Source organism: Microbacterium cucumeris (genome assembly GCF_058349845.2).
Window position 1 is genome coordinate 1 of sequence record NZ_JBYRIZ020000002.1, and the last position, 54,126, is coordinate 54,126.

Below are 54,126 nucleotides of genomic sequence, written 5' to 3' on the forward strand. Positions count from 1 at the left end.
ATGCCGTCGATGGTGCCGTATCCGGTGCCGGTGGTGAGGTCGTCGAGGTTGACGCGGACGATGACGGTGGCTCCGGCAAGGGCAGGGGCGTCATCGTCGCAACCGAGGGCGTGGGCACACAGGGAGGAGAGAGCGTCGGCCTGCAGCTGACGGATCGTCCGCCGATCGGCATCCGGCGCGTTCGGGTCGAGGGTCTTCGCGCGTGCGGCGAACACGGCCGTGACGTATCCCTCGAGCGCGGCTTTGATGGGTGCGCCGGATTCGATGTCGAAGTCGCCGTCCAGGCGCAGTCGTCCGTCCCGCTCGTAGAAGGTCAACGAGTTCTGCGCGCGGGCGGACTCCTCGCGCGGCGCGACACCGTCCGGATCCAGGAACGCCTCCGCCCGTGTGACGAGTCTGCGGACCTCGTCCAGCGACAGTCCTGGAGCCTTCTCCACCAGCAGAGCCTCGGCCTGCTGGACCCGGTCGCTGTCGATCTTCAGCCGGACCCGGTCGAGGAGGGCGATGATGAGCGCGGCCGCCGCGACGCTGACGGAGCCATCGGTGAGGGCGCGTTGCACAGCGGGGTACTTCGCCGGCAGGGGAGCACCGAGCAGGTCCGAACGCGGCGCTGTGGCCGCGCCGACCGCGACCAGCCGGGATGCGTCTCCCGCGCTGGCGCCGGTCACGGCGGCGACCAGACGCGCCGCGGTGCGGAACCCGTGCTGCTTCGCCAGGGACTCGGAGCCCAACTCGGCTCGAGATTCGTGCGCGATGCCGGCCGCGACCTCGGCCTGAAGTGCGGTCACCACGCGGTTGAGCGTGCCCAGCGTCTCGTTGGCGGCGATCAGAGCCGCCCGGTCGAGGCCCGCCGCGTCCTCAGCATCCGTCCACACCGCGTCGAGGCGGGAGACCGCCGCGTGCAGAGCTTCCAGATGCGTCGTCGTCATGCATCCAGACTACCGTCGGGGAGGCGAAAAGGGAAGAGATGTTCGAAAGAAATATTCGAATGTTCAGCGGTCGCGCAGGCGCTCCGTGAGGCTGAGGAGGGTTCGCAACTGCTCGTCGTCGAGGGCTGACATTCGTTCGGCGATCGAGCGGCCGTGCACCGTGGCGATGCGGCGGAAGGCGCGGGCTCCGGCATCCGTGGCGCGGATCAGTGCACCGCGCCCGTCCTCGGGGTCGGGCAGCTTCGTGACCAGTTCGCGCGCGACCATGCGATCGATGAGACGCGAGACGCTGGGCTGGCTGATGAGCAGGTTCTGGGTGATGTCCCGCAGTCGCGCCGTCATGTCCGGCGCTCGGGTGACGGTGAGCAGCACGTCGTACTCGCCCTGGGCGAGATCGGTCCCGTCGAAGTCCGCCGACATCGCGGTGAACAGCTCGTGCTGGGCGCGGAACAGGCTCTCCCAGGCGGCGATGGCGAGGTTCCGGTCGGTCACGATCTCAGCGTAGCGGGAACGGTGAAGGGCCGGTCGGAGAGGCTCCCGACCGGCCCTTGTCCCTTGCACCAAGAGTGTCCTGCAATCACATGCGGTGGATGCCACAGCAAACATTCACCGTGCGAACACTCTATAACGGCGTGGTAACGAATGCAACGGTTTGATCACGGAATTCCGTTCGCGAGTCGTCGAACGCGCGATACCGAGCGGCACCGGTGATGGGGATGACTGGCGTCTAAACCGATCATTGATTGCGGTTGCCCGGCAATCAGGCCGCTCCGCCGTTGGCGTAGAGCACCTGGCCGTTGACCCAGCGGCCGGGGCCGGCGAGGAATGCGGTGACCTCTGCGATGTCCTCGGGCGTGCCGAGCCGCTCCATCGGGTTCAGCGACGCGATGTGGTCGATGACCTGCTGGGGCTTGCCCTCGAAGAACAGTGGGGTGGCGGTCGGGCCGGGAGCGACCGCGTTGACGGTGATGTCGCGTCCGCGGAGCTCGCGGGCGAGGATCAGAGTGAGGGCCTCGACCGCACCCTTCGACGCTGCGTACGCGCCGTAGTTCGGCATCTGCAGGCGCGTGATGCTGGTCGAGTAGTTGATGATGGCGCCACCGGGGCGAACGTGGCGAGCCGCTAGCTGGTCGATGACGAAGGTGCCGCGGACGTTGACGCGCTGGATGCGGTCGAACGTGTCGAGGTCCATCTCGGCGATCGGTGCGAGAGGCATGATCCCGGCCGTGTTGACCACCACGTCGACGCCACCGAAGCGGGTCATGGCGGTCTCGAACAAGGCGGACATCGCGACCTCGTCGGCGACGTCTCCGCCGACGGCGATAGCCTCGCCGCCGACCTGGGTGATCGCGTTGACGGCCTCGTCCGCCTTGGCTGCGTTACCGCTGTAGTGAGCGACGACCGCGAGGTCATCGGCTGCCAGGCGTGTCGCGACGGCGCGACCGATGCCTCCGGAGGCTCCGGTAACGATCGCGACGCGCGGGGTGGCCTGAGTGGTGTCGGACATCGGGACTCCTCCAATATGTGGACTTTCTGTTCACATAACACTACCCGCATGTGGACGACTTGTCCATTATGATGAAGGAACGAACGTGAAGGGGCTGAGCCGCAGAGTGACGAGCGAACGAGACGAACCAGCGACTCGGACGAGACGCGGCCGGCGTCCCGCCGCTGAGGTGCGCGCTGAAGTGCTCGAGGCAACGTCGGAGCTGCTCGCCACCGAGGGGCTGGGAGCGGTGACCTTCGAACGGGTCGCTGCAAGATCTGGGGCGAGCAAGACCACGATCTACAAGTGGTGGCCGTCGCCCGGCGCTCTTGCTGCGGAGTCGTACTTCGCCCGGAGTGAACCGGAACTCGTCTTCCATGACACCGGTGACCTCCTGGTCGACATCCGTGCACAGCTGCGCTCCTTCGTACGACTCCTGATCGATCAAGGAGCAGGTCGGGTGATTGCCGAGCTCATCGGTGCAGCGCAAGGTGACCCGAATCTCTCCGCAGCGGTGTCCGAGCGGTACACGATGCCTCGCCGGCTGCTGGCGATCGATTACTTCGAACGCGCGCGCGAGCGAGGACAGCTCCGCGCCGACGTCGATGCGAACCTTCTTGTCGACCAGCTCTGGGGAGCTTGTTACAACAGACTTCTCGTGCCCGACGCACCTCTCACCGAGGCGTTCGCCGACGCTCTCGTCGCGAACGCGCTTATGGGGGCCGCCGCCACCGAGTACCGCTCCAACTGGGAAGAGCAGCCCCTCCGGGCAAGCTCCTAGCCGCGCGTTCAGCGGGACCTCGTCCCCGAGGCTCGCCCCCAGTCGTGTTCCGGAGACGATGGTTTCCGCGAGCTTTCTTGAGATGTCGCGTTCTGCCGTGACGGCAGGTGAGCATGCCCCCTGGTGACGGCCAGTGATTGTGCGAGCCTCACTGACGCCGCCGGAAACGATCGGTATCGGTATCGGCAGCGGTCGGTTCGACCCGTCTACTCCGACGGGCTCTTCATGTCGGCAACGTTCTGGGTTGACGACATTGGAATCTCGATTGCCGCTGTCGAAGGCAGCTGGATGGGCGCCGGGACAACCTGCCCCGCGGTCATGGTGTGGTTTCGGTCGTATTGGTCGCGAAGAGCGACAACGCCATGGTCGAGCAAGTCGCTTAGGCGCAATTCACTGGTCCGATGAGCATCGCAAGCCCATCGAGAGTGCATGCGAGTCCGAAGGACCAGGAACGCTCGTCGTCCCACGCCGCGCCCTGCGATTCACCCGCGGCGACACCGATGCGCACGGCTCGCGGATAGGCAGCTGGGTCGAGCGCTTGCTCAAGTATCGGCTGGTTCGCGGCCCACCACTCGGCATCATTGATTGCCGAGTCCGTCGTGGCGCGACGCGCGTCGTGCGCGGTGCGGCAGTGCGACTGGACGAAGCCCAGCAAGAAGGTCAGTGCCGCGTCGACCTCGAGATCCGCGAGGCCCGTGTTGTCGAAGGCCGCGAGTTCGTTCTCATACTTTGCCATGAGGCCCGGACCGAGTGGTGGTCGGCTGATCGCGGCGACCTCCGTCATCCACGGATGCTCTGAGAGCAGTGCCCGGTTCGTCTCGGCAATGGCGATGAGCCGTTCACGCCACGGTTCTCTGTCCCAGTCGTGACGCTTCATCCGCGCGTAGAGCGTGTCGACCATAAGGTCGAGCAGCTCGGGCTTGCCGGGTACGTAGGTGTATACCGACATTGTCGAGATGCCGACCTTCTCTGCCACGGCCCGCATAGTGAGCGCCGCCAGCCCGTCGCCGTCGGCGAGGGCGAGCGCGGCGTCGACGATCTGCGGAACGGTGACTGAGCGCACCGGGCCCTTGCGGCGAACAGTCGTGTCGGGCGTGTTCCACAGCAACGCGAGGGTGGCGCTGGGTTCCCCACCGCCGGTGCGGTCCGCAGTCATGAAGATCTCCTTGCGCTTGTTCTCAATCCACACTACCTTATACGAGGTACGTTGTACGACGTACAGCTATAGTTAGGATTTCGCACATGAACATCACCGGATCCGCGATCTCGCTCAACGTCTCCGACGTGACGGCATCGGCCGCCTGGGTGCAGACGCACCTGGGCTTCCGCATCGAGATGGAAGCCGACGGCTTCTGCTCCCTGTCCCACGCCGAGGTCGGCTTCAACTTGATCTACTTGCGCACCGGCTTGTCGACCTTCAAGCCGGAGACCATGGCTGGCCGCGCCGCAGGCCTGCTCGTCGTATTCACCGTCTCTGATATCGACGCGGACTATGCGCGCCTCCAGCAGCAGGGAGTGCAGATCGTGACGCCGATCGAGACCGAACCGTGGGGAGAGCGCTATTTCCAAATGGCCGACCCGAACGGAGTCATCTATCAGTTGGTGCAGTGGATGACACCAGTCGAGTAGTCGCACGCTTGACCATCGTGGGCGGCGGATCCAGCCCGCCGCCCACACGACACACGGGAAGGGCGTTCATGGCTCCCCTCGTAATACTCACGCTCGTGACCGCAGCCGTCTGGGCTGCACGCCTGCGCTCCTCTAGCCCGCTCTCGTGGCCGGGTGCTGCGCGTCTCGGGCTAGCGGCGATGTTCGCCTTCACCGGCGCCTCGCACTTCATCGGCATGCGAGCGGAAATGGTCTCGATGGTTCCACCTGGTCTGGCGCACCCCGAAGCGCTCGTCTCTCTGACCGGGATTCTCGAACTCGCCGGCGCCGCAGGGCTCCTGTGGAGACGCACGACCAGTGGCGCCGCAGTCGGGCTGGCCGTGCTTCTCTGTGCGATGTACCCCGCGAATCTGCACGCGGCGCTGTCCGGACTGACCGAAACGTGGAGCAGTCAGCTCATCCCGCGAACGATCATCCAATTGATCTTCCTCGCTGTCACTGCAGCGGTCGCTGTTGATCACCGCCCAGCGAGCTTGCGCGCTCGCGAATCCATACTTACCAAAACCGCAGCAGAGGAGAACTGATGCATCGCATCCCCGACCCTAACCAGAAGACCCCGTCGACGCGCGCCGACCTCACGAACGTCGTCTTCCTCAAAAACGAGATCACCACCTCGCTGATCGAGGTGGGCGACTACACCTACTACGACAATGATGGCGCTCGTGCCCCTTTCGAACAGGCGAACGTGAAGTACCTCTACGGCCCGCAACGACTGGTGATCGGCCGCTTCACCGCGATCGCACCCGGAGTCACTTTTCTGATGCCGGGAGGAAATCACCCGATGGTTGGACCCTCGACCTACCCGTTCACGATGTTCGGCGGCGAATGGATGGACAAGACCCTCGATGCCTTCGTCGCGATCGAACAGCTCGGCGATACCGTGGTCGGCAATGACGTGTGGATCGGGCGCGATGCAACCATTCTCCCCGGCGTCCGCATCGGCGATGGTGCGGTCATCGGCGCGGGCAGTGTCGTCACGAAACACGTCCGGCCGTACGAGATCGTCGTCGGGAACCCGGCGCGGCCCGTGCGTATGCGGTTCGACGAGAACGATGTGAGGCGTCTGCTCGACCTGCGCTGGTGGAACTGGCCGGTCGAGAAGATCACCACGCACGCCGCCGTCATTATGTCGGGCACGCCGCGTGAGTTGGAAGAGTTAACCTGACGGAGCTAGCTGTCGATCGCCCGCAGCCGCGTGGGACCATGCATTGACATGCGGCACCTCCGCGGCACCCGCCGAAAGCCCTTGACGGTTCGTGGTTGCGACGAACGTTTGCGGCAGGCGTTCCGAGCCGCGCTCAGCGATCCGCCGCAAACGATCGTTCTCGGCGGATGAACAGAGGACACCGGCAGGCGCGCGACACGCCGGTCGCGCGCCTGCCGAAACCCCTGCTGGAATCCAGGGCGCCGATACTGTCGGCCCGGCGTTTCAGGCAGTCGAGAGTGAGGCGCGATTACCGCCATGTTTGCGAGACAACCGTCAGCCTCGGCAACGCATGACGCCCCGGTCCTTGCAAGGGTGTTCTGTGCCACCAACCGAAACTCTCGTGAGATCGCAGGTCGATCTCTCGGAACACGTCGGGGTCTCGCCGGAAACGGCGGCTACAGGGCAGTCGCGCGACCGATACGCGAGCCGAAGATCCGTAGCATGACACTGTGGACCACAGCGACGTCGTGCGACTCTACGGACCGTGGCATTCACGCACGGTCCGCGATGTCGTTGAGCTCTTCGAGGGCTATACAGGTCCATGGTGGATTGCCGGCGGGTGGGCCATCGAGGCGTTCACGGGCGTCTCACGCTCGCACGGTGACATCGACCCGAGTGTCCCTCGCTCCGATGCGCACCTTTTGCGCGCGCATGTCCTCGGGCGCTTGGACGTATGGGCGGCGAACCGAGGCGACCTGCTTCCGCTCACAGATCCGGCCAGACCGGTTCCGGACACCTGCAGCAATCTGTGGCTCAGGGCCGACGGCGCCAGCCCCTGGGAGTACGACGTCATTCTGATGGACAGCACGCAGGAACGTTGGACGTATAAGAGAGACCCGAGGGTCACGCTCGCTTTCGACAAGATTCTCTGGACCAAGGAGGGCGTGAACTACCTGCGCCCAGAGATCCAGCTGCTCCACAAGGCCCCAGGACTTCGAGCGCAGGATCAGCTGGATTTCGATGCCGCTCGCTCGTCTTTGAGCGATGAAGCCTCGGCGTGGCTTCGAAGCGCACTGGAAACTGCTCACCCGCGTCACCCGTGGATCGAGCACCTCTGACGTGCATCCGCCCTCCCGCCGTCATCCGCGATGCTCCGGAGCACCGGCCTGCGACACTGGCTGGCAGTGAGGGAGGCTCCGTCACAACCCCGTCCCATGCGTCCAGGCCCTTCGGGGATGCGGAGACGGAACGCCCACCAGGACGTTCCGTCTCCGCCTCGCGTCACCTCGGCGCGCGCCCCGTGCGTCACACGCGAGTGAAGCGCACCGCCATCCACCTCTTGCCGGGGAGCTGGATGACCGGATGAGACGGATCCTGCGCTCCGCCTTCGACCTTCGCCATGGCGAAGACGCCGAGCGGCGCGACCGTCATGTTCCACGTGTCGATGACGTCGACGGCGTACGAATGTCCGGCGCCGCTGGGCAGGAACGCCTTCCACTCGGACGGCGCGCTCGTGTTGAAGTACTTGATGTAGTACTGGTTGTCGACACCGCCCATGTCCCACCCCCAGTCCGGCTGGAGCGCATTGATCCCGGTCGCGGGACCCTCCTGCATGATCTGCTTGAGGAACGCCAGGCGCGGCGCGCTGGTGCCGTTGAGCACCCCGCCCTGGCCGAGCCACGAGGTGCTCGGGCTCTGCGCCTCGTTGAGCGTCTCGCCGTGTCCGCAGTACGTGCCGCCGACGAACGTGTTCCAGAACCGGCTCGTCATCTCCTCGCCCGACAGCTGGCCCCAGCGCGCGTCGATGTTGCCCTCGTACGCGACTTCGTCGAACACGACGGGCTTGAGCGCGAACTGGCGATGCAGATGCGCCCGGATCCCGTCCATCGCCGCGCCCGAGCTCTGGATGCTGGCGTGCGTCACCCAGTCCTTGCGCGCGTCGTAGTAGATGTTCTTGTTGTGGATCGAGCGCAGGCGGCTGTGCGGATCGACGCTCTTGAGGAAGTCGCCGAGGTGGTCCCAGTCCGCGAGGGTCTTGGTCTCGTTGTCGTCGTATTCGTTCGCCATCGACCACCAGACGTTCCGGTAGGCGCCGAAGCGTGCCGTGATGTAGCGGATGTACCGTTCGTCGTCCGCGCGCGCCATGTCGGAGAAACCGATGTCGTTCTTGTACGGCTGGAAGAGCACGACGTCGGCTTGGATGCCGAGCTGCAGCAGGCTCGCGATGCGGCTCTCATACAGCCGGAAGTAGGCGGGGTCGAAGCGTCTCGGATCCCAGTCCCTGGGTCCCGGGCCCGTGCGCACGAACGGGTCGACCGCTTCGGACGGGACGTTCGGGAAGAACAGCATCCGGATCTTGTTGAACGGCGACGCGCTCAGCGTCTCGAGCGTCTTCTGGACCTTCTCCTCGGGCTGCTGGGCCCAGGAGTACGAGGTGGTGCCGATCTGGTGGTACGGCGAGCCGTCGGCGTACACGAAGTGATAGCCGTCGGCCGAGACCTGCACGGGGCCGTGGTTGTCCGGGGACGGATCGACGACGCTCACCTGGCCGGACTTGCGCATCGAGCGCACGTTGCTCTCGACGCTCCATTTCCACTTGCCTGCCTGCGGTGGCGAGAACCGGATGCGGTAGGTGCCGTCCCCGTCATAGAAGCCGGGCACCGTGATCGCCTGGTCGCCGTTGCGGAACACGGCCGCGAGCGTGACGTCGACGAACGGGTTGCCCTTGTCCGGGCCCTTCAGCACGATCTCGTGCAGCCCCCAGCGTTCGACCGCTTCGGCCTTGGATGCGTTTTGGGCGAGCCCCGCGGCGGGCGCCGTCGCGGCGTTGGCTCCGGTGGGGATGCCCACCGCGGCGGCTGCTCCGAGTACGGCGGCGCCGGTCAGGACGGTTCTTCGCGTGATCTCCATCGATCATCCTCCAGATGATTCTCTGTCGTGGACGGTTCCGCTCAGCGTACAAACCGATGAGTATCCTCGCTAGACCGAATGGATATGCATCAATGGCGCAGATCTTTCTGCCACCTGACCGTCGGGCGCCCGCGCTCAACGAACCGCGAGCGTGACGCCCGCCAGCTCCTGCGAGACGTTCCAGATGCGCGCGGCCTCCTCCTCGCTGCGCAGCCGGGAGTAGAGCCGCTGCTCGGCCGGCGCTCCGCCGAGATGCCCGATCCCCTTCGGGCCGTACAGGCGGCGGCCCGCGGCATGCGGCGACGTCGCGGCGTAGAGCGCGGGAAGGGATGCGGAATCGGGCGTCCCCACGACGAGTCCACGCGCGGACGCCCAGCGGATCAGCCGCACGCCGAGGGTGTCGTCCGCCCGGCCGAGCTCCGGGCGGGCGGCCAGCAGGCTGGTCGGCGCGACGCCGGGGTGCGACAGGTTGCTCGTGATGCCCCATCCCTCGGCCGCGCTGCGCCGATCCAGTTCGAGGCCGAACAGGCCGAACGCGATCTTCGACTGGCTGTACGCGTGCATCCCGTTGTACGAGCGCTCCCAGTTCAGATCGTCCCAGTTGATCGAGCGCTCGTTCGCGGCGACGCTGATCTGGGATGTCACGCGCGCGCTGCCGGCCTGGAGGAGCGGCAGCAGGTGCGCGACCAGGGCGACGTGGCCGAGGTGGTTCGTGCCGAACTGCAGTTCGAAGCCGTCAGCCGTCGACTGCCGCTCCGGCGGCGTCATGACTCCGGCGTTGTTGATCAGCAGATGGATCGGCCTGCCATCCCGACGCAGGTCCTCTCCCAGCGAGGACACGGATTCGAGCGAGGACAGATCCAGGCTCATCAGCGTCACCGACGCGTCCGGAACCTGCTGCCGGATGCCGTCCGCCGCCGCCTCTCCCTTGCGCAGGTTGCGCACCGGAAGCACGAGCTCGGCGCCCGCGCGAGCGAGACGAGTCGCGATCCTCAGCCCGATGCCGTCGCTGCCGCCGGTGACGAGCGCGCGACGTCCGTGCTGAGAGGGGACGGGGATGTCGATGGTCCGTGGTGCCATGATTGCTCCTTCGATTCCTTCCACCCTGCGACGGGACGCCGTCGCGTAACCAGGACCCATCGATCAGTGGATAACCGCCGGGACGGATGTCAGGATCGACAGCGGAGAGGGAGGCGCATGACGATCGATCGGGACGGACTGGCGGACTTCCTCCGACGGCGGCGCAGCGTGCTCCAACCGGAGGACGTCGGCCTGCCACGCGGCTCCCGGCGCCGCACCGAGGGGCTGCGACGCGAGGAGGTCGCCGCCCTGTGTCACATGTCGGCGGACTACTACGCGCGTCTCGAGCGCTCCAGCGGACCGCTGCCCTCGGAGCAGATGATCGCGGCGATCGCCCAGGGCCTGCACCTCTCGGTCGACGAGCGCGATCATGTGTTCCGGCTCGCCGGACACCGCCCGCCCGCGCGCGGGGCGAGCGGAGACCACATCACGCCCGGCATGCTGCGGATCTTCGACCGCCTGCAGGACACCCCGGCTGAGATCGTGACGGAGCTCGGCGAGACGCTGCGTCAGACACCGCTCGGCGTCGCGCTCACGGGGGACACGATGAGTCGCTCTGGGCCCGAGCGCAGCATCGGCTTCCGCTGGTTCGTCGACCCGACCGTGCGCGATCTGTACGCCGCCGAGGACCACGAGTTCCTCTCCCGGCTGTGGGTCTCGGGGCTGCGCGAGGTGATGGCGGTGCGCGGACGCGACTCCCGCGCCGGTCACTACGCCGGCCTCCTTCTCGAGCGCAGCGACGAGTTCCGAGCGATCTGGGAGCGGCAGGAGGTCGGACTGCGCCCGCGGGAGACCAAGCACTTCGTGCACCCCGAACTCGGGGACCTCGAGCTGTCCTGCCAGACGCTGATCGACCCCGTGCAGTCCCACTCGCTGCTCGTCTACACCGCGGTGCCCGGCTCCGAGAGCCACGAGAAGCTGCAGCTGCTCTCGATGCTGAGTCCGCGCGTGATGCGCTGACGGACCGCCTCGGCGCCGATGTCCGGACGGCACGCTAGCCTCGCCCCATGACCGCGTTCGGAACCCTGTCGACACCGGTGGGCGTGATCGGTGTGAGCAGCGACGGAGCGGCGATCACCCGGGTCGCGTGGTGCCGCCCGTCCACCGGGGACATCTCAGCCGAGGGAACCGCCGACGCGCTCGTCGACGAGGCTCTCGCTCAGCTCGCTGCCTACTTCGGCGGCGGCCTGACGCGGTTCGACCTGCCCATCGACCTCGGCAGGCAGACCGAGACGACGCGAGCGGTGCTGACGGCGCTGCACGAGACCGTCGGCCACGGCACGACGATCACCTACGGCGGACTCGCAGCCCGCAGCGGCACGGATGTCCCGGCGCGCGGGATCGGCGCCATCATGGGAGCGAATCCTCTGCCGATCATCGTCCCCTGCCACCGCGTGGTCGCCGGCGACGGCCTCGGCGGATACTCCGGTGGGGAGCCGGGCCAGGGCCTGCAGACGAAGCGCCGGCTGCTGGAGCACGAGGGCGCCCTCCCGGCCGGTTTGTTCTGAGCCGCGCGTCATCCGCCTCCGCGCACCTGCGAGAATGGAAGCCCGCGCCATGAGAAGAGGAGCCGACGTGCAGTACATCTCCACCCGAGGGGGCATGCAGCCACTGCCGTACTGCGAGACGCTTCTCGAAGGACTCGCCCCGGACGGCGGACTCGCCGTCCCCGAGACGATGCCGACGGTCGACGGCGAGACGCTGGAGCGCTGGCGCGCCCTGACCTACCCGCAGCTTGCGACCGAGGTGCTCGCGCTGTTCGCCACCGACATCCCCCGGGAGGACCTCGCCGCGATGACCGCGGCCGCGTACGCGGACTTCCCCGAGGAGGTCGTGCCGCTGCGTCCGATCGGCGACGGGATCACGCTGGTCGGTCTCTCCGAGGGGCCGACGCTCGCGTTCAAGGACATGGCGATGCAGTTCCTCGGCCAGGTCGTCGAGTACGCCCTGGAGCGCAAGGGCTCGGTGCTGAACATCCTCGGCGCGACCTCGGGCGACACCGGGTCGGCCGCGGAGCACGCCCTGCGCGGCAAGGAGCGGATCTCGGTCTTCATGCTGTCTCCGCAGGGGCGCATGAGCGCGTTCCAGCGCGCGCAGATGTTCTCGCTCGACGACGCGAACATCCACAACATCGCGGTGGACGGCGTCTTCGACGACTGCCAGAACCTCGTGAAGGCGCTCGCCGGAGACCTCGACTTCAAGCGCGCCCAGCACCTCGGCGCTGTGAACTCGATCAACCTCGCCCGCATCACAGCGCAGGTCGTCTACTACTTCTGGGCCTGGCTGCGCGCGACGGATGCCGGGGGCTGGACCGAGCTCAGCTTCACGGTGCCGACGGGCAACTTCGGCAACATCCTCTCCGGCTTCTTCGCCCAGCAGATGGGCCTGCCGATCCGCCGCCTCGTGCTCGCCACGAACGAGAACAATGTACTGGACGAGTTCTTCCGCACCGGCGTCTACCGCCCCCGCAGCGCCGCGCAGACGCTCGCCACGTCGAGCCCCTCGATGGACATCTCGAAGGCGTCCAACCTCGAGCGGTTCATCTTCGAGCTCGTCGGCCGCGACGCCTCGCGCGTGACGGCGGTCTGGAGAGACCTCGGCGAGCAGGGCTTCTTCGACTTCAGCGCCGACCAGCCCCGCTTCGAGAGCGAGTTCGGGATCGTCAGCGGGACGTCGACGCATGCCGACCGCCTCGCCACGATCCGCTCGGTGCACGAGGCGTCGGGTGACATCATCGACCCGCACACAGCGGACGGCGTGAAGGTCGCACGCGAGTACGTCGAGTCCGGCGTGCCGATGCTCGTGCTCGAGACCGCCAAGCCGCAGAAGTTCGCCGAGACGATCCGAGAGGCCATCGGTGTCGAGCTCGAGTACTCGCCCGAGCTGCAGGCGATGCTGGATGCTCCGCAGCACGTGACCGAGCTCGCCGACGACGAGCAGGCGCTGCGCGCCTTCATCGAGCAGCACGCGCTGCGCTGAGCCCTTGATCCGCGCCTCGCGCGGTGCAAGGGTGGTTCGTACGCGGGCCGCAGGGGCCGGCGGCCGAGGGAGCAGCGATGTTCGAGAACTCCGACGCGTTCAGCGGCATGTCGTCCGACGACATCGAGGCGTCCCGTGCCTTCTACGAGGGGGTGCTCGGTCTCGTCGTGCAGGACGCCGGCGGCGGACTGCTCTCGGTCCAACTGCCCAAGGGCGGTGCCGTGCTGATCTACCCGAAGGAAGACCACGCGCCCGCGACCTTCACGATCCTCAACTTCCCGGTGGAGGACATCGACGCCGCCGTGGACGAGCTCATCGCGAAGGGGGTCGCGATGCAGCGCTACGAAGGGATGCCGCAGGACGACAAGGGCATCGTGCGGGGCAAGGCCGCGGGTGAGGGGCCGGACATCGCCTGGTTCACGGACCCGGCGGGCAACATCCTCTCCGTGCTGTCGACCTGAACCGCCGCGCGCGCCCTCAGAACCCGGTGTTGATCGCGTCGCCGAACGGCACGCGGCTGACGCGGATCAGACCCCAGCCGAGCACGCCGATGACCACCGTGACGGCGAGCAGCCACCACGCCGGCTGCGTCCCCTGGAACAGCAGCCAGATCGCCGCCGCGGCGAACAGCAGCGTCAGTGCCGCGCCCGCCCAGAAGACGAGGCCCCCGATGAGGGCGAGGACAGGGCGTTGCTTCGACACGCATCCACGCTACGCGATGTTCACTCGCCGCAATCACTCCACGAGCTTGCCCGCCGTGTCGACGTCGCGCATGAGCGCGGCGATCTCGGAGGGGACGGGGGCGATCTGCTCGCGGGTGACGCCGGTGGACGGAGACCAGACGAGGTTCACCTGCAGAGTCGGATCCGTGTCCGGGAAGTCGCTACGGTTGTGGCATCCCCGCGTCTCGCGACGCTCGCGCGCGGCCTCCAGCGTCGCGCGCGCCGCGAGCGCCGAGGCCTTCAGGTCGAACGCGTGCGCGAGGTCCTGGAACCCGGCGATGTCGGGGTGGATGCCGATGTCCGTCATACGTCCCTCGATCAGGTCGAGCTCGGCGAGGCCGGCACGCAGACCGTCCTCCGAGCGGACGACGCCGGCATGCTCGGTCATCGTGTTGCGGATCGCGCGCTGCAGAGCCCGCACGTTCTCGCGACCGTCGGCGGCGAGGAGCTCGTCGATCTCCTGACGCGCGTGCGCCACGGCATCCGATGACCGGCGCTGAGCAGGAAGAGCGGACGCGTAATCGACCGCGGCCCGACCGGCGATCCGGCCGTACACGAGCAGTTCGATCAGCGAGTTGCCGCCGAGCCGGTTCGCCCCATGCAGCCCGCTGGAGGCCTCGCCGATCGCGTACAGTCCGTCCACGTCGGTGCTGTGGTCCTCCGGGCGGACCCAGACACCGCCCATCGAGTAGTGCGCGGTCGGAGCGATCTCGATCGGGTCCGTCGTGATGTCGAGCATCTGCAGCTCGAGCATCGTCTGGTACACCCGGGGGAGCCGGGTCATGATCGTCTCGCGCGGCAGATGCGACACGTCCAGCCAGACACCGCCGTTCTCGGTCCCGCGGCCCTCCTTGATCTCGGTGTAGGCGGCCAGCGCGACCCGGTCGCGCGTCGACAGCTCCATGCGCTGCGGGTCGTAGGTCTTCATGAAGCGCTCGCCCAGGGCGTTGCGCAGGATCCCGCCTTCGCCGCGCGCCGCCTCGGAGATGAGGGTCCCCGCGGCGTTCTCGGGTTCGATGATCCCGGACGGGTGGAACTGCACGAGTTCGGGATCGCGCAGGCGCGCCCCGGCGTCGACGGCCAGGCGGAACGAATCGCCGGTGTTCTCGTCCCGGCGCGACGACGTGCGCCGCCAGATCCGGTTATGACCGCCGGCGGCGAGGATGACGGCATCCGCGTGAATGAGGTACCGCGTGCCGTCGGACTGGTCGAAGCCGTACGCGCCGAAGACCGCGCCGTCGTCGACGAGGATGCGGGTGATGTACACGCCGTCCAGGATCGGGACGCCCAGTTGCTCGGCGCGGCGGACCAGGGTCCGCTGGATCTCCAGGCCGGTGTAGTCCCCGGCGAACGCCGTCCGCCGGTACGTGTGCGCACCGAAGAAGCGCTGCGAGATGCGCCCGTCGTCCTCGCGCGCGAAGCCCATGCCCCAGCGCTCGAGATCCCGGATGCCCTGCTCGGCGCCGCGCGTGACGATCTCGACCGTGCGCGGATCGGCCAGCCCGTAACTCTCGGTGATCGTGTCGGCCGCGTGCTGCTGCCAGCTGTCCTCGGCATCCATCGTCCCGAGCGCGGCGTTGATCCCACCGGCGGCGAGCGATGTGTGGGCGTCGTCGCGGGGGCGCTTGCCCACGGCGAGCACGTCCACGCCCTGCTCGGCCACGTCGATCGCGGCCCGCAGGCCGGAGCCGCCGGTGCCGATGACGAGGACGGTGGTGGAGATCTGGCGTTCGGGGATGCTCATGCGTTCCACGCTAGGAACATCACGACGATTACTCCAATGAATTGTTCTCATAGTCACGATAGTCTGTGGCTATGAACTTGGAGCAGCTGCGCGGCTTCGTCGCGGTCGCGGAGAAGGGGCACTTCACGCGGGCGGCCGAGGCGCTCCACATCGCGCAGCCGTCCCTCAGCCGTCAGATCGCGACGCTCGAGAACGAGGTGGGCGGCGACCTGTTCCATCGGGCTCGCGGCAACATCACCCTGACGTCGGCGGGGGAGACCCTGCTGCCGCGCGCTCGTCGCATGCTTGCGGATGCCGAGGCCATCCGGGTCGAGATGGCCGAGCTCGCCGGCCTCCAGCGCGGACGCGTGCGGCTGGGGGCCACTCCCACCCTGTGCGTGAGCCTGGTCGCGGAGGCCATGACGGCGTTCCATCCGGCGCACCCGGGCATCGAACTGCAGCTGACAGAGGGCGGATCGCGCCTGCTCATCGAGCGCCTCGCGGGCGGCGAGCTCGACATGGCGCTCATCACGCTGTCGGAAGGACTCGCCGTCTCCGAGGCGGCGATCGTGCGGACGCCCCTGCTCACCGAAGAGCTCGTCGTGATCTCGACGGCTTCGGCTCCGCCGATCGCGGACGGCCCGATCGACCTGCGGCGGTTGTCCGCCCTGCCGTCGATCGCCTTCGCGGAGAGCTACGATCTGCGCGCCGCCACGGACGCCGCCTTCCGCTCCGCGGGCGTCGCACCCTCGACGGTCATCGAGGGGGCGGAGATGGACGCCGTGCTGCGATTCGTCGAGCGCGGGCTCGGTGTCGCGGTGGTCCCGGCGACTGTGCTCGTGGACCGGCCGAGCCTGCGCGCCGCGCGCCTGGTCGACCCTCAGCTCACGCGCACGATCAGTCTCGCCCATCGGTCGGACGTCACGCCCACACGCGCAGCGGCCGCCATGCGCGACGTCCTGGTCGACACGGCGGCTGCGCTCGCCGCAGCCGAACCCGAGACCCTGCGCATCGTGCGCTGATCAACCGGGCAGGGCCGTCGCGGCCGCGGCCAGCATCTGCGGGACGGTCGGGACGCCTTCGGCCCGGAAGGTCTGCCGTCCATCCGCTCCACGGATGATCACGGTCGGGGTGAACCGGATATCGAGGGCCTCCGCGGCATCCGGGTCCGTGGCGACGTCGATCTCGGTGACCGTCGCGTCCGGAAGCCAGCGCACCGCGTCTGCGATCACCGCCCTGGTGCGCGCGCACGCGCCGCAGAAGGCGGACGTGACGAGCGTGATCTCCATGCGTGGGGAAACCGTGAGACGTGCCGTGGTGTTCCCGTCAGTCGCGACGCGGATGCAGGAAACCGGATGCCGCGCCCAGCGCCGCTCCCACGACGGTGTCCACGATCCGTTCGAGGGCGATCGACATGTCGCCGATCTCGCCGGTCGCCGCTCCGGTCAGCAGCAGGACGAGCGGCGTGATGAACACCAGCGCCAGCGCGTAGTGGCGCACGACGACGAGCTCGATGACGAACTGGAGGACGCCGAGCAGCAGCGCGAGCCAGAGGCCGGCCGGATGCAGCAGCGCCAGCAGCGCGTACAGGCCCGCACCGACCAGCGTGCCGAGCATCCGGTGCACCCCGCGCTGGAGCGCCGCGGTCCGGTCCGCCGCGACTCCGATCACGGCGACCGCGGCGCCGACGATCCAGTAGCTGCGCCCGGGATCGACCGCGAGTGCCAGAAGCACGCCCACGATCGAGACGATGACCACGCGGACGAGCAGCATCCGTCCGTCAGCGTCCAGTGCGGGCCCGGGGAGCAGCTCGCGCACCGGCCGCGCGGTCACCGCTCGAGGCGCGGGCAGCAGCAGCGGCGACACGGCGACGAGATAGGAGAACGCGCAGCCCGCGGTGAAGGCCGCGAGGTAGATGTGCGCCGAGACGGGAGCCGACGAGACGACATGCGCCGAGAGGCCGAACACGAGCACGAAGAACAGCGGTCCCGGCGGGCCGAGGCGGAAGCCGAACGCCAGGGCCGCGCTGACGACGGACACGGCCACGACCCCGACCAGGACGAGCCAGGGGACCGGCGCGGCGAGCACGCCCGCGGCGGCGCTGACGACGAGCCCGGCCGCCACGAACGGCAGCACTCTGGCGCGCTCGACGACCGGGTAGGATCCGGCGAACAGGACGGTGAACGCCCCCGACGCGGCGATGTAGCCGAGCGCGGGCTGCCCGAGCAGCGTCATGACCGCGATCGGCGCGGCGAGGCCGACCGCGGCCTGCAGTCCGATCGGCCAGCGCGGACCTCGCGACGGGCCGAAGGCGAACAGGCTCACCTCTCTATTGTCTCGCGGGGCGCGGTCCGCTCGTGACGAGCCGGTTCCACAGCGTCGCCCACTGTTCGCCGCCGACGTCGCGCGGCAGTGCGGTGCGGGCGACGCCGGCATCGCTCAGGGCGCGCTGGACCGATGACGGCGGATGCCCGGTGCCGCGCAGGATCTGCTGCATGCCGTTGCCGCGGCCGCGGAAGACCGCGGCGATGAAGGCCTCGTAGCGACGTCGGTCCCGTGTCGCGACCAGAGGCCTCGGGCGGCGCGAGACGACCAGGACGCCGCCGTCGACGGCGGGCATCGGACGGAAGTGCCGGGCCGCCACCCGGTCGTGCAGCCCGAACGTGAACCACGGCGCGGCCTGAGCGGTCATCATCGTGGCACCGCCGACTCCGGCGCGCTTGCGCGCCACCTCCCACTGGGTCAGCAGCACGGCCTCGCTCCATGTGCCGTGGCTCAGCATCCGCCGCAGGATGGGCGTAGTGAGATGGAACGGGATGTTCCCGACGACGACGGGGCGGTCCAGGGGCTCGTGCAATGCGTCCGCGACGTGCACGGATGCCGAGGGCAGCCGTGATCGGAGCCGTGACACCCGGCGGGCGTCGATGTCGATGGCCCGCACATCGCGGCCCAGCCGCACGAGATGATCCGTGAGCGCGCCGTCGCCGGCGCCGAGCTCGAGGATCGGCCCCTCGGTCCGGGCGACGAGGGCCGCGATGCGCTGGAGGGTGGGGCGATGGATGAGGAAGTTCTGGCCGAGTTCGTGACGGCCACCGGTGTGGGAATGAGGTCGCATGAGTGCGCTCCGTTCGAAGGAAGGGAGCACCCGTGAGCGGGCGTGCGAGAGCACGGCGGACGCGCTTCCGGGTGCAGGACATCCGGGAACGACGCGCAGAGGCGTTCAGGTGACCGTCGACGCGCCGTCAGGCGCGGCGGTCACGGAAGGTGAAGCAGGGCGCGTCGAACGTCGCGCCGGAAATGATCAAACCCATGCCGGACAGTCTAGCCGGGCGTGTCGCGCAGGGCGAGCCGGCGGCGCAGAGCCTCCCACGCGGCCGCGCCGAGCTCGGCATCGGCTGCCGGCGTCCCGCCCCTGGCCATCCGCTGCCCTCCGGACGCCGGGGTCTCGCCGGGCAGGACGATCCGGTGGCCGGCCCGCGGATGCCGCAGCACCGTCGTCTCCCTTCCCGCCGCGCTCCGGCGTGCGGCGATCTCGTCCGAGGCACGCGTGCTCGGCCAGACGCGATCATCCGCGCCCGCGACGAGCACGACGTCGCCGGTGATCCTCTCCACCGGGATGGCGGCGGCGTTCGCCGCGTCCGGATCACGGTCGAGGCTCTCCTCGTACAGGCCGCGGAACTCGGGCGGATCCGTGTCGGCCGTCCAGTCCTCGGCGAACGGCACCCACGGCAGCGGGGTGCCGTTCTCGGTCCAGTGCGACGACCAGGTCCCCTCGTGGATGCCCGGCCACACCACGCTGGTCGGCGCGATGGCGATCACGACGTCGACGGCTGTCCGCGTCGCGGTCAGCAGCGCCGCCTCGGCACCGAACGAGGTGCCGATCACGGCGACGCGGTCGCAGGATGCGCGCAGCAGCGCGACCTCGTCGAGGAACAGCTCCAGCGGCACCTCGTGCGGCACCGGTCGCTGGTCCACGCCCCCGAACCAGCGGATCGCGTGCGCGAGCGCGCCGTGCCGGGCGAACAGGTCGGCCCGCTCGACCTCCAGGCGTCCGCTGGATCCCGCGAGCACGAGGACCCCGGTCCGCGCGGGGAGGGCGAGCGCGGCAATATGTCTGTCCTGCGTGCTCACTCCGGCCATGAGTCCGGTCCTTCCGCGACGGGCGCGATCTTCCGGGGTTGCCTCGGTTCGCGGTCCCTTCCTGTGTCCGTGTCGTCGCTCAGCGAGGCGATCATGCTTTTCAGTGCCGAGTACGCCGCAGCCTGCTCTGTTGCCGTCATCCCGCCCAGCATCTTGACCTCGACGGCGCGGACGGCGGTGCTCGCCTGCTTCAGCCGTTGCCTGCCGAGAGTCGTGAGCTCCGCAGGCAGCACCCTCCCCATTCTCGACTCGGCGGGTCTCGTGACGGACCCGTCCTGTTCGAGCGACTGCAGCAGAACGTTCATCGACTGGCGCGTCACGAACGCTCCTCTGGCGAGCTCGGAGTTCGAGGAGCCCGGTCGCTGTGCCAGGAGCTCGAGGCAGGCATAGTGGGTCACAGACATTCCGAACGGCCGCAGCGCGGCATCCATAGCCGAGCGGAGGGCGCTGGATGCCTCTTTCAGCAGGTAGGCGAGGGATGTCTCGAGTTCGATGACGTCTTGACTCATGTCAGAATTCTGACATACAGTTAATGTCAGTTGTTTGACATTAAGGAGTAGGCATGTCCGTCACAGGTCCCGATTTCATCTCCCTCCAGGTGCGTGATCTCGTCGCGTCGAAGGCGTTCTACGAGCAGTACCTCGGACTTGTGCCCGCGGAGGCCGGGCCGCCGCGGGCTGTCGTCTTCGACACTGCCCCGATCGCCTTCGCACTGCGAGAGCTCACGCCGGAAACCGACCTCGCGACGGCTGCCCGTCCGGGCATCGGGGCAGCGATCTGGCTCCACGCCGATGACGCTCAATCGATCCACGACGCTCTCGCCGACGCTGGCCACGCGATCGTGTCGGGGCCGGTCGACGGTCCGTTCGGGCGCACCTTCACGTTCGCTGATCTTGACGGCTATCACCTCACGATCCACGACCGGGCATAGGAGTGACCGGATCGATGCTCAGTTCCTGAAGCGTCGAAGGGTTGGCAGGGATCCATCAGTCACGCGCGGCGAGCCATTCAGCGAAGGTCTGCTCGCCTCGTAGAGCGTCCGGCCCTGGCAGTGCCAGCCCTGCACGCATCCCTGCCATCTGCTTGGTCGGTACGGACAGCGAGGGGATCCACCCGCGGTGGCCGGACGCTCGTCCATACGCGCGGATCATGTCGCTCAGGGACTCCTCCCGCGGGCCAGCCAGGTCGCGCGCGCGGGCCTGTGCCGTACCCGATGCGAGCGCTGCGAGGCGCGTGCCGACCTCGGCGGCGGCGATCGGCTGTGTGCGGGCGCGTGGGGCGATATGCAGCGGTCCGATCCTCGCGCTTTCGAACATCTGCGCGGCGAACTCGTGGAACTGGGTTGCCCGCTGGATCGTCCAGGGCGTGCGGGATCGCTCCACGACCTTCTCCTGGGCGAGCTTGCCGGCGTAGTAGTCGTAGGGGATGCGGTCGACCCCGACGATCGAGAGGAGCACGACGTGGGCGACCTCGGCGGCGGCCGCCGCAGCCAGGAGGTTGCCCGTAGCGGTCGTGAAGAACTCGATGGCCTCGTTTGCCTTCAAGGTGGCCACGTTCGCCGCGTCGATGACGGCATGGACGCCCTCCAGCGCTGCATCAAGGCCTTCTCCGGTAAGCAGGTCTACGCCGCGCGACCGGCTCAGCACCACCGCCTGATGTCCTTCGGCGCGAACGGCGTCAGCCGCGTGGCGGCCGACGATCCCTGTTCCTCCGGCGATTGCGATCCTCATGCGCCCATGGTGGCACATGCCGGAAGCGGACTCAGTTCCAGCCGTCCGGGTTGTGCAGGACCTCGATCCGGATGCCGTTGTCCTCCTCGAGGAACGACGCGTAGTAGCTCTTCGTGAAGCGGGGATACTCCTTGGGCTCGCGAACCGCGGTCCATCCCGCGTCGAGGGCGAGGGCATGCAGGCGGTCGACCTCATCCCGTGAGTCCACCGCGAACGCCAGGTGCTGCCAGCCGACACGGCCGTGCTCGTGCGGACCCGTTCCGGCGGCGCGCGCAGGGTAGAGCAGGATCTCGGGCTGCCCAGGGCAGCGCCAGTAGGCGAGATCCTCCTCGTCGTGGGCTCGCGTGTAGCCCAGCGCGTGCAGCACCGGGTGGAACTGCGCCGACGCCGCCGGGACGTCGTCGACGGTGATGCCGAGATGATCGAGTTTCGCCATGCGCCCCAGTGTGCCAGGGTGCTCGGACGAGTCGTTCAGTGCGGGGCGTGGTACTCGGCTTCGCCGCGCTTCCAGTAGCCCTTCACGACGGCGTGCGCCGTGTCGACGCCCCACCGCTCCAGCAGGGCGCGACCCGGCTTGACGATGGACTGCTCGGCGGCGATGAAGACGAAGGGATGCTCGCCCACGGCATCCGCCGTCCCCAGCGACTCGACGAAGGCGATCAGCGCGGAGCCCGACGGCGTATCGCCTCGGTGCAACCACTCGACCGGGACAGGGGCGTCGATCGGGATCTCGCCCTCGACGCCGCGGACCTCGATCACGATGCGTGCCGGCGCGTCGCCGATCTGCGCGGCGAAGCGCCGGATCGCGGGGATCGCGGTCTCGTCCCCGACGAGCAGCCAGCTGCCGGGTGCCCCGGTCAGCACCGCGGATCCGCGCGGTCCGCCGACCCCGATCCGCGCGCCGAGGGGCGCGTTCGCCGCCCACGGCGCGGCCACTCCCTCGTCCCCGTGCACCGCGAACTCGACCTCGAGCCAGTCCTCTCCCCACGACAGCGGCGTGTATTCGCGACTCGGCGATGCGCGCAGCTCTTCGACGGTGTCCGGGATCTCGGCCGGGAAGAACAGGCGCATGTGGTCGTCCGCGCCGGGGGAGTCGAAGCCGGCGAGATCCTCGCCTTCGAGCCGCACGCGCACGTAATCGGGGGCGAGCTGCTCGCGACCGGCCAGTGTGACGGTGCGGAAGCGCAACTCGTTCATGCGGCGCTCGATCGTGAAGGGGGAGTTCGACGAGGTCATAAAGTTAGGTTAGCCTACCTCTGAGCAGGTGAGGATTGCCTTACCTTGTTTCGACCCCTTGTATCCGATCCCCAGGGAGAACCATGTCATCGCGACGCTCGATCGCCGCAGCATCCTTCGTCCTCGTCTCCGCGCTCGCCCTCGCCGGCTGCGCGGGAGCCGACCCCGCTCCTGTCGCCGACGAGGAATCTGCCGAGACGGCGACCGTCTCGTACTCCTGGGAGCGCAACACGGCCGGCGAGGACGAGGAGCCGGAGTTCGTGACGGAGACCGTGGAGGTCCCGAAGAACCCGGAGAAGATCGTGGCGTTCGAGATGGCCACCGTCGACACGGTCGGCGCGCTCGGCGGCGAGATCGCGGGTGCGCCGCTGGACTCCGTCCCCGAGTACCTGCAGGACAGCCTGGCCGAGGACGCGTTCAACGCCGGCACGCTGTTCGAGGCCGATCTCATCGAGATCGAGGCGCAGCAGCCCGACCTCATCATCATCGGCGGCCGCTCCTCCGGACTCTACGAGGACCTCAGCCAGATCGCTCCGACGATCGATCTCGGGATCAACGGCAGCTACCTCGACACGCTCGAGCGCAACGTGACCTTCCTCGGTGAGGTGCTCGGCGCCGAGGACGAGGCCGAGGCCGCACTGGCCGACCTCGAGACGGGCATCGACGAGGCGAAGGAGGCCACCGCGGCGGCGGGCGACGGACTCGCCGTGATGGTCTCCGGCGGTGAGCTCAACGCCATGGCGCCGGCCGGCACCGAAGCGGGCAGCTCCAACGTGCGCGGCGGGCTCGTCTACGACGTGTTCGGCGTCGAGCCGGTGGTCGACGACATCGCCTCCGCGACCCACGGCGAGCCGGTCTCGTTCGAGTTCCTCCTCGAGATCGACCCCGCGACGCTCTGGGTCGTCGACCGGGATGCCGCGACCGGCGAGGCCGAGGCGGGGGCCGCGGCGCAGGTCCTGGACAACGACATCGTGAAGCAGACCACGGCGTACCAGAACGACGCGATCGTGTACCTCGACCCGGTGGCGTGGTACATCGTCTACGGGGGCATCGAGACCACGCAGCTGCTCATCGACGACGTCCTGCAGATCGCGGAGTGAACGCCGCAGCACTCGCGTGACCGTCGCAGCCACCGCTCCGACGAGCACTCCCGCCCCCGCGCGCCGGCGCCGCTGGGCGGGGGTGCTCATCGGCGTGCTCCTCGTCCTCCTCGCCGTCGCGAGTCTGTTCATCGGCGTGTCCGACGTCTCACCCGTCACGCTCTTCGGCGAGGCGACGGACGGCACGGCATCCTTCCTGCTGCTCGTCAGCCGCATCCCGCGCACCGTGGCCGCGATCCTCGTCGGCGCGTCCCTCGGCATCGCCGGGCTCATCATGCAGATGCTCGTGCGCAACCGGTTCGTCGAACCCGGCACGACCGGGGTGAGCGAGTTCGCCACGCTCGGGATGCTCGTGACGATCGTGTTCTTCCCGACGATGGCGGTCGTCGGGAAGATGGGCGTCGCCGCCGTGTTCGGCCTCGCCGGCACCTGGGTGTTCCTCCGTGTCGTGCGCGCGGTCCCGGTGCGACAGCTCGTGCTCGTGCCGCTGGTGGGCATCATGCTCGGCGGCGTCGTCGCCTCGGTGACGACGTTCTTCGCCTACCGCCTGGACCTCCTGCAGTCGCTCGGCCAGTGGTCCCAGGGGAGCTTCGCGACGATCATGCAGGGCCGCTACGAGTTCCTCTGGATCGCGGCGGTCATGGTCGGGATCGCGTGGGTCGCCGCCGACCGCTTCAGCGTGATCGGCCTCGGTGAGGAGTTCGCCACGAACCTCGGGCTGGACTATCGCCGCGTCGTGGCGGTCGGCATGGTGATCATCGCGGTCATCACGGCCGCCGTCCTCGTCACCGCCGGGATGATCCCGTTCCTCGGCCTCGTCGTCCCCAACATCGTCAGCCTCATCATCGGAGACAACGTGCGCCGCTCGATCCCGTGGGTCGCCGGTCTCGGAGCGGTGTTCGTCCTGGCGTGCGACATCATCGCCCGCGTCGTGCGCTTCCCGTATGAGATCCCCCTGTCGGTGATCGTCGGGATGATCGGCGCCGCGCTGTTCCTCTGGCTGCTGCTGCGAAGGAGGAGCCGTGCGCACTGAGACCCTCGCGCCGCGGAGGACGGCATCGGCATCCGCGCTGACCCGGCCGGCCGTGCGCCTGAGCATCCTCGCGGTCGTCGTCCTGATCCTGCTCGCGGTGTATCTGCTGACGGACGTCCCCGGCTCGCTCGGGTTCGCCCTGCGCATCCGCGGGTTGAGCGTCCTCGCGATGCTCGTCGTCGCCGTCGCCGTGGGCGTCTCGACGGTGGTCTTCCACACGATCACGCAGAACCGCATCCTGACGCCGTCGATCATGGGCTTCGACGCGTTCTACGTGCTGATCGCGACCACCATCGTGTTCTTCTTCGGGTCGGCGTCCTTCCTGCGCGCGAACGAGCTGCTGCTGTGGACCGTCCAGGTCGTCGTCATGGTCGCGTTCAGCGTCTTCCTGTTCACCTGGATGTTCGGCGGCAGGCGCCGCTCGCTGCACCTGATGCTGCTCGTGGGCATCGTGCTGGGGACGTTCTTCCGCAGCCTGTCGGAGTGGATGCAGCGGATGCTGGATCCCCTGGACTTCCAGGTGCTGTCGGATGCCATGTTCGCGTCGCTGACACGGCCGGATCCGATGCTGCTGCTGTTCACCGGGCTGCTGGTGGCCGGATCCTGCGCCGCGATGATCCCGCTCGTGCGTCGGCTGGACGTCCTGACGCTGGGCGAACCGGCCGCGATCGGACTCGGCATCGATCACCGGCGGCTCGTCATGCTGCTGTTCACCCTGGTGTCCGTCATGATCGCGGCATCCACCGCCCTGGTCGGCCCGATCCTCTTCTTCGGCCTCATCGTGGCGAACCTCGCGTATTCGTGGGCGGGCACGTTCCGTCATGCGTGGACGCTGCCGACCGCGGCGCTGCTCGGGATGCTGTGCCTGCTCGGCGGCCAGGTGGTCCTGGAGCGGGTCTTCGGCTTCGGCGGCAGCCTCTCGATGATCATCGAGTTCGCCGGCGGACTCTTCTTCCTCTTCCTCGTCCTCAGAAAGGGGGCGCGATGATCGCGCTCGAGAACGTCACCAAGCGGTACGGACGAAGCGTCGTGCTCGACGACGTCTCCGTCGAGTTCGGCGCCGAGGGCGTCACGGCGCTGATCGGACCCAACGGCGCAGGCAAGTCCACGCTGTTCGGACTCATCGGCCGTCTGATCGCTCCCGACGCGGGCCGGATCTCGGTCGACGGGGCGGACGTCGCGACCGCTCCGTCGAGCGAGCTCGCGAAGGTGCTCGCCGTGCTCCGCCAGGACAACCACATCGCCGCGCGTCTCACGGTGCACGACCTCGTGGAGTTCGGCCGATTCCCGCATTCGAAGGGACGCTTCACCGTCGAGGACCGCGACCACATCGATCGCGCGATCGACTACCTCGATCTCGGGGCGTTCCGCGAGCGGTTCCTGGACGAGCTGTCCGGCGGCCAGCGCCAGCGCGCGTTCATCGCGATGGTGCTGGCGCAGGACACCCGCTACGTGCTGCTCGACGAGCCGCTCAACAACCTCGATCTCCGTCATGCCGCGGAGATCATGCAGCTGATCCGGCGGATGGCCGACGAACTCGGCAAGAGGGTGATCGTCGTGCTGCACGACATCAACGTCGCCGGGCATCACGCCGACCGGATCGTGGCGATGCGGGGAGGGCGCATCGTCGCCGACGCGGCACCCGGGGACATCGTGCGCCCCGACGTGCTGCAGGCGATCTACGAGCACCCGGTCGATGTCCGGATGATCGACGGCCGCCCGATCGCGTTGACGTTCTGAACCGCCAGGCCGCTCAGACCTCGATACCGTGGGTCTCGTCGCCCACGCCGGTGTTGTTGTCGCCCTTGCGCGACTCCACCAGCAGGAGCCATCCGATCGACACGATCGCCGCCAGGAGGATGCCGAGCCACACGTTCTGCAGCACCAGACCCACCACGATGCCGATCACGAGCAGCAGGGTCGTGCCGCCCAGCCAGGTCCATCGCTGCTTCTTCGACGCCGCCATGCCCCCAGCCTAGAGTGCGCTCGTCGGTCTGTCAGCGGCCGCGGCGCTCCTGCGCGGAGAGGCGCGGCGGCCGGATGCGGCGACGAAGGCGAACAGGACCACCATCACCGCGACTCCGACCCACATCGACTGCTGCCAGCCCGCGATGAAGGCCTCCTGGGCGGCGCGGATGAGACCCTGCGCGTCCGCGTCCGCACCCGCGGCGGCGATCACGTTCGCGACGCCTTCGCGTGCGGCCTCGGCGGTGCCCGCGGGCACATCCGCGAGCTGCGGTTCGATCGCGCTGCGATAGCCCGACGCGAGTGAGGCGCCCAGCACCGCGATGCCCAGAGCCGCTCCGAGTTCGCGGGTGACATCGTTCAGCGCCGAGGCGAGGCCCTGATGCTCGCGTGGGATCGCCCCGGTGATGGCCTCCGTCGCCGGGGTCATGGCGATGCCCATGCCCACGCCCATGACGAGCAGCCCGGGCAGAACGGGGAGGTAGCCTCCGTCGACCGACACCAGAGCAGCCAGCAGCAGCAGTCCGCCCGCGAACAGGGCGATGCCGATGAGCAGCGTGCTCCTGATCCCCAACGGGGCGGACACTCTCGGCGCGAGTCCTGCGGCCAGCATCATCACCACGGCCATCGGCATCATCCCCAGCGTCGCGCCCAACCCGGACCAGCCGAGCACGGTCTGGAAGTACGGCAGGAGGACGATGAGGACGCCGCCCTGCACCGCGAACGCCGCCAGCAGCGAGACGGATCCGGTCGACAGCCGCGGCGAGCGGAACAGGCGCAGGTCCAGCAGCGGGCCTCGAGAACGCAGTTGCCACGGTATGAAGATCATCAGCGCGATTCCCGCGCTGATGATCGCGGTGAGGCTGAGGGGCGTCGTCCACCCGTGGACCGGACCCTCATGCAGGGCCGTGATCACCCCGACGACACCGACCGCCGACGTGATCGAGCCGACGACGTCGAACCCGTGCGCGGGAACATCGCGCGTGTTCGGCACGGACAGGAGAGCGATCACGAAGGCCACCGCGGCCAGTGTCACGGGCAGGACGAACAGCCAGCGCCAGCTTCCGAGATCGACGAGCACGGCGGAGAGGAACATCCCCAGCATCCCGCCGCCTCCTCCCACGGCTGACCAGACGCCGATGCCTTTCGCGCGTTCGGCTTCCGGGAAGGTCGAGGTGATCACGGCGAGCGTGATCGGCATGATGATGGCCGCGCCGATGCCGCTCACCACGCGTGCGGCCAGGAGCACCTCGGCCGACGGGGCCAGCGCGCCGAGCACGTTCGCCGCGGCGAAGGCCGCGAGACCGACGAGCAGCATGGGCTTGCGCCCCCACCGGTCGCCCGCGGCACCGAGCGGCAGCAGAAGAGCGGCGAGCGTCAGCGTGTACGCATTGATGATCCACAGGACCGTGGTCTGCGAGGCGTCGAGCTCCACCGCGACCTGCGGCTGGGCGACGTTGAGTCCGGACACGGAGGCGACCACAGCCATGAGAGCGGCGCACACGGCGAGCAGGATGCGCTGCCGGCGGCCCGAGTCCTCGACGGTCTCTGCCGCGGTGCGCCCGTCAGCCACGGCGGCCCACCCAGATGGTGCGGGCGCTCGTGACGACGAGGTCGTCGCGCCTCGCCAGCGAGCCGGCGTCGTCGTCATCGAGGAGGCGGTCGATGCTCTCCGCATCGGCCGACCCGATCATCGCGCCGAGGTGTGCGCGCACAGTGGCGAAGATCCGGCGCGCGTAGCCGCGCGCCTCCGCGGAGACGGCTTCGCGCCGGTAGGTGAACGTGCGCCGCTCCACGTCGACGAATCCCGCCTCCTCGAGAGCCGAGGTCCAATCGGGATGCGCGTTCCATCCGCGCTCGCGCATGGCGTCATGGCACCTCTGCTCGAGGCCGGGACGGCCGAAACCCAGGTCCGAGGGCAGGAAGCGCGGGAGCCCGTCCATCTCGGTCACGGCCAGCACTCCGTCGACCGCGAGAGCCGCGTGCGCCCGGCGCAGGACGAGTCCGGGATTGCTCATGTGGTGAAGCGAGGATGCCGCCCAGACGAGATCGAAGGAGCCCATCTCGGGCCACTCCGTGTCGGCGTCGGCGTGCACGGTGGCGACCCGGCGATCGAGACCGGCGCGAGCGACAGCATCCTGCAGATGCGACAGCATGTCCGTCGAGCGGTCCAGGGCGATCACGGAGGCCTCGGGGAAGAAGCGTGCCAGCGCTATTGCTCCCGTGCCGCTGCCCGCACCGAGGTCCAGTGCGCGTGCCGGCGCGGTGGTGAGGCGATCGTCGATCCAGCTCAACAGCTCGTCGAGGTGGCCGACGACGAGCGCGTCGAGGTCGAGGACGTCGGCGTGACCGGCGCCGTGGCCGTGGTCCCGTGCGGAAGCGGCGTGGTCATGGTAGTGACCGTGCGTGTGTGTCTCAGGCATGGAAGAACGGTAGCGCGCAGATGCGTTAAGCGCATACCATATTGCCTATGGGGCAAAAGTTGGATCTGGATCGCGTCGTCCGACAGCGCATCCGCGCGTTGCGGCTGGGCAAGGGATGGACACTGGATGCCCTGGCGCGGCAATGTCACCTGAGCCCGTCGAACCTCAGCCGGATCGAGACCGGCGAGCGTCGCATCGCGCTCGACCAGCTCGTCCCGATCGCGCGGGCGCTGGGGACGACGCTGGACGAGCTGATCGAGACGGAGGACGCCGAGGACGTCGTGATCCGGCCGCATCCTTGCACGGTCGATCACGCCACCATCTGGCTGTTGTCCAACGAGCGCGCGGTGAACGGCGTGACGGTCGCGAAGATGCGCATCTCGCCGGAGCGTCCGACCGGTCCAGAGGACATGGCCGTGCACCCGGGCCGCGACTGGTTCACCGTGCTCTCCGGCACCGCGCGACTCCATCTCGGCGACCGCGTGATCCTCGTGCAGGAGGGTGAGTCCGCCGAGTTCTCCACGACGACTCCGCACGTCATCGGCGCGCAGTCCGGGCCGGTGGAGATCCTGACCATCGTCACGAACGACGGGGAGCGCAGTCACCTGCCGGCCGGCACCGTGCCGCGCGCCGCGGACTGACCGTCAGTGTCGGCGGTGGTCCTGCGGGGCCAGTCGCGGTCCGCGGCGCGGTTCGCGCGGGCCGCCGGCGAGGATCAGGCGGATGACCCGGTGACGATGACCGGCCCAGGGCTCCAGCAGTTCCAGCATCCCGTCGTCGTCCACGCGGGACCCGGTCAGCGCGTAGCCGACCTGATGAGCGAGGTGGTAGTCCCCGACGCTGACGGCGTCGGGGTCCCCGAGAGCGCGGATGCGCGTCTCGGAGGCCGTCCAGGCGCCGATGCCCGGAAGGCTCGTGAGGATGTGGTCGCGGTCGGCACCCGTCGCGGCGTCGAGGACGGCCGCGGCGATGCGTCCGCCGCGCGACGCGGCCGAGGCGACGGCGCGCGACTGCGGCGGTTCGACGCCGGCGCGGTGCCACGCCCAGGAGGGGATCGCACGCCACCCGTCGATCGACGGCGGCGCGGACATCGGGCGCGGGGTGGGGCCGGGGGCGCGGTCGCCGAAGCGCGTGACGAGGACCCGCCAGGCGCCGAAGGCCTGGAAGGAGGTGACCTTCTGCTCGATGACGGCGCTGGCCAGCGCGTCGAAGACGAGATCCGTGCGGGTGAGCCGGACGGCGGCCGTGCGCCGGGCGATCTCGGCGAGCATCGGGTGCCGTGAGACGTCGAATCCGGTCGGGTCGTCCTGCGCACCGCACAGGGCGGGCAGCTGGTCCAGGGCCCAAGCGGCACCAGGGCCCCACGCCGTCGCCCTGACCTCGCCGGACACCGAGCGCACCGCGAGCGTGGCGACTCCGTCCGGAGTGCGGCTCGCGCGCCACACGGTCGCTCCGTCGACGAGCATCGTCGGATCCTTCGGGCCGCGCATCAGCACACCGACGGTGCGGACGAGATCGAGCGGTTCCGCGGGGCGGTACGTCGCCCGCAGCGGCTCGGCCGAGAGGTGCGAGCCGGTGGCCGCGGCATCCGCTGTCAAGGTCATGCGGTCACCTTACGCGGCGTCCCTGACACCGCGCAGTCGCGCTGCCCCACGTGCATCCCGTGCATCCCGCGGGTTCTGCGCCACTTCTCGGCATATGCGCCGGAAAGTTCCTGTGGCAGACGTCGAAAGGTGTCGCAGATCCGTGGACCGCAGGACCGTCGTGGGGTGCGCGGACTTCGGAGGCAGACGCCGGGCGCGACGGGGATCAGAAACGGTCGGGCGAGGGGGTGCCGTGGCCGTAGCGGATCACGACGTCGGCGTGGCGGTCGAAGCGGTAGCCCACACCGCGCACGGTGCGAACGATGTCCTCGTAACGTCCCAGCTTGGCCCGCAGACGCCGCACGTGCACGTCGATCGTGCGCTCGCCGGGGGTCTCGTCCTCGGGGGACTGCCACAGTGCGCCGACCAGCTCGGTGCGCTCGATCGTGCGTCCCTCGCGCAGCACGAGGTACTGCAGCAGCTCGAACTCCTTGTAGGTGAACGCGGCGGACTCGCCGTCGATGAGGACCCGCTTGCGGGAGATGTCGACGACGACGCCTTCGTTCTCCTCGGCGACCTCGTCCTCGGCGGCCTTGGTGCGGGCGATGGCTCCGGGCTCCTGCAGCGCGAGACGGACGACGTCCAGGTCGCGACCACCGGTCCCGTGCGGCGCGAGGGCGACGGTCGCGTGCGTCTCGGCGCCGGGGGCGAGCTCGGCGAGCGTGCGGCGCAGCGCGTCCACGAGAAGCGGGAGGCTGACACCCGCCTCGGCGGCCTTGATCTCGTCCAGCCCGACGTACAGCGCGAAGCCGCGGGGCGAACGGGTGGCGGGGAGGTCGGCGGCGACGGCGGGCGCGTCGGCCGGGCGGAGACGGGCGGTGGCGGGACGCTCGAGGGTAGCGGTGTTCGACATGATGATGAAGTCCTTGGGAGGGTGAGCCGATGCGGCTCGGATGCGTTGCGAGAATGACCTTGAGGGCCGGTGGCGAGCACGCAGGTGGATGCTCGGGGCTCAGGCGTCGCAGATCGCGAAGGCCGAGCGGGGCGCGGTGTGCTGAGGTGTCAGCTGCACATTCGGCAACACATGCCAACGCGACCGGGCATCATCATCCCGGCAGTCCCGTTCGCCTCCTGGGCGGACAAAGGGCGTGCGTTGGTGGTCATGGGGGGATTATGTCGGATCGTGTCCTCCCGTGTCAAAACGCCCCCCGCGTCCGAAGGCGGGCGTAACGTGGTGGCGTGACCGATTCGACCCTCGCAGACGGCTTCGTCCTGACCGATGAGAAGGATGCGTCGCGGTACGCCCTCCTGCGCGACGGACAGCTCGTGAGCGTGCTCGACTACCGCGACGACGGGTCGACGATCGCGCTCACACGGGCTTTCACGGTCCCGACTTTCCGCGGTCAGGGGCATGCGGCGCGGATCGTCGAGGGCGCGGTCGCCGACATCGCTTCGCGCGGTGATCGCACGGTCGACGCGGTGTGCTGGTACGTCGCCGACTGGTTCGAGGCGCATCCCGAGCACCGGGGACTGCTGCGTCGCCGGTGAGCTGCGGGCGCCTCTAGCAGGCTTCGGCCGACTGTGACGCTCTGTTACGCCGATCGCAGGATCTGAGAGGATGCCGACATGAAACTCGCCGAGGCCCTCACCGCCCGCGCCGACCTGCAGAGACGCATCCAACAGCTTCGCGACCGCATCACGGCGAACGCCCGCTATCAGGAGGGCGAGGAACCGGCCGAGGACGCCGCTGCACTCCTCGTCGAGGCCGAGGCCGCCCTGGGACAGCTGCGCGACCTCATCCGCCGCATCAACGCGACCAACGCCCGCCTCGACCTCGGGGACGGCACGATGACGGACGCCCTCGCGCGGCGGGACGTGCTGCGGCTGCAGCATTCCCTGCTGGCGGATGCCGCGGCCGCCGCATCCGGGGCGCATCAGGTCGGGCTCCGGCAGATGCGCTCCGAACTGCGCCAGATCGCGGCGCTCCCGGTGGCGCCCCTGCGGTCCGCGGCCGACGAGCTCGCGCAGGAGCTGCGCGAGCTCGACAACCGGATCCAGCAGGCGAACTGGACCCACGATCTGGAGGGATGACGCGGAAGTCGGTAGTCACGACGAGGCGGGCACAACCCCTGCCGGAGGGGAACATCCGGCCCATGTTCGGGTGGAGGGCAGCCCAGATCCCGCATCGCGCAGCCCCGCACGCCGCACAGGTGAACGCGCATCGCGCAGAGTGCACCACCGCGTGCCGATCGTCGTGACGAGGGTGGGTCAGGGGACCTTCCGCGAGGGGGACGGTTCGTTCCCGGGTGTACGGTTCCCGGGTGCGCGCGGCACGCCTCGTCGGCGATGTCGGTGCCCCCTCGTACCGTGAGTACATGCGAATCCTGCACACCTCCGACTGGCACATCGGCCGCACGTTCCATGGGCACTCGACCATGGACGCACTGGCCGAGGTGCTCGCCGCGCTGGTGGCGCAGGTGCGCGATCACGACGTCGACGTCGTGATCGTCGCGGGGGACGTGTTCGACTCCGCGACCCCGGCAGCTCCCGCTTACACGCTGCTCGGTGACACGCTGGTCGCGCTGAACGACCTCGGCGCCGCCGTGATCGTCACGAGCGGCAACCATGATTCCGCGGCCCGTCTCGGCTTCCAGGCCCGGCTGCTGCGCGACGGCATCCACGTCCTCACCGATCCGACCGCGATCGGGGATCCCGTCACGATCGAGGATGCCGCGGGGCCGGTGCGCTTCTTCGGCATCCCGTACCTCGAGCCCGCGATCGTCCGTCAGCACTGGCCCGACGTGCCGCTGCGTTCGCAGGCGCAGACGATGGCCCACGCGATGGACCTCGTCCGCGCGGGCATGGCGGCGCACCCGGGCCGCTCGGTCGCGATCGCGCACTGCTTCGCCGCAGGCGTCGAAGCGACCACCGGCCTGGAGCGCGAGGTGCGTCAGGGCGGGCTGGACGTCGTGCCCCTCGAGGTCCTCGACGGGCCCGACTACGTGGCTCTGGGGCACATCCACGGCCGCCAGCAGCTCAGCGAGCGCGTCCGCTACGCCGGGGCTCCGCTGCACTACAGTTTCGGCGAGCAGCACAAGCCGCGCGGATCTTGGCTCGTCGACCTCGACGTCGACGGTCTGGCCGGCGTCGAGTGGCTGGAGCTGCCGGTGCCGCGGCGCCTGGTGACCCTCACCGGAGCCCTCGACGAGATCCTGTCCGACGCGAATGCCGCAGCCCACGCCGACGACTGGGTGTGCGCCGTGTACACGGATCCCCTCCCGCAGGCCGAGCCGATGCGCCGGCTCAAGGAGCGGTTCCCGTTCTGCGCCATGGTCCAGCACGACCCGGTCGACGCCCCCGCGAGCCTCGAGCAGTCGTACGCGGCTCGGCTGCGATCGGCCGTCACGGATGCCGAGCGCGTCGAGGCATTCCTCGCGCACGTCCGCGCCGGCCACGGCCCGACCGAGCGCGAGGCGGAGCTCATCCGCGAGGTGCTCGATGAGCGGGTGGCCGCTGAGGCCCTGGTCTAGTGCGCCTGCATCGCCTCGAGGTCGAGGGGTTCGGCCCGTTCCGCGAGCGGCAGACGGTCGACTTCGACGCCTTCGCCCAGGACGGGATCTTCCTCATCGCCGGACGCACCGGCGCGGGCAAGTCCAGCATCCTGGACGCGATCTGCTTCGGGCTGTACGGTGCGGTTCCCCGCTACGACGGCGGCGAGAAGCGGCTGCGCAGCGATCACTGCGAACCCGACGACCCGAGCGAGGTGGTCGTCGAGTTCAGCACGACCGCCGGGCGGTTCCGGGTGACGCGGTCGCCCGAATACCAGCGCCCGGCGAAGCGCGGCGGAGGCATGACCAAGCAGGCCTCCGCGGTGGCGCTGGACGAGTGGACCGGCGACGGGTGGGTGGGCCGCGCCGCGCGCGCGGTGGACGTCGCTCACGAGCTCGATGAGATCCTCCAGCTCAGCCAGAGCCAGTTCCTGCAGGTGATCCTGCTGGCGCAGAACCGCTTCGCCCGGTTCCTGCTCGCCGACAGCAGGGAGCGTCAGGCGCTGCTGCGGCGTCTGTTCGGCACGGAGCGCTTCGAGGACATCCAGGCGCGCTTCGAGGAGCGGCGGCGGCGATCCGAGAACGATCTGAGCGCGCGGTTCGCGGCGGTCGGAGCGCGGCTCGAGCAGGCAGAGGACCTCGTGACGACGGCCGGCCTCTGGGGTTCGTCCGAGGGACGGGATGCCGAGGACGCCGACGCGGACCTCTCGTCCGGTGCCGCCGGACCCGGAACGACTGAGCAGCGGATCGACGCCCTGCGTCGCGCACTCGCGCGTGCCGGCTACCGGGCGGAGCGGGCCTCCGCGGCGCGAGACGACGCCGAACGGGCGGCGCTGGCTGCGGATGCCGCACTGACCGTCCTGCGCGAGGAGCGGACGGCGCAGCAGGAGCGGGACCGTGCCCGCGCCGCTCTCGCCCTGCTCGACGACGAGCAGCCGCAGATCGCACGCGCGAAGGAGGAGCTGGATCGGGCGCGACGCGCCGAATCGCTGCGTCCGACGATCACGGCGCTGCGCCGCGCCGACGAGGCCCGCGCTGCGGCTGCCGAGGCCGAGGTCGAGTCCAGGGCGTCCTGGGATGCACTGGGGATGCCGTGCGATCCCGTCACGGCGGAGAGCCTGGAGGAGTGGGCCGCTGAGCGCATGCGGCTGAGCGGAACGTGGGAGCGGGCGGCCGAGTACGAGCGGCAGGCCACCGCGCGGCGTGCGGAGCTCGAGGCGGCGCGGGAGCGGGTCGCGGCGGCGACGACGCGGATCGAGGCGGACGACGCCGAGCGTGCCGAGCTTCCCGCGCGACGCGTCGGTCTCATCGCCGATCGCGACGCCGCACGGCGACTCGCCGACCGCGCGGACGACCTGGCGCGCGACCGGGACCAGGCGGCGGATCGACAGGCGGCCGCCGCGGAGGCGGAGCGGCTCGCGGCCTCGCTCGCCGCCGCCGAACGTGCGTACGCCGATGCCGGCGCCGCGTTCGCCACCGCACAGACGACTCTCGCGCAGCTGCTGCAGCGGCGCCTGGACGGCATGTCCGGCGAACTCGCCCAGGCTCTCGTGCCGGGGGAGGCCTGTCCGGTCTGCGGGGCGACGGAGCACCCGGCACCGGCGGCGCACACCGACCCGGTCACGGCGGAGGCGGTGGAGGCCGCCCAGCAGGAACGCGACGCTGCGGCGGCCGTCGAACGCGAGGCGGCGGAGCTCAGCGCGGCGCTCCGGGCGGAGCGCTCCGCCGCCGAGGCACGAGCGGACGGTCGCACGCCCGCTCAGGCCGAGCAGGAGCTCGCCACCGCGATCGCCGCCCATGATGCCGCCGTCGCCGCGGCCGCTCGGGCGGCCGACCTCGACGAGCGACTGGCCGCGCTCGATGCGGCTTCCGAGCAGTTGGAGCGCCGGCGCGAGGACGCCGCGACCGCGCTGGCGGCGGCCCGCGAGGAACTCGCGGTCGTCGAGGAGCGCGAGCGCGAAGCGGAGGCGCTGATCGCCGAGGCGCGCGGTGCCTTCGACTCGGTCGCCGAGCGGATGACCGAGGCGGCTGAGCAGATCAGGGCGGCACGCGCGTTCGCCGACGCGCTCAGCGAGCTCGCGCGGCGCACGGCTGCGGCCGACGCCGCGCGAGCCGAGTCCGACGCGGCCGTCGCGGACTCGGACTTCGAGGATGAGTCCGCGGTCGAGGCCGCCCTGCGATCCGATGTGGAGTGCGAAGCGCTCGAGGCCCGCATCAGCGCCCATGCCGTGCAGCGCGAATCGGAGAAGCGGATCCTGCTGCCTCTCGAGCTGCGAGCCCTCCCCGATCAGCCGATCGACGTCGCGCCGGCCGAGGAGGCAGCCGCAGCCGCCAGGACGGCGTGGACCGAGGCCATGGGCGCCGCGTCGGCCGCGCAGGCGACGGCGGAGCAGCTGTCCGGGCTGATCGACGCCGCGGTCGCCGAGCACGAACGCAGCGCGGCGCTGACCGAGGAGCACGAGGTGCTGCGTGGTCTTGCGGACACGATCGCCGGCCGCGCCGGCAACTCGCACCGCATGACCCTGGAGACGTTCGTGCTCGCCGCTGAGCTCGAGGAGATCGTCGCGGCGGCGAACCGCCGGCTCAGCGAGATGTCGACCGGGCGGTATCAGCTGCACCACTCCGACGCCCTGGCCGCGCGGGGAGCGGCCAGCGGACTCGGCATCGTCGTGTTCGACGCGTTCACCGGGCGCACGCGACCGGCGCAGTCGCTGTCCGGAGGCGAGACCTTCCTCTCGTCGCTCGCTCTCGCGCTCGGCCTCGCCGAGGTCGTGACGGGTCGCGCCGGGGGCATCACGCTCGACACCCTCTTCATCGACGAGGGATTCGGGTCCCTCGACGCCGACACCCTCGAGGTCGCGATGAGGACCCTCGACGAACTGCGCTCCGGCGGGCGCACCGTCGGGGTCATCAGCCACGTCGAGGCGATGCAGGAGCAGATCCCCGCCCAGCTGCGTGTGGAGCAGACCGACACCGGACCGAGCCGGATCGTCCAGCCGCGCTGACGCGACCCCCGCGGGCCCGTTCGATCAGGCGTTGGCCGGTGTCCAGGCGGACACGGCGCTCAGCGACGCGACCTCTTCGGCGCTGAGCTGGACCCGCACGCTCTGCAGCAGATCCTCCACCTGCTCCACCCGGGACGCGCTCGCTATCGGCGCGACGACCGTGGGCTGCGCGCGCAGCCACGCGAGGGCCACAGATGCCACCGAGGCGCCGTGGGCCCGGCCGATGCGCTCGAGCTCGTCGATGATCCGCAGGCCGTGCGCGGTGGCGTACTTCGCGGCGCCGCCGGCGCGCGCCGACGCGACGGCTCCGGCATCCTCCGAACGGTACTTCCCGGTGAGGAAGCCGCTGGCCAGGGCGTAATAGGGCACCAGTCCGAGCCCGAACTCCTCCGCCACGGGGATGATGCTCTCCTCGACGTCGTTGCGGTGCACGAGGTTGTAGTGGGGCTGCACGACGACGGGCACGGCGGTGCCGGCATCCTGTGCGATGCGGATCCAGGAGCGGATGCGGTCGGCCGAGTAGTTCGACACCGCCGTGTGGCGGACCAGGCCGTCCGCGACGAGCTGACCGAAGGCGGCCACCGTCTCCTCGAGCGGGGTGTTCTCGTCGTCGAAGTGCGCGTAGTAGAGGTCGATCGTGTCCACGCCCAGCCGCTTCAGGGATGCCTCCGCTGCCGCTCGGACGTTCTTCGCGGACAGTCCGCGGAACTCGGGGTGCTGGCTGACCTTGGTGGCGATCACGACGTCGCGGGGCCGACGTGCGGCCAGCCATTCGCCGAGGATGGTCTCGCTCTCTCCTCCGGAATTGCCCGGCACCCAGGCGCTGTACGCGTCGGCGGTGTCGATGAAGTCGCCTCCGCCCTCCGTGAAGGCGTCGAGGATGCGGAAGGAGGCGTCGCGGTCGGCGGTCCAGCCGAACACGTTGCCGCCGAGGGCGAGGGGGAACACATCGAGGTCGCTGCGGCCGAGGAGGGTCATGGATGCTCGCTTTCGTCGTCTTCTGAGGACAAGTCGTCTGCCGCACCGGCTATTCCGCGTCGACGTCACACGACTGTCATCCGCACGCGCGATACTGGACGCGGACAGAGAGTGGAGGATTCCGTGTCGCTTCAGCAGGAGATCGCAGACGCCCTGGGCGTCGAGCCCGACATCGACGCCAGGACCGAGGTCGATCGACGAGTGCAGTTCCTCGCCGACTACCTCGTGACGACCGGTGCTCACGGATACGTCCTCGGGATCTCCGGAGGGCAGGACTCGACGCTCGCGGGGCGGCTCGCGCAGCTCGCCGTCGAGAAGGTGCGCGAGGCCGGGGCCCCGGCGACCTTCATCGCGGTCCGTCTGCCGTACCGGATCCAGCAGGATGCCGACGACGCCGTCGCGGCGCTGGAGTTCATCGCCGCCGACCGTGTGGTGGAGGTCAACATCCAGGGCGGCGTCGACGGCGTCGAGAAGGACATCGAGCAGGCGGCCGGCGCCGAGGTCTCGGACTTCAACCGGGGGAACATCAAGGCCCGTATCCGCATGGTGACGCAGTACGCGCTCGCGGGGCACGACAGGATGCTGGTGATCGGGACCGATCACGCGGCCGAGGCCGTGACGGGCTTCTACACGAAGTTCGGAGACGGAGCCGCGGACATCCTCCCGCTGTCCGGACTCACCAAGCGCCAGGGCAAGGCGCTGCTGCGGGAGCTCGGCGCCCCCGAACGGCTGTGGCAGAAGGTGCCGACCGCCGACCTCCTCGACGGGCAGCCAGGTCGCGCCGACGAGGACGAACTCGGCCTCACCTACGAGCAGATCGACGACTACCTGGAAGGACGTCCGGTCGACGCCGACGCGGCCGCCCGCATCGAGGACAAGTACCGGGCGACCGAGCACAAGCGACGTCTTCCCGTCACGCCGTCCGACACCTGGTGGCGCTGAGCACCGTCGGTCGTCGCGCCTCGCCCGGGCCCGCGGCCGTGTCCGAGCCCGCAACTAGTCTCGAACCATGAGGATCGACACCGCGGCGCAGCGCATCGTCTGGAGTGCCAGCGACCTGAAGCTCGCCGCGGAATGCGAGTTCGCCTGGTGTCGCACGATCGATGCGAAGCTCGGCCGGGTCCCGGCCGTGGAGGAACCCGAGGACGCCACCCTGCTGCGCGCGGCGGAGCTCGGCGACGTGCACGAGCAGAACGTCCTGCAGGCCTACCGCGACCGCTTCGGCACGGCGGTGCACGAGGTGTCCAAGGTCTCCTCGGCCGATTCCGCCTCGCTCGCGGCGGTCGTCGCCGAGACGTGCGACGCGCTGCGATCGGACGCGAAGGTGCTCTTCCAGGCGGCCTTCTCGACCGACGAGTTCGTCGGCTTCGCCGACTTCCTCCTGCGTGACGAGGACGATCGCTGGCGTGTCCAGGACTCCAAGCTCGCGCGCACGGCCCGCGTCACCGCTCTCATGCAGCTGGCGGCATACGTCGATCAGCTCGACCGGCTCGGCGTTCCGCGCTCGGACGAGGTCGACCTGATCCTCGGCGACGGCACGCTCAGCACGCACGCCGTCGACGATCTGCTCCCGCTGTTCCGTGTCCGCAGAGCCCGCCTGCGCGCGCTCATCGCGGATCGTGCGGTCGGCGACGGTGCCGGCGGTGCGCCGCTCGCCTGGGGGGATGAACGCGGTGATCTGCGGATCGCCGCCTGCGGCCGGTGCGCCGCCTGCGAGGAGCAGGTGCTCGCCCATCGCGACCTGCTGATGGTCGCGCGGATGCGACCGGTGCAGCGACAGCGACTGCGCGCCGCCGGTATCCGCACGATCGACGATCTCGTCGACGCACCCGAGCCGCCGGACGGCATGAACGCCGACACCTTCGCGGCGCTGCGAGCCCAGGCGCGGCTCCAGGTCGGCGCCCGCCCCGACGAGGGCGACCCGCCGCCCTTCGAGCTGATCTCGCCGAACGCGATCGGACTCATGCCGCGGCCCAGTCACGGCGACATCTTCTTCGACTTCGAGGGCGATCCGCTCTACACGGAGCCGGCCGCCGACCCCGATCGCGGGGACCGGCCGCACTGGGGCATCGACTACCTGTTCGGCTGGATCGACAACGTCGAGCAGTACACCGCGCTGTGGGCGCACAGCTTCGCCGAGGAGAAGCGGGCGCTGCTCGACTTCCTCGCGTTCGTGAAGCTGCGGCGGCAGGCGCATCCCGACATGCACATCTACCACTACGCGCCGTACGAGACCTCGCACCTGTCGGCGATGGCCGCGCGTCACGGGGTGGGGGAGGCGGACGTCGACCGGCTGCTGCGCGAGGGCGTGTTCGTCGATCTCTACCCCCTCGTGCTGCGCTCGGTGCGGGTCGGGTCGCGCTCGTACTCGATCAAGAAGCTCGAGCCGCTCTACATGGGAGCGGAGGTGCGCACCAGCGACGTGCAGAAGGGGGACGACTCGATCGTCCGGTACGTCGAGGCGCGCCAACTGCGGGCGGCAGGGCAGGAGGCCGAGGCCGCCGGCATCTTCGCCGACCTCGCGGACTACAACCGCTACGACTGCGTGTCCACCCGCCGGCTGCGGGACTGGCTGATCGGGCTAGCGAAGCAGGAGGGGGTGCTGCCCGCTCCTCCCGACGAGCCCGAGACGAGGGCGTACGAGCCGTCGCCGCTTTCGGTCGCGCTGCTCGCGGACGGCGAGGACCTCGAACGGTCCGGCGGCGACGGCGAGGTCCACCGCGTGGCCGCCGCGGCGATCGACTACTACCCGCGCGAGATGAAGAGCTTCTGGCAGGGGCATTTCCAGCGGCTGCGCGAACCCGTCTCGGTGTGGGAGCAGACGCGGGACGTGCTGCGCGTGGACGCCTCCCGCAGCCGCACGGTCGAGGACTGGGCGGTGGGCGAGGGCAATCGCACCCTGACGCGGCTCGTCGAACTGCGGGGGGAGGTCGCTCCCGGCAGCACGCTCGGCGTGGGCGGACGTCCGTTCGCGCTGTACGAGACACCGGCGCCGTTCATCGCCGACCTGCCGTCGCGGGTGATCCACGCTCCGCATGAGGTGGAGATCGTCGAGGTCCTCGACGACGGATACGTCGTGCGCGAGCGCGCGGTGCAGGGGGAGACGTGGGACGAGGTGCCGCTGGCGCTGACCCCGGCCGCGCCGCCGAACGTCGCCTCGCAGCAGAAGGCGATCGAGGAGTGGGCGCAGGCCGTCCACGAGGCGGCACCGCACTTCCCGAAGGACGCGGCGACCGACATCCTGCGCCGAGCGGTGCCGCGCACGGTGTCCGGCGGGCCGCTGCCGGCGGCGAACGGCGACGCGATCGATGCGATCGTCCGCGGCATCCTCGACCTGGATCGCAGCTACCTCGCCGTCCAAGGGCCTCCGGGGACGGGGAAGACCTACACCGGTTCGCAGGTCATCGCTCGGCTCGTGCGCGACCACGGGTTCCGCATCGGGGTCGTCGCCCAGTCGCACGCGATCGTCGAGACGCTGCTGGGCCGGGTCATCGCCGACGGGGTCCCCGCGGCGCAGGTGGCGAAGCACCCCAAGGACGCCGACGTCGAACCGCCCTTCACGGTGATCCCGAAGGACGGCATGGCGGCGTTCATCGGCGAACACCCCGAGGGCTTCGTCGTGGGCGGCACCGCGTGGGACTTCAGCAACACGCGACGCGTGGATCGCGCAGGACTCGACCTGCTCGTGATCGATGAGGCGGGCCAGTTCTCGCTCGCCTCGACCATCGCCGTGGCGGCGGGCGCGAAGAACCTGCTGCTGCTGGGCGACCCGCAGCAGCTGCCTCAGGTGAGTCAGGGCACGCACCCGGAACCCGTGGACACGTCGGCTCTGGGGTGGGTGATGTCGGGTCAGCAGGTGCTCGACCCCGCCTACGGGCACTTCCTGGCGAAGTCCTGGCGGATGCACCCGGCCGTGGCGGCCCCTGTCTCCCGCCTGGCCTACGCCGGACGACTCGCGTCGGCGCCCGGAACCGAGCGCCGCACGGTCGACGGCATCCGACCGGGACTGCACGTGGTCCCGGTGCGCCATCGCGGCAATGCCACGCAGTCCGTCGAGGAGAGCGCCGAGGTCGTGCGGATCGTGCACGACCTGATCGGGCGGAGTTTCGTCGACGGCATGACCGGATCGCCTCCGCGTCCGCTGGAGCAGGAGGACATCATCGTCGTCGCTCCGTACAACGCGCAGAAGCAGCTGATCCATCAGGCGCTGTCGGATGCCGGGTTCGGGCGGGTTCCCGTCGGCACGGTCGACAACTTTCAGGGCAAGGAGGCCGTGGTCTCGATCACGTCGCTCGCGGCCTCGAGCGGGCGAGACGCCCCGAGGGGACCGGAGTTCCTGCTGCTGCAGAACAGGCTGAACGTCGCGATCTCCCGCGCGAAGAGCGTCGCGTACCTCGTGCATTCTCCGGCGCTGCTGGACGACCTGCCGTGGACGACCGAGGGCGTCGTGCGCCTCAGCGCCTTCGCACGTCTCGTCGGTGCGGACGAGGAGTGATCGGGGTCGAGCGACGCGGAGGCGCGGGGCTCAGACCGTGCCGTACAGGCGGTCGCCCGCGTCACCGAGACCGGGCACGATGTAGCCCTTCTCGTTGAGGCGCTCGTCCAGAGCACCCAGCACGAGCGTCACGTCCCGGTCGCCGACCAGCTTCTCGATCGCCGCGACGCCCTCGGGCGTGCCCAGCAGGCAGATGGCCGTGACGTCCTTGGCCCCGCGGTCGAACAGGAACTGGATCGCCGCGCCCAGCGAGCCGCCGGTGGCGAGCATGGGGTCGATCGCGAAGCACTGCCGGTCGCTGAGATCGTCCGGGAGGCGTTCGGCGTACGTGGTGGGCTCGAAGGTCTCCTCGTCGCGCACCATGCCGAGGAATCCGACCTCGGCCGTGGGAAGGAGCTTCACCATCCCCTCCAGCATTCCGAGTCCGGCGCGCAGGATCGGCACGACGATCGGTCGCGGCTCGGAGATCTTGACGCCCATCGTCGTCGTCACGGGGGTGGTGATCTCGACGGGGGAGACCCGCACGTTGCGCGTCGCCTCGTAGGCGAGAAGCGTCACGAGCTCCTCGGTGAGCTGGCGGAACACCGGCGACGGCGTGCGCTGGTCGCGCAGCACCGAGAGCTTGTGGGTGATGAGGGGGTGGTCGGCGACGTGAACACGCATGGATCCAGGGTACTGCCCGCAGCGGCGCGCAATAGGGTCGACGTATGGCCGGATCGGACGCACAGGGCATGCAGCGCGCGCTCGCGCTCGCCGCGGAGGCCGGCGACGCGGGCGACGTCCCCGTCGGGGCGGTCGTCCTCGACGCCGCCGGGCGGATCGTCGCCGAGGGGCGCAACACCCGTGAGGAGACGCACGACCCGACGGGACACGCCGAGATCGTGGCGCTGCGGCGCGCCGCGGCCTCTCTCGGCTCGTGGAACCTCGAGGGCCACACCCTGGTCGTGACGCTCGAACCGTGCGTCATGTGCGCGGGGGCGGTCCTGCAGGCTCGCATCGGCCGCGTGGTCTTCGGGGCCTGGGACGACAAGGCGGGGGCCGCGGGCTCGATGTACGACGTACTGCGGGATCGGCGCCTGCCCTATCGCGCCGAGGTCGTCGGCGGAGTCGACGAGGACGACGCGACGTCGCTGCTGCGCGCCTTCTTCGAGGCCCGCCGCTGACGACGACTCAGTCGGCGGACTTCAGGACGAACACGTCGGTGGAGGGCTCGGGATCGAGCGACGGGCGGTAGATGTCCGGCTCGATGTACACCGCCCGCGCGACGGGAACGGCATCCCGGATCCTCTTCTCGATGTCGTTGATGTCGTCGGCCGCCTCGCGCACCGTCTTGTCACCGGACAACGCGATCTTCGCGGCCACGAGCAGCTCGTCCGGCCCGAGGTACAGGGTCTTCAGGTGGATGAGCTTCTCCACCTCCTCGCCGGAGACGATCGCGTCGACGATCAGATCGTGATCGCCCTGGTTCGCGCCCTCGCCGACCAGGAGGCTCTTCGTCTCGACACCCAGCACGATCGCGATCAGCACGAGCAGTGTTCCGATCATCAGCGTGCCGAGCGCGTCGAACAGCGGGTTGCCGGTGATGACCGTGAGCCCGACACCGAGCAGAGCGAACGTGAGACCGGTCAGCGCCCCGACGTCCTCCAGCAGCACGACCGGCAGCTCCGGCGCCTTGGAGCGGCGGACGAACGACACCCACGACTGACCCTTGGCGCGCACGAGGTTGCTCTCGCGCACCGCGGTGCGCAGCGAGAAGGACTCGAGACCGATGGCGACCACGAGCACGACCAGCGGCAGCCACCACCAGACCGGGTCCAGGGCGTGCGGATGCGTGAGCTTGTCGATGCCCTCATAGATCGCGAACACCCCGCCGACCGAGAAGAGGATGATCGACACGACGAAGGCGTACACGTACCGTTCGCGGCCGTAGCCGAACGGATGCTCCCGGTCCGCGGTGCGCTTCGCCTTGCGCCCGCCGAGCATGAGCAGCAGCTGGTTTCCGGAGTCGGCGACGGAGTGGATGGCTTCGGCGAGCATCGACGCGGAACCCGACAGCGCCCAGGCGATGAACTTCGCGAGGGCGATCCCCATGTTCGCCAGGAACGCCGCGATGATGGCCTTGCCGCCGCCCGATGCACTCATGACACGAGTCTAGTTCCGGCATCCGGGCATCGCAGGAGAGCCCGCGGGGCGTCCGCCATAGGATGACGGTATGGCCGACTCCCTCCCCTCCCTCGCATTCCTCGGTGCCGGTTCCATGGGCGGCGCGATCCTCCGCGGGGTCGTCGCGTCCGGCATCCCGGTCCAGGGCGGGATCATCGCGACGAACCGCACGACCGAGAAGGCGCAGGCGCTGGCGGACCTCTCCGGCGTCAGCGCGATCGCGCTGGACGAGCGTCCGGAGGGCAACACGGAGGCAGCCGCTGCAGCGCGCGTCGTGCTCGTCGGCGTCAAGCCGGCGATGGTGCCCGACCTGCTCCGCGAGATCGCGCCCGTCCTGCATCCGGACGCGATCGTCGTGAGCCTCGCGGCCGGGGTGACTCTCGCCACGTTCGCCGAGCACCTGGGGGACGGAGTGAGTGTGATCCGTTCGATGCCGAACACTCCGGCGACCGTCGGCAAGGCCGTCACGGGACTGGCGGCCGGATCCAGCGCCGGTGCCGACGACGTCGCCCTGGTGCGGAGACTGTTCGAACTCGTCGGGGCGGTCGTCGAGGTTCCCGAGTCGCAGATCGACGCGCTGTCGACGATCTCGGGCTCCGGCCCTGCGTACGTATACCTGCTCATCGAGGAGCTCACCAGGGCGGCCGTCGGCAAGGGGTTCGACGAGGCGGACGCGCGTCTCATGGCCGAGCAGACCTTCATCGGAGCGGCCGCGCTGCTCGACGCGACCGGCGAGGAGCCGGCCGAGCTGCGCCGGCGCGTCACGAGCCCCAAGGGTACGACCGAGCGCGCCATCGCCGTGCTGCAGGACGCGCACCTCGACGTCGTCTTCGCCGAGGCGACGGACGCCGCGCTGGCCAGGGCCCGAGAGCTCGCGGCGGGAGCCTGACGTGCGGCTGCGCTTCGCCGGCCCCGTCTGGTACTGGCGCGGTCCCGCTCCGTTCCATTTCGTCACCGTGCCTCCGGCCGAGAGCGAGATGATCCATGACGTCTCCGGCATCGTGACGTAAGGCTGGGGCATGATCCCCGTCCGGGTCACGGTCGGCGACACGACGCTGACGACGTCGCTCTGGCCCAAGGACGGCGGTTACATCGTCCCGGTCAAGAAGGCGCTGCAGGAAGCCGAGCGGATCGCGGTCGACGACGTGATCGACGTCACGCTCGACATCGACGCCTGAGAGGCGGCGCGGAACAGCTCTCAGCGGTCGAGGCTGGCGAACCGCTCGATGTCGACGTTCGTTCCGGAGACGATGATGAGGTCGTGGTTCGTCACGACCGTGTCCGCCTCGGCATAGCGGAACGGCTTGCCGGGACTCTTCACGCCCACGACCGTGACGTTGTACTTCGTGCGCACGCCGGACTGGTTCAGTCCCACGCCGCGGATAAACTTCGGCGGGTACATCTTCGCCAGCACGAAGTCGTCGTCGAAGCGGATGAAGTCCAGCATCCGGCCGCTGACGAGGTGGGCGACGCGCTCGCCGGCCTCGCGCTCGGGGTAGATGACGTGGTTGGCGCCGACGCGGGCGAGGATCTTGCCGTGCGACTGCGAGACGGCCTTGGCCCAGATCTGGGGGACCTTGAGGTCGACGAGGTTCGCCGTGATGAGCACGGACGCCTCGATGAGCGACCCGACGGCGACGACGGCCACCTGGAAGTCCTGAGCGCCGATCTGGCGCAGCGCGTCGATGTTGCGCGCATCCGCCTGCACGGTGTGGGTGACTCGATCCGACCACTTCTGCACGAGCTCGAGGCTCTCGTCGATCGCGAGCACCTCGCGGTCCAGTCGATCCAGCTCGCCGGCGCACGCGGCGCCGAAGCGGCCGAGTCCGATCACGAGGACGGGGGCGTCGCCCCGGATGACGTCAACCAACGATCGGCCTTTCCACGGGCAGCGAGTAGAGCTGCGTTCGCGACGTCGCGGCGACCGCCGCGGCGAGAGTCACTGTACCAACGCGCCCCATGAAGATGGTCGCCGCCATCACGTACGACGCGGAATCGGGGAGCTCGCCGGTGAGCCCGGTCGACAGCCCGACCGTGCCGAATGCCGAGATGACGTCGAAGAGCACGTGACTGATGTCCGCCTTGGTGATCTGTGCGATCACGATGGTCGACAGCGCCACGATGGTCGCACCCCACGCGACGACCGAGAGCGCGACGCGCTGGACGTCGCTGGGGATGCGGCGGCCGAAGGCCTCGACGGACTGGCGCCCCTTCGCCTCCGACCACACGGCGATGGCGAGGACGGCGAGCGTGGTCACCTTGATCCCGCCGGCGGTGGACGCCGAGCCGCCGCCCACGAACATGAGCATGGAGCCGGCCACCAGCGAAGAGCCGTTCAGTTCGCCGATGTCCACGACGCTGAAACCGCCCGACCGCGTCATGGCGGACAGGAAGAAGGCCTGGAACGTCGTGTCGACGGCATCCATCGATCCGAACGTGCCCGGATTGTCGTACTCGAGGATGAGGAAGACGACTGCGCCGGCGAAGAAGAGCAGGACCGTGGTGATCAGCGTGAGCTTGGTGTGCAGCGACCAGCGGTTGATGTGCCAGTGGTGCTTGGCGAGCGTGTAGATGACGGGGAAGCCGATGCTGCCCAGGAACACGCTCACCATGAGAACGCTCAGCACGAAGTAGTCGTCCGCGAACACCCCGACCCCGCCCGCGTTCGGGGAGAACCCGGTGTTCGTGAAGGACATGGCCGCGTAATAGGGGGCTTCCCACAGGGCGACCAGCGGGTCGATCCCGGCCATGACGAGTCCGGGATACAGCAGGATCGCGACGACCGCCTCGATGAGCAGCGTGGACAGGGCGACGGTCGTCAGCAGCTGACCGACTTCGCCGAGACGGACGGTCTGGCCCTCGTTCACCGGTCCGCCGTGGGCGCGCAGCGGATTGGTGTCGCCGGCGGCGATGAGCTTGGCTCGCAGTCCCAGGCGCTTGGAGATCACCAGGCCCATGACCGAGGCGAGCGTCAGCACGCCCATGCCGCCGATGTTGACGCCGATGAAGATGACGACGTGGCCGAAGGGAGACCAGTGCGTCGCCATGTCCACGGTCGCGAGACCCGTGACGCAGATGGTCGACACGGCGGTGAACAGCGCGTCCGCGAGCGGCGTGACAGTGCGACTGGCCGACGCGATCGGCAGCGCCAGCAGGGCGGTGAAGACGAGGATCAGCGACGCGAAGATCACGATCGCGAACCGGGACGGCGACGACGTGACGAGGTGCTTGCCGAACTGCCAGAGGCCGCGGAACCCGCGCCGAGGGGCGACGGCAGACGAGATGCCCGACATCGTTCCCCTTTCCGGTCGTCGCCCGGCGGTCCCTGCGTGCCGAGCCTTCGTCATGGTACTCCGCGCGTGGGGCGACTACCCTGATCACATGACCGACATCTTCGACGTGATCGCGGACGGCACGAGGCGCGACATCCTCCAGCTCCTGCTGCGACGGTCTTCGGAGGGGGATGCCGGCACCAGCGTCACTCAGATCGTGAGCGAGCTCGGCATCAGCCAGCCGACGGTCTCGAAGCACCTCAAGGTGCTCCGCGAGGCCGAGCTCGTCACCGTGCGCGAGGACGGTCAGCGCCGCTTCTACAGCCTCGCGGTCGAGCCTCTGGAGGTCGTCGACGACTGGCTCATGCCGTTCCTCGTGGACGCGTTCGCGGACGACTCCGGTTACGACCTCGTCCCGCTTCCGGACGGTGCGGCGCATGCCGCCGAGGCGGTCGGCCGTGCCGCGGCATCCGCGAAGCACGTCGTGCAGTCCGCGCTCAAGCGCCTCGGAGCCTGACGCGCGAGGACCCGCCCGGCGAACCGGACGGGTCCTGTGCGACTGCGCTCAGCGGCGGCCGGCCTTGCGGCGGAACAGCCAGCTGCCCCAGACGACCGCGACGGCGAGGATCGCGACGCACCACACGATCGCCCACAGCGGCTCGGTGTCGACCGATGTGCCCATCAGGAGGGCCCGGATCGTCTCGACGATCGGCGTGATGGGCTGGTACTCGGCGATCGGCTGCAGCCAATCCGGCATGCTCGCAACCGGCACGAAGGCGCTCGACAGGTAGGGGAGGAACAGCAGCACGAAGCCGTAGCCGTTCGCCCCCTCGGGCGAGCCCGCCGCCAGACCGATCGCGGCGAACAGGTAGGTGATCGCGAGGATGTACAGCGCGATGAGCGCGCCCATGGCGACCCATTCCCCGAAGTCCGCCGTCGGGCGGAAGCCGACGAGGACGCCGACGCCGATCACGATCGAGGTGGCGACGAGGTTGCGGATCAGGCTCGCGACGACATGCCCGGTGAGCACGGCTCCGGCGCGCAGCGGCATGGTCCGGAATCGGTCGATGATGCCGGTGCGCATGTCGTTGGCGACGTACACCGCCGTCGATGACGCGCCGAAGCCGGCGCAGGTGAGGATGATGCCCGGCACGACGTAGTCCACATAGGCGCCGGACGGGTCGATCGCGCCCCCGAACACCCAGGTGAACATCAGCATGAGCATCACGGGGAGCATGATCGCCATGAGCAGTGATTCGCCGTCGCGGAGCGAGTGGCGCATGCTGCGCCCCACGAACACGGCTTCGGCGGTGGCCCCGCGCAGGCGCGGGCGGACAGCGGGCGCCGAGGGGGCCGTCGGCGCGGCAGTCAGGGTGGTCATGCGGACTCCTTCGTGGACGTGGCGCCGACGAACGCGTCGGTGCGGGGGCGGTCGGATGAGGTGAGGGCGAGGAACACGTCGTCCAGCGACGGGCGCCGCAGCGACACGCTGCCTTCCGTGCCCTGCTCGTCCAGCTGGTCGAGCGCGCGGCGCAGCCCGGGGAGGGTGCCGTCCGTCGGCACCTCGCGCAGAAGCTCGCCGTGCTCGTCGTGCACCTCGACGGTGTCTCCGCCGACGCGGGACTTCAGCTCCGCCGCGGTTCCGAGAGCGGCGATGCGTCCGTCATGGAGGACGGCGATGCGGTCCGCGAGCTGGTCGGCCTCCTCGAGGTACTGCGTGGTGAGGAAGACGGTGGTCCCGGCATCCGCCATCGAGCGGATGATGTCCCACAGGTCCCGGCGACTGCGGGTGTCCAGTCCTGTGGTGGGCTCGTCGAGGAAGAGGATCTCCGGGGTGATCACGAAGCTCAGCGCCAGGTCGAGCCGGCGGCGCATGCCCCCGGAGTACGTGCGCACCGGGCGCGAGGCGGCGTCGGTCAGTCCGAACCGTTCGAGCAGCTCGGCCGATCGACGACGAGCCTGTTTCCGGCCGAGGCCGGAGAGCCGGCCGAACATGACCACGTTCTCCGTCGCGGTGAGAGCGTCGTCGACGGCCGCGGACTGGCCCGTGAGGCTGATCCGCTGCTGCACCGCGACCGGCTGGCTGCGGACGTCGAATCCGCCGACCTTCACGGTGCCGGCGTCGGGCCGGGTGAGGGTGGTGAGGATGTTGATGGTCGTGGTCTTGCCGGCCCCGTTCGGGCCGAGCAGGGCGAACACCTCGCCGCGCGAGACGGAGAGATCGATCCCGTCGATGACGGTGTGATCGCCGAAGCGCTTGCGAAGACCCGTGACCTCGATCGCGAGTGCGGTCATGAGCGTCGTTCCTTTCTGTGCAGGGCATAAACTGTGTACGTCGGATACAACTGTGTATGACCATAACACACTGTTTAGGAAATAAACAGAAGTAGGATGGTCGCATGACGGACGAGGAACTCCCGGAGCTCCCGAGGGGCATCGCGCTGGCGTGGGGTGTCGCGGCGAACCCGCAGCGCGGACCGAAGCGCGAGATGAGCGTCGAGCGGATCGTCGACGCGGCCGTGGAGCTGGCCGACGCCGAGGGGATCGGTGCGGTCTCGATGGCGGCGGTCGCCGCGAAGCTCGGGTTCACGCCGATGTCGCTCTACCGGTACGTCAGCGCCAAGGACGACCTCCTGCTGCTCATGCAGGAGCAGGCGACCGGTCTTCCTCCCGAGGACCATCGCGAGCACGAGGGCTGGCGGAACAGGCTGCGCGCGCTCTCCGAGGCGCAGGTGCTCATCTACCTCCGGCACCCGTGGATCCTGTCGCTGCCGATCACGGGCTCGCCCATCACCCCGAACAGCTCGGCGTGGATCGACGCGGGGCTCGAAGCCCTCGCCGAGACTCCGCTGAGTGAGACCGAGCGGCTCGCCGTCGCACTGGCGATGACCGGTCACGCGCGCTGGTACGGCATGGTGCTCGCCGGGTACTCCGAGGAGTCCCGCCGGACCGGGCTCACAGCGGAGGAGGTGTCCATGCAGGAGGCCGAGCTCTTCGACCGCGTCATCGCGGCGGAGGAGTTCCCGCACCTTCGTCGTGCGATCGATGCCGGCGTCTTCACGACGTCCGACGACCCCTTCCGCTTCGCGATGGAGCGCGTGCTGGACGGAGTGGGCATGTACATCGACAGCCTCGACCGCGGCGAGCGGCATGCGGCCGCGCAGGAGTTCCTCGGCCTGGAGCGGGCGGAGCTCGCGGGCGACAAGAAGTACCGCGAGGCGCAGAAGGCCGTGCGGGAGGCCGAGAAGATGCTGCGTGCGGCGCGCAAGGTCGAGCGTCAGGCGCTCCGCGATGCCACCGAGCGCCTGGCGCGAGGCTGACGCGTCACAGGGGTCTCATGCATCACATCCGTCACGCGGGTTTACATGCGTGACACCGACGGCCTAGAGTGTGCTTCAGCAGAAAGGGGTACAGGGGATGCCCGAAGTTCCAGACGTTCGCTTCCTGACGGTCGCCGAGGTCGCCGAGATCATGCGCGTGTCGAAGATGACGGTGTACCGGCTCGTGCACGCCGGCGACCTGCCGGCGATCCGGTTCGGCCGCAGTTACCGCGTTCCGGAGTCGGCGGTCGCCGACGCGCTGCGCCGTCCCATCGCGGATGCGGGCTGACCGATCGGCGCGTGCTCGGGGCGCTGTCGGCTTTGCTAGACTGATCCGAGGCATTTTTCCGTGCCCGTACCCGGGTGTCCGATTCCGTGCGGCATCCAGCCCCTGACGTAGTGAGGTTTCCGTGGGTTCTGTCATCAAGAAGCGCCGCAAGCGCATGGCGAAGAAGAAGCACCGCAAGCTGCTTCGCAAGACTCGCCACCAGCGCCGCAACAAGAAGTAAGCGGCCCAGACACGAGCGCCCCCGACAGCTCCTCGAGCGAGTCGACAGGGGGCGCTTTGTGTCTCTGCCGCAGAACCGATCCGAGGAAGCCATGAAGTCGATCACCGTCGCCGAACTCGCCGAGCGTTCGGGCACCCCTCTCATCGACGTGCGTGAGCGCGACGAGTTCGCCCGCGGCCACGTGCCCGGTGCCGTCAACATCCCGATGTCCGAGATCGGCGGTCGCCTGGGCGAGCTCCCCGGCGAGGCGTTCGACGTCATCTGCCAGATGGGCGGCCGCTCCGCCCGGGTCGTCGAGGCGCTCGAGTCCCGCGGCTACGACGCCACGAACGTCGACGGCGGCACGGGGGAGTGGATCGCCCAGGGGCGCGAGATCGAGATCCCCGCAGCGTGACGACGCTCACGCTCATCGGCAAGCCCGACTGCCACCTCTGCGACGTCGCGCGCGAGGTCGTCGACGCGGTGCTCGCGGACCTCCCCGAGGAGACCGCGGACCGCATCGAAGTAATCGAGTCCTCGATCGCCGACGATCCCGCCCTGTACGAGCTGTGGTGGGAGAAGATCCCCGTCGTCCTCGTCGACGGCGAACTGCACGCGCACTGGCGGGTGTCGCCCGACCGGCTGCGCGAGAGACTGGAGAGCGCATGACCGTCCGTCACGTCGTCACCTGGAAGCTCGCGAGCGAGGATGCCTCCGAGCGCGCCGCCCAGGCCACCGAGGTCGCACGGCGGCTGAACGCCCTTGCGGGCGTCGTCCCGCAGCTGCTCTCGATCTCAGCCGGTGCGAACAGCCTGTATCCCGACGCGAACTGGGATGTCACCCTGGTCGCCGACTTCGCGGATGCCGCCGCTCTCGAGGCCTATCAGGTGCACCCCGCGCATGAGGAGGTCGCCGGGTACATCCGCTCGGTCGTGGCGGGCCGGGTCGCGGTCGACTTCGAGATCTGAGGATCGGATGTGGAACCCGGTTCCACATCTGATGAAACCGAACCGTAACCTGTGACGGACGAATATCCACGGTCAACGTCGCCGCGACGTGTTTAGATGTGTTCACCAACCCGTCAGCGGGCGTTCTCGCCCCGTCACACAGGAGCGATCATGTCCCGACGTCGCACCATCGCCTCCGGAGTCGCCCTCGCCGCGGCCTCCGTCCTCGTCCTCACCGCCTGTGCCGGCGGCACCTCGCCCGACCCGGAGTCCCCTGCCTCCGGCGGCGAGGACTACGGACTGATCCAGGAGGGCGTGCTGACGGTCTGCTCCGACGTGCCCTACCCGCCGTTCGAGGACTTCGACGACAGCACCGAGAGCGGCTACACCGGCTTCGACATCGACCTGCTCACGGCGATCGCCGAGAAGCTCGACCTCACCATCGCGGTGCAGGACGTGAGCTTCGACGCGCTGCAGTCCGGCACGACCCTCGTCGCCGGCACGTGCGACATCGGGGCCTCGGCCATGACGATCACCGAGGAGCGCAAGGCCAACATCGACTTCTCCGACCCGTACTACGACTCGCTGCAGTCGCTGCTGGTCCCCGCCGACTCCGGCATCGCCTCGATCGACGACCTCGCCGGAAAGGTCGTCGGCGTCCAGCAGGGCACCACGGGCGAGGCGTACACGACCGAGAACGCGCCCGAGGACACCGAGATCGTCCGCTATCCGTCCGACGGCGAGCTGTGGCCCGCGCTGCAGGCCGGGCAGATCGACGCGATCCTGCAGGACCTGCCGGTCAACGTCGAGCACGTGCGCGCGGACGACACGTACACGATCGTCGAGGAGTACGACACCGAGGAGAGCTACGGCTTCGCCTTCGCGAAGGATGAGAAGCCCGAGCTGCTCGAGGCGGTGAACGGCGCGCTCGCCGAGCTGCGCGAGGACGGCACCTACCAGGAGATCTACGACACCTACTTCGCCGCCGAGTGACCGCCCCCGACGAGTACGACGAGGTACGACGATGGCGATGAGACGCCGCACCCGGCAACGGCTCTACCGCTTGGCGATGTACGCGATCTTCATCGCGGTGGTCGCGTGGGCGATCGTGGCGACGGACTGGCCGCGCCTGAGCAAGCAGTTCCTGAACCCCGAGGTCGCGGCGAGCCTGTTCCCCGACATCATCACGGTGGCTCTGGTGAACACGCTGATGTACACCGTGATCGGATTCGTCGGCGGCGCGCTGCTCGGCATCCTGCTGGCGATCCTGAAGCT

62 protein-coding genes (1 of these 62 only partly in view) are annotated in these 54,126 nt (G+C 69.4%); 34 read left to right on the top strand and 28 right to left on the bottom strand.

The window, feature by feature from the left end:
• The 3 genes from AC3RXZ_RS06580 to AC3RXZ_RS06590 form a co-directional block, all read right to left on the bottom strand.
• The coding region (locus tag AC3RXZ_RS06580) for a DUF222 domain-containing protein (RefSeq protein WP_491493508.1) at positions 1-929 on the bottom strand (929 nt) is incomplete at its 3' end.
• A 63-nt stretch (positions 930-992) separates the two neighbouring features.
• A complete protein-coding gene (locus tag AC3RXZ_RS06585) occupies positions 993-1,421 on the bottom strand; it encodes a MarR family winged helix-turn-helix transcriptional regulator (RefSeq protein WP_243232792.1) in 429 nt (142 codons plus the stop codon).
• Between the two features lie 268 nt (positions 1,422-1,689).
• Complete coding sequence (locus tag AC3RXZ_RS06590) at positions 1,690-2,436, bottom strand: SDR family oxidoreductase (RefSeq protein ID WP_491493509.1); 747 nt, start codon at positions 2,434-2,436, stop codon at positions 1,690-1,692.
• Between the two features lie 181 nt (positions 2,437-2,617).
• Between AC3RXZ_RS06590 and AC3RXZ_RS06595 the strand changes: the two genes are divergently transcribed.
• A complete protein-coding gene (locus tag AC3RXZ_RS06595) occupies positions 2,618-3,196 on the top strand; it encodes a TetR/AcrR family transcriptional regulator (protein ID WP_491493510.1) in 579 nt (192 codons plus the stop codon).
• Between the two features lie 379 nt (positions 3,197-3,575).
• Here the strand turns inward: AC3RXZ_RS06595 and AC3RXZ_RS06600 are convergent, their stop codons facing one another.
• Positions 3,576-4,352, bottom strand: coding sequence for a TetR/AcrR family transcriptional regulator (locus AC3RXZ_RS06600; protein WP_243232789.1), 777 nt, complete (start codon positions 4,350-4,352; stop codon positions 3,576-3,578).
• Positions 4,353-4,438: 86 nt separating this feature from the next.
• Between AC3RXZ_RS06600 and AC3RXZ_RS06605 the strand changes: the two genes are divergently transcribed.
• The 4 genes from AC3RXZ_RS06605 to AC3RXZ_RS06620 all read left to right on the top strand — a co-directional run bounded on the left by AC3RXZ_RS06605 (position 4,439) and on the right by AC3RXZ_RS06620 (position 7,129).
• A complete protein-coding gene (locus AC3RXZ_RS06605; protein WP_491493511.1) occupies positions 4,439-4,825 on the top strand; it encodes a VOC family protein in 387 nt (128 codons plus the stop codon).
• Positions 4,826-4,920: 95 nt separating this feature from the next.
• Positions 4,921-5,388 (top strand): DoxX-related protein, encoded by a 468-nt coding sequence (locus tag AC3RXZ_RS06610; protein ID WP_243232787.1) that lies wholly within the window; start codon positions 4,921-4,923, stop codon positions 5,386-5,388.
• Positions 5,388-6,029, top strand: a complete 642-nt coding sequence (locus AC3RXZ_RS06615; protein WP_491493512.1) for a CatB-related O-acetyltransferase — start codon at positions 5,388-5,390, stop codon at positions 6,027-6,029. The genes AC3RXZ_RS06610 and AC3RXZ_RS06615 overlap by 1 nt, the downstream gene beginning before the upstream one ends.
• 491 nt (positions 6,030-6,520) lie before the next feature.
• Positions 6,521-7,129, top strand: coding sequence for a nucleotidyltransferase domain-containing protein (locus tag AC3RXZ_RS06620; RefSeq protein ID WP_491493513.1), 609 nt, complete (start codon positions 6,521-6,523; stop codon positions 7,127-7,129).
• 187 nt (positions 7,130-7,316) lie between these two features.
• Here the strand turns inward: AC3RXZ_RS06620 and AC3RXZ_RS06625 are convergent, their stop codons facing one another.
• Positions 7,317-8,921, bottom strand: a complete 1,605-nt coding sequence (locus tag AC3RXZ_RS06625) for a DUF5060 domain-containing protein (RefSeq protein ID WP_491493514.1) — start codon at positions 8,919-8,921, stop codon at positions 7,317-7,319.
• Between the two features lie 135 nt (positions 8,922-9,056).
• Positions 9,057-10,001, bottom strand: a complete 945-nt coding sequence (locus AC3RXZ_RS06630) for an SDR family oxidoreductase (protein WP_491493515.1) — start codon at positions 9,999-10,001, stop codon at positions 9,057-9,059.
• A 117-nt stretch (positions 10,002-10,118) separates the two neighbouring features.
• Between AC3RXZ_RS06630 and AC3RXZ_RS06635 the strand changes: the two genes are divergently transcribed.
• From AC3RXZ_RS06635 to AC3RXZ_RS06650, 4 genes are all read left to right on the top strand, one after another.
• Positions 10,119-10,961, top strand: a complete 843-nt coding sequence (locus AC3RXZ_RS06635) for a helix-turn-helix transcriptional regulator (protein ID WP_243232784.1) — start codon at positions 10,119-10,121, stop codon at positions 10,959-10,961.
• Between the two features lie 47 nt (positions 10,962-11,008).
• A complete protein-coding gene (locus tag AC3RXZ_RS06640) occupies positions 11,009-11,509 on the top strand; it encodes a methylated-DNA--[protein]-cysteine S-methyltransferase (protein ID WP_491493516.1) in 501 nt (166 codons plus the stop codon).
• 67 nt (positions 11,510-11,576) lie between these two features.
• Positions 11,577-12,980, top strand: coding sequence for a threonine synthase (thrC, locus tag AC3RXZ_RS06645; RefSeq protein WP_491493517.1), 1,404 nt, complete (start codon positions 11,577-11,579; stop codon positions 12,978-12,980).
• Between the two features lie 77 nt (positions 12,981-13,057).
• Positions 13,058-13,441 (top strand): VOC family protein, encoded by a 384-nt coding sequence (locus AC3RXZ_RS06650; RefSeq protein ID WP_491493518.1) that lies wholly within the window; start codon positions 13,058-13,060, stop codon positions 13,439-13,441.
• A gap of 16 nt (positions 13,442-13,457) precedes the next feature.
• Here AC3RXZ_RS06650 and AC3RXZ_RS06655 read toward each other — a convergent pair whose 3' ends face one another.
• Both AC3RXZ_RS06655 and AC3RXZ_RS06660 read right to left on the bottom strand, forming a co-directional pair.
• Positions 13,458-13,682 carry a hypothetical protein gene (locus AC3RXZ_RS06655; protein WP_491493519.1) on the bottom strand — a complete coding sequence of 75 codons (225 nt, stop codon included), beginning with the start codon at positions 13,680-13,682 and terminating at the stop codon, positions 13,458-13,460.
• Between the two features lie 33 nt (positions 13,683-13,715).
• A complete protein-coding gene (locus AC3RXZ_RS06660) occupies positions 13,716-15,446 on the bottom strand; it encodes an L-aspartate oxidase (protein WP_491493520.1) in 1,731 nt (576 codons plus the stop codon).
• Between the two features lie 71 nt (positions 15,447-15,517).
• Between AC3RXZ_RS06660 and AC3RXZ_RS06665 the strand changes: the two genes are divergently transcribed.
• Positions 15,518-16,447 carry a LysR family transcriptional regulator gene (locus tag AC3RXZ_RS06665; protein ID WP_243232772.1) on the top strand — a complete coding sequence of 310 codons (930 nt, stop codon included), beginning with the start codon at positions 15,518-15,520 and terminating at the stop codon, positions 16,445-16,447.
• On the opposite strand, the gene AC3RXZ_RS06670 is transcribed toward AC3RXZ_RS06665, so the two are convergent.
• The 5 genes from AC3RXZ_RS06670 to AC3RXZ_RS06690 form a co-directional block, all read right to left on the bottom strand.
• Complete coding sequence (locus tag AC3RXZ_RS06670; protein WP_243232770.1) at positions 16,448-16,714, bottom strand: glutaredoxin family protein; 267 nt, start codon at positions 16,712-16,714, stop codon at positions 16,448-16,450. It lies immediately after the preceding gene.
• A 37-nt stretch (positions 16,715-16,751) separates the two neighbouring features.
• Positions 16,752-17,750 carry an FUSC family protein gene (locus AC3RXZ_RS06675; protein WP_491493521.1) on the bottom strand — a complete coding sequence of 333 codons (999 nt, stop codon included), beginning with the start codon at positions 17,748-17,750 and terminating at the stop codon, positions 16,752-16,754.
• A 4-nt stretch (positions 17,751-17,754) separates the two neighbouring features.
• Complete coding sequence (gene erm / locus AC3RXZ_RS06680; protein ID WP_491493522.1) at positions 17,755-18,540, bottom strand: 23S ribosomal RNA methyltransferase Erm; 786 nt, start codon at positions 18,538-18,540, stop codon at positions 17,755-17,757.
• A gap of 206 nt (positions 18,541-18,746) precedes the next feature.
• Positions 18,747-19,565: an alpha/beta fold hydrolase gene (locus tag AC3RXZ_RS06685; RefSeq protein WP_491493523.1), complete on the bottom strand. Its 819-nt coding sequence runs from the start codon at positions 19,563-19,565 to the stop codon at positions 18,747-18,749.
• On the bottom strand, positions 19,553-20,074 hold the full coding sequence (locus tag AC3RXZ_RS06690) for a MarR family winged helix-turn-helix transcriptional regulator (RefSeq protein ID WP_491493524.1): 522 nt from the start codon (positions 20,072-20,074) through the stop codon (positions 19,553-19,555). The genes AC3RXZ_RS06685 and AC3RXZ_RS06690 overlap by 13 nt, the downstream gene beginning before the upstream one ends.
• Before the next feature lie 53 nt (positions 20,075-20,127).
• Here AC3RXZ_RS06690 and AC3RXZ_RS06695 point away from each other — a divergent pair, with 53 nt between their 5' ends.
• On the top strand, positions 20,128-20,496 hold the full coding sequence (locus AC3RXZ_RS06695; protein WP_243232759.1) for a VOC family protein: 369 nt from the start codon (positions 20,128-20,130) through the stop codon (positions 20,494-20,496).
• Between the two features lie 55 nt (positions 20,497-20,551).
• On the opposite strand, the gene AC3RXZ_RS06700 is transcribed toward AC3RXZ_RS06695, so the two are convergent.
• Genes AC3RXZ_RS06700 through AC3RXZ_RS06710 form a run of 3 tightly spaced genes read right to left on the bottom strand, consistent with a single transcriptional unit; the run spans position 20,552 to position 22,531 of the window.
• Positions 20,552-21,295, bottom strand: a complete 744-nt coding sequence (locus tag AC3RXZ_RS06700; protein ID WP_491493525.1) for an SDR family oxidoreductase — start codon at positions 21,293-21,295, stop codon at positions 20,552-20,554.
• A gap of 31 nt (positions 21,296-21,326) precedes the next feature.
• On the bottom strand, positions 21,327-21,731 hold the full coding sequence (locus tag AC3RXZ_RS06705; protein ID WP_491493526.1) for a VOC family protein: 405 nt from the start codon (positions 21,729-21,731) through the stop codon (positions 21,327-21,329).
• 35 nt (positions 21,732-21,766) lie between these two features.
• Positions 21,767-22,531 carry a siderophore-interacting protein gene (locus tag AC3RXZ_RS06710; RefSeq protein WP_491493527.1) on the bottom strand — a complete coding sequence of 255 codons (765 nt, stop codon included), beginning with the start codon at positions 22,529-22,531 and terminating at the stop codon, positions 21,767-21,769.
• An 83-nt stretch (positions 22,532-22,614) separates the two neighbouring features.
• Between AC3RXZ_RS06710 and AC3RXZ_RS06715 the strand changes: the two genes are divergently transcribed.
• Genes AC3RXZ_RS06715 through AC3RXZ_RS06730 form a run of 4 tightly spaced genes read left to right on the top strand, consistent with a single transcriptional unit; the run spans position 22,615 to position 26,404 of the window.
• Positions 22,615-23,631: a siderophore ABC transporter substrate-binding protein gene (locus AC3RXZ_RS06715; protein WP_491493528.1), complete on the top strand. Its 1,017-nt coding sequence runs from the start codon at positions 22,615-22,617 to the stop codon at positions 23,629-23,631.
• A 16-nt stretch (positions 23,632-23,647) separates the two neighbouring features.
• Positions 23,648-24,664, top strand: coding sequence for an ABC transporter permease (locus tag AC3RXZ_RS06720; protein ID WP_491493529.1), 1,017 nt, complete (start codon positions 23,648-23,650; stop codon positions 24,662-24,664).
• Positions 24,654-25,652: an iron chelate uptake ABC transporter family permease subunit gene (locus AC3RXZ_RS06725; RefSeq protein WP_491493530.1), complete on the top strand. Its 999-nt coding sequence runs from the start codon at positions 24,654-24,656 to the stop codon at positions 25,650-25,652. The genes AC3RXZ_RS06720 and AC3RXZ_RS06725 overlap by 11 nt, the downstream gene beginning before the upstream one ends.
• Positions 25,649-26,404 carry an iron ABC transporter ATP-binding protein gene (locus AC3RXZ_RS06730; protein ID WP_243232745.1) on the top strand — a complete coding sequence of 252 codons (756 nt, stop codon included), beginning with the start codon at positions 25,649-25,651 and terminating at the stop codon, positions 26,402-26,404. The genes AC3RXZ_RS06725 and AC3RXZ_RS06730 overlap by 4 nt, the downstream gene beginning before the upstream one ends.
• 13 nt (positions 26,405-26,417) lie before the next feature.
• Here AC3RXZ_RS06730 and AC3RXZ_RS06735 read toward each other — a convergent pair whose 3' ends face one another.
• The 3 genes from AC3RXZ_RS06735 to AC3RXZ_RS06745 are packed head-to-tail and all read right to left on the bottom strand — an operon-like array spanning position 26,418 to position 29,052.
• Entirely contained in the window at positions 26,418-26,630 is a 213-nt protein-coding gene (locus AC3RXZ_RS06735; RefSeq protein WP_243232743.1) for a hypothetical protein, read from the bottom strand.
• A gap of 9 nt (positions 26,631-26,639) precedes the next feature.
• Positions 26,640-28,202, bottom strand: coding sequence for an MFS transporter (locus tag AC3RXZ_RS06740; RefSeq protein ID WP_491493531.1), 1,563 nt, complete (start codon positions 28,200-28,202; stop codon positions 26,640-26,642).
• Positions 28,195-29,052 carry a class I SAM-dependent methyltransferase gene (locus tag AC3RXZ_RS06745; RefSeq protein WP_491493532.1) on the bottom strand — a complete coding sequence of 286 codons (858 nt, stop codon included), beginning with the start codon at positions 29,050-29,052 and terminating at the stop codon, positions 28,195-28,197. The genes AC3RXZ_RS06740 and AC3RXZ_RS06745 overlap by 8 nt, the downstream gene beginning before the upstream one ends.
• A gap of 47 nt (positions 29,053-29,099) precedes the next feature.
• On the opposite strand from AC3RXZ_RS06745, the gene AC3RXZ_RS06750 reads away from it, so the two are divergent.
• Complete coding sequence (locus AC3RXZ_RS06750) at positions 29,100-29,693, top strand: helix-turn-helix domain-containing protein (RefSeq protein ID WP_491493533.1); 594 nt, start codon at positions 29,100-29,102, stop codon at positions 29,691-29,693.
• A gap of 3 nt (positions 29,694-29,696) precedes the next feature.
• On the opposite strand, the gene AC3RXZ_RS06755 is transcribed toward AC3RXZ_RS06750, so the two are convergent.
• Both AC3RXZ_RS06755 and AC3RXZ_RS06760 read right to left on the bottom strand, forming a co-directional pair.
• Entirely contained in the window at positions 29,697-30,656 is a 960-nt protein-coding gene (locus AC3RXZ_RS06755; protein ID WP_491493534.1) for a DNA-3-methyladenine glycosylase family protein, read from the bottom strand.
• A 205-nt stretch (positions 30,657-30,861) separates the two neighbouring features.
• Positions 30,862-31,548, bottom strand: a complete 687-nt coding sequence (locus AC3RXZ_RS06760; protein ID WP_491493535.1) for a winged helix-turn-helix domain-containing protein — start codon at positions 31,546-31,548, stop codon at positions 30,862-30,864.
• Positions 31,549-31,874: 326 nt separating this feature from the next.
• Between AC3RXZ_RS06760 and AC3RXZ_RS06765 the strand changes: the two genes are divergently transcribed.
• The 4 genes from AC3RXZ_RS06765 (at position 31,875) to AC3RXZ_RS06780 (ending at position 37,188) form a co-directional block, all read left to right on the top strand.
• The gene (locus AC3RXZ_RS06765; RefSeq protein ID WP_243232731.1) at positions 31,875-32,183 is read left to right on the top strand and encodes a GNAT family N-acetyltransferase; all 309 of its coding nucleotides are present in this window, start codon (positions 31,875-31,877) and stop codon (positions 32,181-32,183) included.
• A 78-nt stretch (positions 32,184-32,261) separates the two neighbouring features.
• Positions 32,262-32,726: a DIP1984 family protein gene (locus AC3RXZ_RS06770; RefSeq protein WP_491493536.1), complete on the top strand. Its 465-nt coding sequence runs from the start codon at positions 32,262-32,264 to the stop codon at positions 32,724-32,726.
• 284 nt (positions 32,727-33,010) lie between these two features.
• Positions 33,011-34,165 (top strand): exonuclease SbcCD subunit D, encoded by a 1,155-nt coding sequence (locus AC3RXZ_RS06775; protein ID WP_491493537.1) that lies wholly within the window; start codon positions 33,011-33,013, stop codon positions 34,163-34,165.
• Positions 34,165-37,188, top strand: a complete 3,024-nt coding sequence (locus tag AC3RXZ_RS06780; RefSeq protein ID WP_491493538.1) for an AAA family ATPase — start codon at positions 34,165-34,167, stop codon at positions 37,186-37,188. Before AC3RXZ_RS06775 ends, AC3RXZ_RS06780 begins: the two co-directional genes overlap by 1 nt.
• 24 nt (positions 37,189-37,212) lie before the next feature.
• Here the strand turns inward: AC3RXZ_RS06780 and AC3RXZ_RS06785 are convergent, their stop codons facing one another.
• Positions 37,213-38,166, bottom strand: a complete 954-nt coding sequence (locus tag AC3RXZ_RS06785; protein ID WP_491493539.1) for an aldo/keto reductase — start codon at positions 38,164-38,166, stop codon at positions 37,213-37,215.
• Positions 38,167-38,289: 123 nt separating this feature from the next.
• Here AC3RXZ_RS06785 and nadE point away from each other — a divergent pair, with 123 nt between their 5' ends.
• A complete protein-coding gene (nadE, locus tag AC3RXZ_RS06790) occupies positions 38,290-39,108 on the top strand; it encodes an NAD(+) synthase (protein WP_491493540.1) in 819 nt (272 codons plus the stop codon).
• Positions 39,109-39,175: 67 nt separating this feature from the next.
• Positions 39,176-42,661, top strand: a complete 3,486-nt coding sequence (locus AC3RXZ_RS06795; protein WP_491493541.1) for a TM0106 family RecB-like putative nuclease — start codon at positions 39,176-39,178, stop codon at positions 42,659-42,661.
• A 30-nt stretch (positions 42,662-42,691) separates the two neighbouring features.
• On the opposite strand, the gene upp is transcribed toward AC3RXZ_RS06795, so the two are convergent.
• A complete protein-coding gene (gene upp, locus AC3RXZ_RS06800) occupies positions 42,692-43,324 on the bottom strand; it encodes a uracil phosphoribosyltransferase (RefSeq protein ID WP_243232715.1) in 633 nt (210 codons plus the stop codon).
• A gap of 44 nt (positions 43,325-43,368) precedes the next feature.
• Between upp and tadA the strand changes: the two genes are divergently transcribed.
• A complete protein-coding gene (gene tadA, locus AC3RXZ_RS06805; protein WP_283818253.1) occupies positions 43,369-43,824 on the top strand; it encodes a tRNA adenosine(34) deaminase TadA in 456 nt (151 codons plus the stop codon).
• Between the two features lie 7 nt (positions 43,825-43,831).
• Here tadA and AC3RXZ_RS06810 read toward each other — a convergent pair whose 3' ends face one another.
• Positions 43,832-44,803 carry a cation diffusion facilitator family transporter gene (locus AC3RXZ_RS06810; RefSeq protein WP_243232713.1) on the bottom strand — a complete coding sequence of 324 codons (972 nt, stop codon included), beginning with the start codon at positions 44,801-44,803 and terminating at the stop codon, positions 43,832-43,834.
• Between the two features lie 70 nt (positions 44,804-44,873).
• Here AC3RXZ_RS06810 and proC point away from each other — a divergent pair, with 70 nt between their 5' ends.
• Together proC and AC3RXZ_RS06820 are read left to right on the top strand one after the other, a co-directional pair.
• Positions 44,874-45,713 (top strand): pyrroline-5-carboxylate reductase, encoded by an 840-nt coding sequence (proC, locus tag AC3RXZ_RS06815; protein ID WP_491493542.1) that lies wholly within the window; start codon positions 44,874-44,876, stop codon positions 45,711-45,713.
• 130 nt (positions 45,714-45,843) lie between these two features.
• Positions 45,844-46,002 (top strand): DUF1905 domain-containing protein, encoded by a 159-nt coding sequence (locus tag AC3RXZ_RS06820; RefSeq protein ID WP_491493543.1) that lies wholly within the window; start codon positions 45,844-45,846, stop codon positions 46,000-46,002.
• A gap of 20 nt (positions 46,003-46,022) precedes the next feature.
• On the opposite strand, the gene AC3RXZ_RS06825 is transcribed toward AC3RXZ_RS06820, so the two are convergent.
• Together AC3RXZ_RS06825 and AC3RXZ_RS06830 are read right to left on the bottom strand one after the other, a co-directional pair.
• Entirely contained in the window at positions 46,023-46,694 is a 672-nt protein-coding gene (locus tag AC3RXZ_RS06825) for a potassium channel family protein (RefSeq protein WP_243232707.1), read from the bottom strand.
• A complete protein-coding gene (locus AC3RXZ_RS06830; protein WP_243232705.1) occupies positions 46,687-48,117 on the bottom strand; it encodes a TrkH family potassium uptake protein in 1,431 nt (476 codons plus the stop codon). The genes AC3RXZ_RS06825 and AC3RXZ_RS06830 overlap by 8 nt, the downstream gene beginning before the upstream one ends.
• A gap of 88 nt (positions 48,118-48,205) precedes the next feature.
• Here AC3RXZ_RS06830 and AC3RXZ_RS06835 point away from each other — a divergent pair, with 88 nt between their 5' ends.
• Entirely contained in the window at positions 48,206-48,613 is a 408-nt protein-coding gene (locus AC3RXZ_RS06835; protein WP_243232703.1) for an ArsR/SmtB family transcription factor, read from the top strand.
• Between the two features lie 48 nt (positions 48,614-48,661).
• Here AC3RXZ_RS06835 and AC3RXZ_RS06840 read toward each other — a convergent pair whose 3' ends face one another.
• Together AC3RXZ_RS06840 and AC3RXZ_RS06845 are read right to left on the bottom strand one after the other, a co-directional pair.
• On the bottom strand, positions 48,662-49,477 hold the full coding sequence (locus tag AC3RXZ_RS06840; protein ID WP_491493544.1) for an ABC transporter permease: 816 nt from the start codon (positions 49,475-49,477) through the stop codon (positions 48,662-48,664).
• On the bottom strand, positions 49,474-50,391 hold the full coding sequence (locus AC3RXZ_RS06845; RefSeq protein ID WP_491493545.1) for an ATP-binding cassette domain-containing protein: 918 nt from the start codon (positions 50,389-50,391) through the stop codon (positions 49,474-49,476). Before AC3RXZ_RS06845 ends, AC3RXZ_RS06840 begins: the two co-directional genes overlap by 4 nt.
• A 104-nt stretch (positions 50,392-50,495) precedes the next feature.
• Here AC3RXZ_RS06845 and AC3RXZ_RS06850 point away from each other — a divergent pair, with 104 nt between their 5' ends.
• The 8 genes from AC3RXZ_RS06850 to AC3RXZ_RS06885 all read left to right on the top strand — a co-directional run.
• Positions 50,496-51,416: a TetR/AcrR family transcriptional regulator gene (locus tag AC3RXZ_RS06850; protein ID WP_491493546.1), complete on the top strand. Its 921-nt coding sequence runs from the start codon at positions 50,496-50,498 to the stop codon at positions 51,414-51,416.
• 97 nt (positions 51,417-51,513) lie between these two features.
• Complete coding sequence (locus AC3RXZ_RS06855) at positions 51,514-51,705, top strand: helix-turn-helix domain-containing protein (protein ID WP_243232682.1); 192 nt, start codon at positions 51,514-51,516, stop codon at positions 51,703-51,705.
• A 121-nt stretch (positions 51,706-51,826) separates the two neighbouring features.
• Entirely contained in the window at positions 51,827-51,925 is a 99-nt protein-coding gene (locus tag AC3RXZ_RS06860) for a 30S ribosomal protein bS22 (protein WP_003792170.1), read from the top strand.
• Positions 51,926-52,016: 91 nt separating this feature from the next.
• Positions 52,017-52,319 (top strand): rhodanese-like domain-containing protein, encoded by a 303-nt coding sequence (locus AC3RXZ_RS06865; protein WP_243233473.1) that lies wholly within the window; start codon positions 52,017-52,019, stop codon positions 52,317-52,319.
• Positions 52,316-52,573: a glutaredoxin family protein gene (locus AC3RXZ_RS06870; protein WP_243233472.1), complete on the top strand. Its 258-nt coding sequence runs from the start codon at positions 52,316-52,318 to the stop codon at positions 52,571-52,573. Before AC3RXZ_RS06865 ends, AC3RXZ_RS06870 begins: the two co-directional genes overlap by 4 nt.
• Positions 52,570-52,872, top strand: coding sequence for a Dabb family protein (locus tag AC3RXZ_RS06875; RefSeq protein ID WP_491493547.1), 303 nt, complete (start codon positions 52,570-52,572; stop codon positions 52,870-52,872). The genes AC3RXZ_RS06870 and AC3RXZ_RS06875 overlap by 4 nt, the downstream gene beginning before the upstream one ends.
• A 150-nt stretch (positions 52,873-53,022) precedes the next feature.
• The gene (locus AC3RXZ_RS06880) at positions 53,023-53,844 is read left to right on the top strand and encodes a basic amino acid ABC transporter substrate-binding protein (protein WP_243233469.1); all 822 of its coding nucleotides are present in this window, start codon (positions 53,023-53,025) and stop codon (positions 53,842-53,844) included.
• Positions 53,845-53,881: 37 nt separating this feature from the next.
• A protein-coding gene (locus tag AC3RXZ_RS06885) for an amino acid ABC transporter permease (protein WP_243233461.1) crosses the window boundary here: on the top strand, positions 53,882-54,126 show its 5' end (the start). It continues 541 nt past the right edge of the window; 245 of the gene's 786 nt are visible here — the first part of the coding sequence; it begins with the start codon at positions 53,882-53,884; the stop codon falls past the right edge of the window.

Excerpts from the sequence above, each read along its gene's own strand:
- AC3RXZ_RS06590 (WP_491493509.1), bottom strand. The coding sequence starts at position 2,436 with ATGTCCGACACCACTCAGGCCACCCCGCGCGTCGCGATCGTTACCGGA.
- AC3RXZ_RS06600 (WP_243232789.1), bottom strand. The coding sequence starts at position 4,352 with ATGACTGCGGACCGCACCGGCGGTGGGGAACCCAGCGCCACCCTCGCG.
- AC3RXZ_RS06605 (WP_491493511.1), top strand. The coding sequence starts at position 4,439 with ATGAACATCACCGGATCCGCGATCTCGCTCAACGTCTCCGACGTGACG.
- AC3RXZ_RS06615 (WP_491493512.1), top strand. The coding sequence starts at position 5,388 with ATGCATCGCATCCCCGACCCTAACCAGAAGACCCCGTCGACGCGCGCC.
- AC3RXZ_RS06625 (WP_491493514.1), bottom strand. The coding sequence starts at position 8,921 with ATGGAGATCACGCGAAGAACCGTCCTGACCGGCGCCGCCGTACTCGGA.
- AC3RXZ_RS06630 (WP_491493515.1), bottom strand. The coding sequence starts at position 10,001 with ATGGCACCACGGACCATCGACATCCCCGTCCCCTCTCAGCACGGACGT.
- AC3RXZ_RS06635 (WP_243232784.1), top strand. The coding sequence starts at position 10,119 with ATGACGATCGATCGGGACGGACTGGCGGACTTCCTCCGACGGCGGCGC.
- AC3RXZ_RS06640 (WP_491493516.1), top strand. The coding sequence starts at position 11,009 with ATGACCGCGTTCGGAACCCTGTCGACACCGGTGGGCGTGATCGGTGTG.
- AC3RXZ_RS06650 (WP_491493518.1), top strand. The coding sequence starts at position 13,058 with ATGTTCGAGAACTCCGACGCGTTCAGCGGCATGTCGTCCGACGACATC.
- AC3RXZ_RS06660 (WP_491493520.1), bottom strand. The coding sequence starts at position 15,446 with ATGAGCATCCCCGAACGCCAGATCTCCACCACCGTCCTCGTCATCGGC.
- AC3RXZ_RS06665 (WP_243232772.1), top strand. The coding sequence starts at position 15,518 with ATGAACTTGGAGCAGCTGCGCGGCTTCGTCGCGGTCGCGGAGAAGGGG.
- AC3RXZ_RS06670 (WP_243232770.1), bottom strand. The coding sequence starts at position 16,714 with ATGGAGATCACGCTCGTCACGTCCGCCTTCTGCGGCGCGTGCGCGCGC.
- erm (WP_491493522.1), bottom strand. The coding sequence starts at position 18,540 with ATGCGACCTCATTCCCACACCGGTGGCCGTCACGAACTCGGCCAGAAC.
- AC3RXZ_RS06685 (WP_491493523.1), bottom strand. The coding sequence starts at position 19,565 with ATGGCCGGAGTGAGCACGCAGGACAGACATATTGCCGCGCTCGCCCTC.
- AC3RXZ_RS06690 (WP_491493524.1), bottom strand. The coding sequence starts at position 20,074 with ATGAGTCAAGACGTCATCGAACTCGAGACATCCCTCGCCTACCTGCTG.
- AC3RXZ_RS06695 (WP_243232759.1), top strand. The coding sequence starts at position 20,128 with ATGTCCGTCACAGGTCCCGATTTCATCTCCCTCCAGGTGCGTGATCTC.
- AC3RXZ_RS06700 (WP_491493525.1), bottom strand. The coding sequence starts at position 21,295 with ATGAGGATCGCAATCGCCGGAGGAACAGGGATCGTCGGCCGCCACGCG.
- AC3RXZ_RS06705 (WP_491493526.1), bottom strand. The coding sequence starts at position 21,731 with ATGGCGAAACTCGATCATCTCGGCATCACCGTCGACGACGTCCCGGCG.
- AC3RXZ_RS06710 (WP_491493527.1), bottom strand. The coding sequence starts at position 22,531 with ATGACCTCGTCGAACTCCCCCTTCACGATCGAGCGCCGCATGAACGAG.
- AC3RXZ_RS06715 (WP_491493528.1), top strand. The coding sequence starts at position 22,615 with ATGTCATCGCGACGCTCGATCGCCGCAGCATCCTTCGTCCTCGTCTCC.
- AC3RXZ_RS06730 (WP_243232745.1), top strand. The coding sequence starts at position 25,649 with ATGATCGCGCTCGAGAACGTCACCAAGCGGTACGGACGAAGCGTCGTG.
- AC3RXZ_RS06735 (WP_243232743.1), bottom strand. The coding sequence starts at position 26,630 with ATGGCGGCGTCGAAGAAGCAGCGATGGACCTGGCTGGGCGGCACGACC.
- AC3RXZ_RS06745 (WP_491493532.1), bottom strand. The coding sequence starts at position 29,052 with ATGCCTGAGACACACACGCACGGTCACTACCATGACCACGCCGCTTCC.
- AC3RXZ_RS06750 (WP_491493533.1), top strand. The coding sequence starts at position 29,100 with ATGGGGCAAAAGTTGGATCTGGATCGCGTCGTCCGACAGCGCATCCGC.
- AC3RXZ_RS06755 (WP_491493534.1), bottom strand. The coding sequence starts at position 30,656 with ATGACCTTGACAGCGGATGCCGCGGCCACCGGCTCGCACCTCTCGGCC.
- AC3RXZ_RS06760 (WP_491493535.1), bottom strand. The coding sequence starts at position 31,548 with ATGTCGAACACCGCTACCCTCGAGCGTCCCGCCACCGCCCGTCTCCGC.
- AC3RXZ_RS06770 (WP_491493536.1), top strand. The coding sequence starts at position 32,262 with ATGAAACTCGCCGAGGCCCTCACCGCCCGCGCCGACCTGCAGAGACGC.
- AC3RXZ_RS06775 (WP_491493537.1), top strand. The coding sequence starts at position 33,011 with ATGCGAATCCTGCACACCTCCGACTGGCACATCGGCCGCACGTTCCAT.
- AC3RXZ_RS06785 (WP_491493539.1), bottom strand. The coding sequence starts at position 38,166 with ATGACCCTCCTCGGCCGCAGCGACCTCGATGTGTTCCCCCTCGCCCTC.
- AC3RXZ_RS06795 (WP_491493541.1), top strand. The coding sequence starts at position 39,176 with ATGAGGATCGACACCGCGGCGCAGCGCATCGTCTGGAGTGCCAGCGAC.
- upp (WP_243232715.1), bottom strand. The coding sequence starts at position 43,324 with ATGCGTGTTCACGTCGCCGACCACCCCCTCATCACCCACAAGCTCTCG.
- tadA (WP_283818253.1), top strand. The coding sequence starts at position 43,369 with ATGGCCGGATCGGACGCACAGGGCATGCAGCGCGCGCTCGCGCTCGCC.
- AC3RXZ_RS06810 (WP_243232713.1), bottom strand. The coding sequence starts at position 44,803 with ATGAGTGCATCGGGCGGCGGCAAGGCCATCATCGCGGCGTTCCTGGCG.
- proC (WP_491493542.1), top strand. The coding sequence starts at position 44,874 with ATGGCCGACTCCCTCCCCTCCCTCGCATTCCTCGGTGCCGGTTCCATG.
- AC3RXZ_RS06820 (WP_491493543.1), top strand. The coding sequence starts at position 45,844 with ATGATCCCCGTCCGGGTCACGGTCGGCGACACGACGCTGACGACGTCG.
- AC3RXZ_RS06830 (WP_243232705.1), bottom strand. The coding sequence starts at position 48,117 with ATGTCGGGCATCTCGTCTGCCGTCGCCCCTCGGCGCGGGTTCCGCGGC.
- AC3RXZ_RS06835 (WP_243232703.1), top strand. The coding sequence starts at position 48,206 with ATGACCGACATCTTCGACGTGATCGCGGACGGCACGAGGCGCGACATC.
- AC3RXZ_RS06840 (WP_491493544.1), bottom strand. The coding sequence starts at position 49,477 with ATGACCACCCTGACTGCCGCGCCGACGGCCCCCTCGGCGCCCGCTGTC.
- AC3RXZ_RS06845 (WP_491493545.1), bottom strand. The coding sequence starts at position 50,391 with ATGACCGCACTCGCGATCGAGGTCACGGGTCTTCGCAAGCGCTTCGGC.
- AC3RXZ_RS06850 (WP_491493546.1), top strand. The coding sequence starts at position 50,496 with ATGACGGACGAGGAACTCCCGGAGCTCCCGAGGGGCATCGCGCTGGCG.
- AC3RXZ_RS06855 (WP_243232682.1), top strand. The coding sequence starts at position 51,514 with ATGCCCGAAGTTCCAGACGTTCGCTTCCTGACGGTCGCCGAGGTCGCC.
- AC3RXZ_RS06865 (WP_243233473.1), top strand. The coding sequence starts at position 52,017 with ATGAAGTCGATCACCGTCGCCGAACTCGCCGAGCGTTCGGGCACCCCT.
- AC3RXZ_RS06875 (WP_491493547.1), top strand. The coding sequence starts at position 52,570 with ATGACCGTCCGTCACGTCGTCACCTGGAAGCTCGCGAGCGAGGATGCC.
- AC3RXZ_RS06880 (WP_243233469.1), top strand. The coding sequence starts at position 53,023 with ATGTCCCGACGTCGCACCATCGCCTCCGGAGTCGCCCTCGCCGCGGCC.